This window comes from Pseudomonas sp. RW407 (assembly GCF_003176655.1).
Classification (GTDB): Bacteria; Pseudomonadota; Gammaproteobacteria; order Pseudomonadales; family Pseudomonadaceae; genus Pseudomonas; species Pseudomonas delhiensis.
Genome location: NZ_QGSL01000107.1, coordinates 1,001,760 through 1,058,331, shown reverse-complemented (window position 1 = coordinate 1,058,331; position 56,572 = coordinate 1,001,760). Strand labels below are relative to the sequence as shown.

The window sequence follows — 56,572 nt, the reverse complement described above, 5'->3', positions numbered from 1 at the left end:
ATATTCTGCATGAAAATTAGCCCCCAACTGTAGAGAGAAGACCTTTATCAAGCTAGCTCCTGAACACTTAGAAACTCCACAAAAGAGATCGCGCAAGAGCTATGTGATCGACGCCTGTAGAAACTATTTCGCAAGGCTCTACAAAACCCATTCCAGAATTTAGAAACCCAAGGAGCGAACCATGAGGCACATGATGATTCAACTTGTTGGTGCTTGGAGCATCCTAGTCTTCTCATGGATGTTCTACGCTTGCCCTAGCAAGTCAACGATACAGGAAGAGGCACAAAAACTAGCCGCCGAGTACATACATGACTCTCTCCAGGGGGGCTATAGCTCCAGCGAAGAAGCCGAAGATGCTCTCTTTAAGGTTAAGCTCTTGCGGGCCGCGACTAAAGACTACAGCACATTTCTAGTCATTTGGGCTGGAGCATTCGTAACAACATGGCTAGTTCTCGGAGGTATACTGGTAGGCTGCGCATATTTCTGGCATCGCAAAAGATACCCAGCAACCGCTGAAAGCACCACGACAAAAATCATATAAATAAAAACAAAACCTCACGAATATAATAAAGCCTGCAAGGAGAAATCCTTGCAGGCTTTATTCCCTATATTTTGGGGTACTTCTAGGGCGAGCAGAAACCATCGAACTCCCCCTAAACCTGACTCCGAACGCTTCGTGCAACGCCGAAAGGCTATGTCTTGAAGCGGCTTTCAGTCCCTTTGAAAGCTGGCGCAGCCAGAAGGATAGCTGCCATAGAACCGCATTTTCCAAAAAGTCGCTCGGTAACTAACGTCGTATCGTGATACGAAACTCTAGCTGACTTCCGATCTCCATCCCCTCATCTTCGAGTTCCATCGAACAATAGCCAATGAAGCGCCGTACGCTCTGCCCATGGCTATCAAGATCCAGCAGCTCGACGCTGACCAGCTTGAGGAATTCGAGGGGCAGGAATTCATTGAGCACCTGCACAACGTAGCCCGCGCAAAGGTCGGGGCGGACCTTGCCAGCAGCCTGCAGATGCCCGAACAGGACGCTGACCTCGCTGTTGAGCACTTCATTGTTCAACTTTAGCATTGGCTTCCAGCCAGTCCCCTATTCCAAAGATGCAGCGCCAACGTCATGGCGATCAGAGGTAGCAATTTCTCATCACCGCAGCATTGACGCAGGCAGACCTAGCCGGCAGGCTCTGGGCATCGAAACCTAGATTTCAGCGTGGGCTTCGACACCTCAAAAATAAGAACTCGCCCTTGTGTGTGGAAGCCATGTCGATGTCCAACGCACCTCAAACCAGAGTCCTCGTCAGCAACTCCCCGTCGGGGAAGCTACGCCCATTCATCGAGAGCGTTGACATACAGACATCCAGCCATGGTGCACCGTGGGACGATGCCTTGGCGGTGGAGCAAGTGCTGGTGACGCCAGCCGAAATGGAAGATTGCTACATCAGCCGCACGACCATCGTTCAACCCCTATCGACTTGTCACACACCGGTTACGCGTCTTGGCGGCAACCAGCATCCTGAGAACGCCCTGGCCCAAGACATCATCCACATCGATCCCTCGGGATCGCTGACTGGTGCCCGCTGGGTGGAGGCAATGAACGTCCTGTTCCTGATGCCGTCGGAATCGATGTTCGAGCGAGTCCTGCGGGATACGCACACACCCTCCTCCAAGGTCGAGCTGACACGAAACAGCTTCGTGCAGGACAAGCAGATCCAGCAGATCGGCTTCGCCCTGCTGGCTGAGTGCCGCAGCGGCTTCCCCACCGGCCGGCTGTTCGGTGAGTCCCTGGCCATGGCGCTTACCGCGCGCCTGATCAGCAACTACTCGACGTCGGGGCTTGAGCTGGCGAGCGGCAACCTTGCGCAGGGCTTGCCGACCTGGAGGCTGCGCCGGGTAATCGACTACATCGAGGAAAACCTCGGAAACGAGCTCGGGCTCGAAACGCTGGCGGCGACCGCCGAGTTCAGCGAGTTCCACTTCAGCCGGATGTTCAAGCTGCGCACGGGATTGACGCCTCACGCCTACGTGACAGAGCGCCGGGTAGCCCGGGCAAAGGAGCTACTGGCGCACAGCAAGGCGTCGATCAAGGAAATCAGCGTCCAGCTCGGCTTTGTCGATCAGGCGCACATGACGACCGTGTTCAAGCGCAGCACTGGCATCACGCCGAAGAAATTCCGAGAACAGGCGCAGTGACATCCTCTGCCCTGGCAGGACGCCATCAGCGTCTTTTGGACGCTGGCGCGCTGATCCGCAGCCAGCGGAGCAGAAGGAGCGAAGCTCCTGGAAGGAAGAGATCGCGTGGCGACTCCTTGTGGGAGTTCGACTGACGGCGCGATGCTGCCCAAGCGGCGCGGGCCACCAGGGAAGACTTGAGGTCACAGGCAGGACGACATCTTCGCCTGCCTAGCCGTGCTGGTAGTCCTCGGGCTTGAACATGGCGAAACGGCAGGCCTCGATGATCTCGAAGTAGTCCGAAAGGCCGCCTCCTCGAAACACCGGCCTCGCCTTGACCGTGTTGTAGATCCCGTCCTCCAGCAAGTCCTTGCGGATATGGACGCAAACCACCTCGCCATAGACGAACCAGGTGTCCAGATCCTGCCCCTGCGAGTCCTTGAGACGGACCACCTGGGAAAGCCGACACTCGAGGCTCACGGGCGACTGCGCCACGCGCGGCGCGCGGATCAGCTGGCTCTGCGCCTTGGCCAGGCCGACCAGATCGAACTCGTCCACGCCGGGCGGGGCGGACACGCTCGATTGATTCATCTGCGCAGCGATATCGCGAGACACCAGGTTCCAGGTGAACTCGCCGGTCTCCTCGATGTTCCTGACGGTGTCCTTGTAGCCGATGCTGGCAAACCCCAGCAGCGGCGGGTTGTGGTTCAGCGCGTTGAAGAAGCTGTAGGGCGAGAGGTTCGCCACACCGTCAGCGGACAAGGTCCCCATCCAGCCGATAGGCCGAGGGCCGACAATCGCGGCATAGGGGTCGAATGGCAGAGCGCTCAGCACGGTGCTTTGCTCATACGAGAGGAACTCGCCAGGTTCCCCATATCCGGGCAGCTCAGCTGCCGCGCTCTTACCAACTGGCTTCATCTCGATCATCGTTTCACCTGCAGCGTCATCTCATCAAATACAGCGAATGCTTCCCGTCGTGTGGTGCAGCCCGGCTGCGTGGCGGCGCCGAACCGCAGCAGATGCTCATCGCTGGAAGCGTCAAAGGTCCGCCATGGGGGAAGGCCAAGGCCGTTGGGGTCGGCGTTCACAACGAACCTCGCCCAGGCATCCGCCATTTGCCGGGCAAGGGCTCGATCGAGGTCGCGCCATTGCCAGGGACGCATGTCGAGGTTGTCCCAGGCGAACAAGGCCTCCGCCGTATGAAACGCGCCATAGCCGTACCCCCCATCGGCGGGCGGCGGCACGTCTTCCGGCAGCGGAAGCGAGTGGTCGAACTCGTATATCCAGGTCGGGGCCGCCGAGGTTTCAGCATGGGTACGTCCCCAACGCCAGACCGGGTAGGCAAAGCGCTTGTCGCCCACCAGTGCCCTGCGCGCAGCAATCACGTGCTCGGCCTGTTCCAGCGGGTAGAGCTTCGCCAGCGTCGCACGCGCGTCCCGTGGGTAAGGCAGGCTTTCGAACTCACTCTCCGCCCGCGAGGCGAACAGGCTGCCTTCATCCGCATTCCAGCCAACCAGCAGAGGCACTGCGGCCTGCCGCCCCTGGAGGAAAACATCCGTGGTTTCCTCGACCACCAGTCGCCCATCGACAACCACGCCCTGCGGTGCAATGTTCAGAAAGGCTGTCGCCGGCAGGTCTCGCAGTCGTTCGAGCGAGTGTCCCAGCGCAGAGACTGCAGCAGCACCCTGCCCGGCTGCCTCGACCTGGCCAAGCATCCTGCCTTCGGGGCGAAACACACCTGACGCGCTCTGGCCAATGGCTGCCCGGAACAGGCCTCGGCTTGCCGGGGCGGCCATCAGGTGCGTCACGGTAGCGGCGCCCGCGGAGTTGCCGCCGATAGTCACCTTGCCGGCATCGCCACCGAAGGCCGCCACGTTCTCATGCACCCAAGCCAAGGCGGCGGCGACATCCTGCACGCCGTAGTTGCCAGAGGCCCCGAGTTCATCTTCGGCCATCAGCTCGGGCAGAGAAAGAAACCCCAGCGCTCCCAGGCGCATATTCACCGTGACCACCACCAGGCCCCGCGCGGCCAGGCGGCTTCCATCGAACAGTTCCTGGCCACCATGCCCCGTCTTGTTCGCCCCGCCGTGAATCCAGAACAGGACCGGCAGCTTCGCCCCGGAAGACAGGTCGGGACTCCAGACGTTGAGATAGAGGCAGTCCTCGCTCATCACCAACGCGCTGGCATCGGCATGATTGACCCGATACATCAGCGATGAGCACGGAGGCAGCACTTGCATCGGCGCAGGGCCTGCCACGAACGCCGCGCGCTCGCCGTCCCAGGGCTCGGCGGGCTGCGGCGGCCGCCAGCGCAAGTTGTCTACGGGCGCGGCAGCGTAAGGAATGCCCTTGAACACGCTGACACTGCGGCCCCTCCTGCCAAGCAACCGGCCACCGCTCGTGGTGACACGCACCGGCACGCCGGTATCAGCTTCGCCACGCCGCGAACTCATGCCGGGGCAGCCTGCAAGGTACTGTTCGCGCGATGCGGCGCCAGCTTGTGGAGTCGGCCATCAGTCATGATCATCGACAGCCGGGCAGCATCCTGGAGAATCGTGATGTCCGTCGTCGGGTCGCCCTCCACCAGGAGCAGGTCCGCCAGGTAGCCCTCGCGCACCAGGCCCAGTTCTTCTCCCCAGCCCATCAGCTCGCCGCCAAGCGCCGTCGCGCAATGGAGCACCTCACAGGCAGACATGCCGAACCACTCCACGAACAGTTCGAGGTCCTTGGCGTTCAGCCCGATGGGATTGAAACCGAAGCCGTAGTCGCTTCCAGGCACGACGCGGATACCGGCCTTGAGCATTTTCGGCACGACTTCCCTGAGGCTCTCGATGGCGACGTCGACCTCCATGCCCGGTGTCGGCGGCTGGTCCATGTTGCCCATCATCCAGAGACTTCCCGGTGAGGGCGCGATGTACACGGGTTGCGGCGCATTGGCGATCATCCCGATCGTCTCGTCGTCCATGTAGGTCGCGTGGTAGACCACGCGAAAGCCATGACGCACGGCCATCTGGATACCTTCCGACGAGTGCGCGTGGGCGGTGAGCCAGATACCCCGCTCCCACGCCACCTCTCCCGCCGCGGCAACCTCCTCCTCCTTGAACTCGAGTACGCGAGAGGTGTACTCGATGAGCGCGCTTTCCCCGGTGATGGGCATCTTGACGATGTCGACGCCGATATCGGCCATCTCGTGTACGAACTTGCGCACCTCCGCGGTAATGGGTGCGCGCCCCTGCGCGCCCACATGGCCGGCGCCGGAAGTGGGTTTGAGCGTGGCGGAAGGTGCCTTCATCGTATCGGCACTGACTTCCCAGGAGGCTGCCCGCAAGCGCGGCCCCGGCATCCAGCCTTCGGCGATGGCCTTGCGCAACGCCACTTCCACGCGTGGGCGGCGATTGCCACCGGAGTAGATGCTGGTGTAGCCGTGGTCGAGCATGACCCGTGCGTTGTGGCTGATGATCAGGGCCTGCTCTTCCTCGGGCTCCGTCCGCGGGGAGCGATGCTCCACGGTGGAGCCCAGCCCCAGGTGGGTGTGCCCGTCGACCAGGCCGGGCATCAGGGTCGCGCCGTCTGCGTCTATGACCTGCGCGTCATCCAGCCCGGCTCGCTCGATGTGTTCGGCGATGGCGACGATGCGGTTGCCGTCGATGAGCACTTCGGCCTTGTAGCGAGGGCTGCCGCTGCCATCGAAAACCTGGGCATTGATAATCAGAGTTTTCATGAACCGGCTCCTCAAAGCGGCGGCGCGATGAACAGGCCTTCATCCGGCGTGTTGAAGTGATGCTTCATGACATGCTCGCCCCACGGACTGGAGGTCCCCCAGGTGTCGAGCACCAGCGGGTCGGTCAGATCGCCTTCGGTCACCTCCCAGGTGTCGTCCAGGTCGCTCATGCCTGCGGTGTACTCGACTGTGTTGCCGGCCTTGTCCGAGAAGTAGCCATAGGCGTTATCGCCAGTCTGGTGGCGGCCCGGCCCCCAGATCAGCTCGTGGCCGCTGCGTTGGAGGCGCCCGACGCCGCGTAGAAACTCGTCGATGCCCCGCATGTCGAACGACACGTGGTGCATTGCTACATGAGGCGCATTGCCCACGGCGAAAACATGGTGCTGGGGATGGCTGCAGCGCATGAACCACATCAGCTTCCTGCCGTGGATCTGCAAGGCCTCGACCACCTGCAGGCCAAGGTGTTTCTCGTACCAGTCCACGGTTTCCTGCGGGTTCGGCGAGTTGACCACGCAATGGGAGAGCTTCACGGGGATCGACTCCCCCGGGTGGAGCTGGCGATGCTTGCGCGCGGCGACGTCGGCGGACACCTCGATGACCCGGCCTTCCAGGTCGAAGAAGCGCACCCCGTAGCCGCCACCGGGCGAGGCCAGTTCGTGCGGCGCCTGAATGATGCGGACGCCGCCCTGTTTCAAATTCTCTGCCAGGGCATCGATGTCGCCTCGGGTCGCAGCGCCGAAACCGATCACGTCCGCACGCTTTCTTTCGTCCTTGCGTAGCCGGATCACATAGGGCTCCGGCGAGCCAGCCGCCGCGAAGTAGTACACGCCGTCCTGTTCCGCGATTTCGATCAGCCCCCATTCCTGGCTGTAGAAGGCGCGTTGTTCTTCGAGCTGCGGCATGGCGAAGCCGACATGTCGCAGGTGGGTAATCACACTGTTGTTGTTCATGGAGCGATCCCTTCTGTCAGAGGGTTACAGGCTTTTCCAACCCAGGATGCTGGCCATTACTTGGGTCAGCGCTTCCTCCGGGTTGCCGGGCAGACCTTTGCTGCGCCATCCGATAACGAGGTCGGGGCGTACGAGAACGCAGCCGCACTCCTCCGTGCCGCACACCTTGCGCCAATCCAGGTACGGATCTTCGTAGTCCAGGCCGACGCCGATCAGCGTGGCGCCGATTTCGACGCCGAACTTCTGCGACACGGCCTTCGCGGCGTTCCCCCAGGCTTCTCCGCCATGAGACGAGAAGAGATGGAATTTCCCTTTACCGGCCACATCGAGCGTCGAAACCAGCGGGCCGGCTCGGCGGGTCGACAGCCAGCCGTGTGGCAAGGTGGAGCCCGGCCGGGTAGAAGGGACGTAGTAGAGTTCCGGGTCTTCGCAGGGCGGTGGCTCCGGCGAGCCATCTTCCACGACAGCGCCGGAGCGATAATTGCGCTGCAGCTCGACGCCATGCGCCTCGCCGTTGTAGCGGGTTTCCAGCAGTTTCTCGCGCAGCCCTTCCCGGCCTTCCGGCGTCGCCAGCTTGGCGTCGACATCGGCGCCGCTGACGACATTGAACAGGCAGGCCCCCAGATAGTCAGCCAGGCCATTGGCCTGCCACATGCTGGTATTGGCGCGTGCGACTATCTGCCTGGCCACGGGCTGGCGCTCCGCGTCGAAGCTATCCAGCAGTCTCGGGTGCGCCTTCTCCTTCACCACCAGGGCGAGCTTCCAGGCCAGGTTGAAGCCATCCTGCACGCAAGTGTTGGAGCCCAGCGCAGCTGCCGGCGGATGCCGATGCACAGCATCCCCGATACAGTGAACGCGCCCTGCGGAAAGCTTCTGCGCATGGATGTCATTGATCGACCACTTCGAAGTGGACAGAACCTCGATGGGAAGCTCCATGGCTGCCGGGTCAGCAATGGCCTCGCGAATTCGCCATACCAACTGCTCGGTCGTTGCGTCCGGGCCATCGTATTGCGGCGGGATGTAGATGGACACCAGCCACTTGTTCCAGGGCTGGACCATGCGGAACACCACGACCCCCGACCACTCGGCGACCCCGGCCTGCAGGATCAGGTAAAGCGAGCCTTTGCGATGCGCGGTGTAGGCCGACAGGTCCATCTCGCAGAGGATGTTGTAGGCAGAGCCGAGACCACCCTGGCCGACAAGGGGCAAGCCCACTTCCTTCACCACGCGGCTGTTGGCGCCATCGGCGCCGACCAGGTACTTCGCCCGGATCGAGTAGTGCTCGCCGGTGAGCGTGTCCAGCACTTTCGCAGTGACGCCCTCTTCGTCTTGTTCGAGCGATTCCAGCTTGGTATCGAAGCGGACATTCACGCCCAGGCGCGTGGCCTCCGCCAGGAGGATCGGCTCCATCTTGGTCTGCGGCAGGTCAACGAACGTGCAAGGACTGGCCGTCAGCACATCGCCCATGCGGGCTGGGTTGTTGCCCCAGGCCCATTGCCGCGCCATCTCCTCGCCCGCCAGGCCACGCAGGAAGAAAGTGTTCGCCAGGTTCTCCGGGGCGGAGGCGACGGCCATCGCGTCTGCCTCGAGTCCTGCGTCCCGCAGAACCTCCATCGTGCGCTGGTTGACGATGTGGGCGCGCGGCGTATCCGCCGATCCGCGGTTACGCGAGATCATCAGCGTCCGGATGCCCTGGCCGCCCAGGAAAACGGCAGTGGTCGCGCCTGCCGGCCCTGCTCCCACGATCAAGACATCAACATGTACGGTGTCCGTCATTTCATCGATTCCTCTTGTTCTTATTCGTTGCAGCTGTGCCGACCGAAAACCGGCGAGCGATGCATTCGCTCGGGGTCAGGGGTGCACGTAGTCGGGCTGGTTTTGCGGCTCGGCCTCGATGAAGGCCGGATGCAGCCTGGCGTGCTCGTACACCGCCAGGCATCTCGGGTAGAGACTGAGGTTGCACTTCATCCTCAGCGCATTCGCCATCTGTGGGATGAGGCAGCAGTCGGCCAGGGTCGGCGAAGCACCGAAGCACCAGGGTCCGTCATGCCCGGGGGCACGGCGCTCCAGGAGGCGCTCTACCACGACCATCCCTTCCGCCACCCAATGCCGATACCAGGCATCCTTCTGCTCGGCGCTGGCCCACAGCACGTCCTGCAGATACTTGAGTACCCGCACGTTGTTGAGGGGGTGGATCTCGCTGGCAATCACCTGCGACAGCTCGATCACTCGCGCCCGCAGCTGGCTGTCCAGGGGAATCAGCCGAGGCTCGGGATGCTTGGCGTCGAGCCAGTCGATGATCGCGAGCGACTGCCCCAGGCGAAAATCACCTTCGGTGATGGCCGGCACGCTGGGTGAGGCGTTGACGCCCTCCAGGTAGCCAGGATGGCGCTGCTCGCCCGCGCGGATGTTCACACCGTGGTAGTTCACCCCAAGCCCCTTCAGGGCCAGTGCTATACGCACCCGGTAGGAAGTGGAGCTGTTGAAGAAACTGTAGAGATTCACGTCAGACCCTCTGCATCGCGGGCAATGGAAAGTCAGACGACCGCAACGGTCAGCTCGCCCAGGCGCTCGACGCCCACCTTCATGATGTCGCCAGCCACCACCGGCCCGACGCCTTCGGGCGTTCCGGTGTAGATCAGGTCGCCGGGTTCCAGCCGGAAGAATCGGGAGAGATAGACCACGCTTTCCGCGACGGACCAGATCAGGTGCGTGAGATTGCTGCTCTGCCTGACCTCGCCGTTCACGCTCAACCAGATGTCGCCCGACTCGAAATGGCCGACCGCTTCCGCCGGGTGGATCGGACCGATCGGAGCCGAGGCATCGAAGGACTTCCCGATCTCCCATGGACGCCCCATTTCGCGCATCTTGATTTGCAGGTCGCGCCGGGTCATGTCCAGGCCAACCGCATAGCCCCAGACATGATCGAGTGCCTGGTCGAGAGGGATGTCCGAGCCGCTCTTGCCGATAACGGCAACCAGTTCGGCCTCGTAGTGATAGTTTTGCGTTTCCGCGGGATAGCGCAGATCGAGCGTTTCGCCATAGGCGACCGGAACCACCGCGTTGTCCGGCTTGATGAAGAAGAACGGCGGCTCGCGGTCGGGATCGAATCCCATCTCCCGCGCATGGGCGGCATAGTTTCTCCCCACGCAATAGACGCGGCGAACGGCGATGGAGTCCTGGGTGCCAAATACCGGAACGGCGATGGGCGGTTCCGGGGTGAAGATGAATGCCATGACTTGTCTCTCTGTTTCGCTAAGGCCTCTGCGAAGAGGCCGGTCAGCTTCTTTGTTCGCGCAGCAGGTCCAGTGCCATGAGTACAGGTCTGTTCGAGTAGCTGAACAGCACCGAGTCGACCTCTGCGCTCAGGCTTACCTGTTGCCAGGACGGCACGACGAAGATGTCCTTTGGCGAGAACGGGAAGACCTGCTCGCCTATTCGCGCAGTGCCCTGCCCCTCCACCACGCTGAAGACGGTCGACTCGGTGCTTCGGTATTCCTTGCCCTGGAAACCCTTGGGCAACAGCTGCATGAAGGTGGCCATGGTCGGCATCGGAAAGCCGCCCGTGGCCGGGTTGACATAACGCAGCTTCACACCATCCCAAGGGTCGACTTCGCCCAGTTGGCTCAATTGCTCGAGCGCCTCGCGGCTACGCTCGTAGGGGTAGTTGAAGATCGGTGAATTGCCGTTCTGCACCTTGTGGCTCACCGGCAGCATGTTGTGGCTGTAACGCGCGGAGCTATGGCCTTCGGGGCGGTTGATCGGCTGCATATCGTCGGGGTAGGACTCGGCGAACCCGGCATCGAGTTGCTGGACGAGGGGAATGTCGAGGCCATCCAGCCACACGACCGGCTCACCACCCTGCGCGGCTTCGCGATTGCCATGGTCATGCCACGTCCAGGACGGGGTGATGATGAAGTCGCCGGGGTGCATAGTCGTCCGCTCGCCGTTGACCGCGGTCCAGGCGCCCTCGCCTTCGACGATGAAGCGCAGTGCCGACTGGGTGTGGCGGTGACTCGGGGCAATTTCGCCAGGCATGATCAGTTGCAGCCCGGCGTACAGATTCGACGCGATGCTGGATTTTCCCGGGAGCCCCGGATTGTCGAGGATGAGCACGCGGCGCACGGCCTCAGCGGCACTGATCAGCTTTCCCGAGGCCATTAAAAGCTCTCGAAGTTGCGCATATTTCCAGATGGCGGGAACTGCCTGTGGCTGTGGCGTGTTCGGTACAAGCGAATGCAACGACTCCCACAGAGGCGACAGGTTAAGTTTCTCGATCTCACCATAGTAGGATCGACGCGAGCTAGACGGTGCGTTCGACATGCACATCTCCTGATGTGATTTTTATTATTTTGCTGTTTATCGACAGCCCTGGATCGCGGCACTTAAACAGCTTGAGGAGAGGTTATGCCTTGAGCAGTCGACCAGTCTTTCAAATTGCTGCTGGCCGTTGTATATTTTTGCTCAAATGTGCATGACTGAATTTTGATGAAAAGAATTCAGGTTTTGAGAGAACGGGAAGAAATGAAAGACGAGTGGAACGTCAAAACAGTGTGCGCCTTCAATAGCTAGATACTAAATCTACTGACCAGTCCTTCCAGTTCAGAGCCCAAACTCGCCAAGCTGGCGCTACATACGGCGACCCGGCTAACCGCGACAGCGTTCTGCCCTGCATCATCCTTGACACTTCCTATGCTTGAGCTGACTTGCTCAGCAATTGAGCCTTGCTGCTTGCCTGTATCTGCTATTTGCTGACTCATTTGCTCAATGATCAATATGGCCTCTGTAATCCCTCGCAGGGAGATAGCCGCCTCATCAGCAAAACCGACCACATCTCTACTGAGTGCTCTACAGCCGACCATTTGCTCAGTCGCGCCTTTGGCAACCTGCTGCAGGTTATTTATCAATATCTCAATCTCCAATACTGATGCCTGCGTACGCATGGCAAGGCTGCGCACTTCATCCGCCACCACGGCGAAGCCGCGTCCCTGATCGCCAGCGCGGGCCGCTTCTATTGCCGCATTTAGCGCCAAGAGATTGATTTGTTCAGAAACGCCTCTTATAACGTCTATTACTCGACCAATTTTTGCAGCCTCTTGATGAACCCCCTGGATAGCAGACTCAGATAATTCAGCTTCTTCTGCAAGGCGCTCAATGTACTTAACGGCTTCATGAACAACAACGCCACCCTTCCCTGCTTTAGCATACGCCTGGCTCGCGGCGAACAATGTTTTCTCGGTATGCCCTGCGACCTCTCGAACGCTAACCTCCATTTGCAGCACAGCAGCAACGGCATGGTCTGCTTCTAGCTCTTGCTTCTGACTAATCTGACTAGCTGATTCAGTCAAAACAAAAAGATCTTTGGAAGTGCGCGCGATTTCCCCAACGCTTTTACTGATCTGCCGCACAATCGATCTCAAGCTCTCACTCATAGAGCCAATCGAAATTAGCAGATCTCCTAACTCGTCCTGCCGGCTCGACTTAATATCTTGGCAAAGGTTTCCAGAAGCTATACTTCGAGCAACCAGCAAGGTGTGACCAAGTGGAACAACAATCAGGCCTCTGATAACTACGGACAGCCCGGCGCTAAGCAGTACAACGAGAATGGCCGAGAATCCAAAAAGCACCCTAATTCCTTCAATTTTATTATTTGACGCTTTCACAAACTCATCGGTAACGCTATTGGTTTTTTCAATCCAGGCTTGAGCCTGCGACAGCATTTCCTTGCTTGCCTTTGAGCTGTTTCTGTAGCTTTCTCGATACAGTTCAAAAGCTTTCCTGTAGTCGTTAGCCGCTATACTTGCCTTGCCAAGGGACTCCTTCTGCGCATCACCCAAGTGAGCTAGAAGTAGCTCGATGGCAACTTCAGTTTCCGACATTGCCATTTCCCACTCACTGGCTTGGGCATCGGTCTTCAAGTCAATAAATTTATATTCAGCCACCCGCAACTTGCTTAGCTTGCTGAGCAACTTTGTAGAGTCTTGAAGCAAACTGATTCCATCGTCGGCTGCCGCTGGATCATGCCCCGAAGACATGTCTCTTGCTGCATCGAACATATCCATTTCGAGAGATTCAAACTGAACGGACATTTCTTCTGCTTGAGCCTGCATTTGGCTCAAGGCCGATAAGAGCTTCTGCTGCTCCAGTCGAAATATCTCAAACTGCTGAAAGTACTCTTCAGCAGCTTTCTTCATTGTCAGTACAGAACCCGCTTCGCCTCCACCAATCTCGGCCGCGATAAAACCAATTTTGGACTTGGCCGATGCTATAAATTCTCTTACCTGGCCTGCATCGACCTCATCATGACCTTGCGCAAAATCTTTTTCATGAATTCGCGCTTGAAACAGGATTGCCTTCGTCTCGGCCAACTTGTATTGGACGAGGCCGACGCTTCTAATCTCGCTAACGGAATATAGTCCCGCAGAAAAAACACAGAGTGACAAGGCTGTAACAACCCCAAAACCTATAGCCAGCTTCTTCCCCACGGACAGATTCAATACAAAGGCAAATATTTTTTTCATGCCATCCTCAAGGGTTATTATTATTTTTCTAAGCCATGATTTACGGCTTTTTTTCGAAAGCATATAGCCAGGACTAATTGCCGGACCTGCACCAGCCAGTCGAACAAGAGAGTGCAAATAGTTAAAGAGCCCACCAAGCCAATGCCAGAAATATTCAGCTTTGACTGGGCAGGCTCACTTAGTGCATTGATCCAATTCGGCGATAGTTCGATGGATCACCTGATGCAATTTCTATTTCGTTTACTTGATTTGATCGTACGGGTAATCAACTTGGTATCGGCTGATCCGTATGCCAACCAACTCGCCTCTCACACGCAGATGCTCCGGATGGTTTGCATATGCGGCAAGGGCTTGTGCATCAGTAAACTCCGAGTACAACACTGCATCGCAGGCGTAATCCACCGCGCTAACATCGATCCCCACCTCTAAATGCAATAGCCCAGGGATCTTATCTCGAATGCCTTCGAATGCTTCTTTGACTTTCAGTGCCGCTTGCAAGCGCTCTTCATGGCTACTCCCCCCGACCTTCCACATAACTATGTGCTTCATCATTGGTTTTCTCCTGCCAGTAACGCTGGGCTCAGGTTCCGTAGTTAACACGTGAACTGCAGTCCGAGACGGCCGGTGACTGCCCGCCGACTACATCCGAAGCAGCGCCTACGCTAACCTGCTCTGCCTGCGTCCCCTGTTTGGGGCTGGGCACGAGAAAATGCGCCAGGGCCGGCAGCAGCACCAGGGCACCGACCATGTTCCAGAGGAACATGAAGGCCAGGAGAATCCCCATGTCCGCCTGGAACTTAATGGGCGAGAACGCCCAGGTGGCGACACCGATCGCCAGGGTGAAGCCGGTCAACAAGACGATCTTCCCGGTGAAGCGCAACGCCTGCAGGTAAGCCCGGGAAAGGCTCTGCCCCTGGCGAAGCTGGGCCAGGAGAATGCTCATCACATAGAGCGCGTAGTCGACGCCGATCCCTACGCCCAGGGCGATCACCGGCAGCGTCGACACCTTCACGCCGATGCCCAGCACCACCATGAGCGCTTCGCACAGCACCGATGTCAGCATCAGCGGCAGAATCGCGCACAAGGTCGCCCGCCACGAGCGGAAGGTCGCCAGGCACAGCAGCATCACGGCGGCGTACACCCAGATGAGCATCTCGTGGTTGGCTTTCTTCACGACGATGTTGGTCGCCGCCTCGATCCCGGCGTTGCCCGCAGCCAGCAGGAACCGCACATCCTTCGTGTCATAGGCCACGGCGAACGCCTCGACCTCGTCGACGACGCGGGTCAGAGTGTCAGCCTTGTGATCGCTGAGATAGACGTACAGCGTCAGCAGGTTGCAAGTGTCGTTGTACAACCCACGCGGCGCACCGGCCGTGATGGTGTTGACCATGTTCTGGCTGTCGATCACGTCATACCACTTGGGGTTACCCTCGTTCAGCGCCACACCCACGGCGCGGTTCAGGCGGGCGAGCGAGTTCGTGGCCTCCACGCCTGGTAATTGGCCCAAGCGCCATTCCAGCTTGTCCAGGCGCATCAGCGTGTCGACGCTCGTGCAGGCGTAGTCGGGAGTCTTCACCATCACGGCGAGCACATCGCTGCTGGCGCCGTAGTGTTCGGTCAGGTACGCGGCATCACGGTTGTAGCGGCTGTCCTGGCGAAGCTCGGGCGCACCGGGGTCGAGGTCGCCGATCTTCAGGTGCTGGCTGATCAGAAGCCCCACGGCCAGCAACACGACGCTGACCGCCACCGCGGCCGAAGCCCAGGCCCGGCGCGTGAACAAGTCGAGGAAGCGCCAAAGCCAGGGCTGCGACTCGCCGGCCTCCTCGGCCAGCTCCTCTTTCAGGCTGCGCCGCGCAGCGCTGGGGCTGACGCCGATGAAGCTGAGAAGCACCGGCAACAGAATCAGGTTGGTGAAAATCAGCACGGCGACACCGATGCTGGAGATCACCGCCAGGTTCTGGATGACCTCGATCTTGATGATCATCAGCACGGCGAACCCGACGGCGTCGCACAGCAAAGCCATCAGGCCGGCCATGAACAGCCGGCGGAAGGTGAAGCGGGCGGCAACCACCCGGTGCATACCCCGGCCAATGTCCTGCATGATCCCGTTCATTTTCTGGGCGCCGTGGCTCATGCCGATCGCGAAGACCAGGAAGGGCACCAGGACCGAATAGGGATCGAGCTCGTATCCCAGCAGCGGCAGCAGCCCCAACTGCCACACCACCGCAACCAGGGAGCAGGCGACGACCAGCAAGGTGCTGCGAATGCAGCGCGTGAAGCGAAACAGCATCGCCGATGTGATCAGGATGGCGAGGGCGAAAAACAGCAGGATCTGCTGCAAGCCGTCAATGAGATCGCCCATGACCTTGGCGAAGCCGGTGATATGGATGCCGATCCGCTCGCTCGAGTACTTGCTGCGCAGTTGTTCGAGCTCCCTGGCCAGCACCGAATAGTCCAGCGGCTTGCCGTCCGGCGTCACGGCCAGCAGCGGTACGTAGACGATGCTGGAGCGTTGATCCCGGGCGACGATCTGGCCGATCTCGTTGGAGCGTTCGACGTTGCGCTGGAGCGTCTTCAGGGAGTCGCCGGAGCCATCGTAACCCTCGGGAATCACCGGGCCTCCTTCGAGCCCCTCTTCCGTGACGCCCGACCAGCGCGTCGTGGGCGTCCACAGGGACTTCATCGCGGAACGGTCGACGCCGGGGATCAGGAACACCTCGTCGCTGATGTGTTGCAGCACCTGCAGGTAGCCGCTGTCGTAGATCGAGCCTTCGTTGGCGGTCACGACGATCCGCACGGCGTTGCCGAGCCCCGCCAACTCCGAGCGATTGGCCAGGTAGTTGCGGATGTAGCTGTGCTCGGTCGGAATCATTTTTTCGAAACTGGCGTTCAGCTGGAGCCGGCCCAACTGGGAACCCAGCACCAGCGTCACGAGCAGGCAGAACAGCAGCACTGCCAGGCGATGGTTGAAGAGCGCACGCTCGACGACCGAGCCGGAGCGACGGTCGAAGGCTTCAAGGCTGGCGGCAGCAGGCTGCTTGTTTATCGTTATATGCATCGTCTTGCACTCACTGTTTGGCAGTGGACTGCCGGCCCAACGGCAGGCGTACGACACCGGCGAAGCTCGTGGCGAGCAGATCGCCCTCCCCGTCCATGGCGATGGCGGTCAGCGGCATGCCGGCATTGCTCCCCTCCACCCTCAGCTGGGCGCCATCCTTCCGGCTCGCGAGAATCTGGCCAGCCTGGTTGGCGTAGATGACCCGGCCATCGGGGGCGGAAACCGCTGAGACAATGGTGATGGGGGCCGGCACGTCCGAGCGGGACCAGCTGTCACCGCCGTTGGCGGAGCTGTACACAGTGCCGCGCAGCCCTGCCAGGACGACGTGCTCGGCGTTTTGCGCGACAGCGAACCAACTGCCGTTGTAGCCAGCCTTGAGCGGCTGGAACGAAGCGCCGGCATCGGTCGAGCGCAGGACCAATCCCTGCTCGCCAACGATGAAGACCCGCTCGCCCTCGGCACTGATGGCGTTCAGGTGCAATCCCATCGGGTTCGGCAGGCGCCCCATCCAGGATGCCCAGCTCTTTCCGCCGTCTTGCGTGCCGAATATCAGGCCATAGGCCCCCAGCACCACGCCGCGCTTGTCATCCCAGAAGTGCACGGCGAGCAGGGGTTTGTCGGCGCCATCGGAAACCAGTTGCGTGGCCAGGCGAAGGCGACGCGAATCTCCTGATACCTGCGCGGCGGATAGCTCCAGCTTCGCCAGTTCGATGCCGTCGATCTGCTTCGTCCAGGTACGACCGCCATCCTCGCTATGCAGCACCACCCCAGCATGGCCGACAGCCCATCCATTCTCTGTCGAGGGGAAGGCAACGTCCGTGAGTGTCACGGAGACGGGGACGCTCGCCTGCTGCCAGCTTTCTCCGCCATCATCGGAGTAAATGGCAATGCCCCGCTCACCGACAGCGACGCTACGGGCGCCGGCCTGGACAACGGAGAGCATAACTGCATGGGCCGCATGCGCAGCCTGCAGCGCCGGCGTGCCCAGCGGGTCGACCTTGGCGTCGACGGCCGCTACGGCCGACGTGCCCCAGCTACAGAACAAGGCCACCCCCACAAGCAGTAATCTTTTCACGCACAACCTCCTACTACACGACGATAACCAGCAGCGGCCCCGTGTGAGCGCCGCTGCGCAGTGCCAAGCACTAGCGAACCGCTTCGCCTACCAAGCCGTCGGGCGTGAATACGCTTGCCGAGTACGGTGCAACGACGTCGAACTGGTGCGTGGTCTCGTTCACCAGATCGTTGGTGTAGGAAGTGCCGGAGAGAAGATCGTTGAAGCCGAAGGTGATTCCCATGGTGGCCGGCACATCGGGCATCACGACCTGCGACATCCACATGGTTTTCCAGAGCTGCCCCTTGGCGTCCCAACGGTCGGCGAGCACGCCGTTCCAGGTATCTTCGTCGAAGTAGTAGAGGCTGCGAGGCGCCTGGTGCCGCTGCCCGTCCTTCAGCTTGGCCTCCACCACCCACACCCGGTGCAGCTCCCAGCGCATGACGTCCGGGTTGACGTGATGCTCACCCAGCACCTCGGAGACCTTGGTTGGCTGGAGCAGCTTGTTGCTGTTGTAGGGAACGAGCATTTCCTTCTTCCCCACCAGCTTCCAGTCGAAGCGACCGTTCTTGCCGGTGAAGATCTTCAGGTCATCGGTGCTCATCACTCCCGCGGTGGCCTGGGTGGGCATGTCGCAGCAGTCGTTGGGCAGCTTGCGGACACGGCGCTGGCCGGTCAGGTAGACCCAGGTCTGCCCGTCGCCGGACACGTTGAAGCGTGCCACCAAGCCTTCGCCGGCTCGTACCGGCGGGCCATCGTTGATCATGCGGACCATCCAGTAGTCGCCGTCGAACTTCTCCAGCGAGCCCTGGGGATCGTAGTAGGGATATTCGATGTTGGCCTGGGCGGCGACCGTGAGCACGTTCTTGCCGTTGGCCGTCCCCAGCACGCCCTGCTGCTCGTACTTGAAGGCCACGCCTTGCCAGCGCAGCAGGTGGTTCCACAGCACCTCGACGCCCGTCTTTGGAATCGGGAACGGAATGCCACCGTACGCGCCCTGCGGCACGGCGCCGTTGGCGGTCTCGACAATCGTGGCGCGGGTCGCGTTCTTCAGCGTGTTGTCATACACCCACTGGGGCGCGACAGCGGTCCGGCGTGTCGGGTAGACATCGATGCGGAAGCTGTCGGGGTACTTTAGCAACATGGCTTTCGTACCGTCGGTGAGCTTGTCCGCGTACTTGTCCATGTTCTTGGCATTGACGCTGTACAGCGGCTTGTCGCTGGCAAACGGATCGCCACGACGCCCGGTCCGGGTACCCACAGCGGGGTCGGTGTAGCCGCCCGTCCAGGCGGGAATGCTCCCGTCGGCGTTGCCGGCGCGCTCGGCACCGAAGGGCGTGAGCGTGCTTTTGAGCTGCTCGGCCTCGCCGGAGGACACGGCGGCGTGCGCAGCGCCCACCAGCAATGTCGAGAAAGCAGCCAGGGCGACACGCTGAAGAGTTGTCATTGTTTTCATGAGGCCTCCAGGTTCAGAAAGTACGGCTGAGCGAGAAGGCGACGAAGTCGCGGTCCTTCAAGCTCTGGCCGTAGGAAAACGAGTTGTCGCTGTCGAGGAAGGTCTTCGCGGCCCCCATGTAGTGGGTGTACGCGGCGGTGAAGCGCCAGGCGTCCATGTAGGCGCCATTGAGCCCAATGGTGATGTCGCCACCGTTCTCTGCGGGGAACGCCCCCGAACCCAGCGCCCGGGAACTGGAGCCTTTGGGCGCGTAACCCAAGCCGATCGGCACGGAGAGGTCGAGGCCTGGCAGGACCTGGCGGTACTTGGGCTCGAACAGCACGCGAAGCGCACTCGCGTCGCGGCTGGAGTTGTTGTCGATGTAGCCCTGGTGGGTCGCCGGGTCGTAGATCTCGCAGTTCTTCTGGCAACTCAGCACCCGGTTCCAGGCGATTTCGCCCATCACGGTCGCCTCGTTGAAGAGGGCGTTCGGGTCCATGCTCCAGACCATGGACAGGTTCACGTGGGCCGTGCGGCCAATCGGGTAGCCGGGGTGGCTGCTGTTATTGGTGGCCTGGGTGCCGAAGGCCCGGCTGTAGTCGGCCGCGTGGCCGGCGCTAGCCAGGTCCTGCTTGTCGCGAACCGACGTCTCAATGGCCAGGTTCACCGTGTCGAAGGTGCGGCTCGCGCTCACGCCGTAGGCCGTGATGTCTTCCTGGTAGGCCACGTAATAGCTGGCCGGCAGCAAGGTTGGCGCCGCGCCGGGAGTCAGGTTCATCAGGTTGGTGACGACCTGCTGGGCCTTGTCGTGGAAGCGGATGACGTACAGGCCATAGTCGGTGTCGTCATGCCGGATCCGCAGTTGCAGCCCCCACTGGCCGGAGTCCCTAGCCTTCTTGTCCGATAGTCTCGGGACGGAACCGGCCGGGCCCAGGAGCATGTTCTCTCCACCATCGATGTTGGTGTCGATCCACGAGAAGTAGCTGCCCACGGCGGGAATGCGGTTGGGCTCGTAATGGAACTGGTAGTAGGCGCCGAAGGTGACATCGGGCGTCAGCTGGATCTGCCCCGAGAATTGCGGAACGGGCCGGATGGCTTCCTTGAACTGGGTGTTCGGAACGGAAATGAGCTTGGTGGCATCCACCGGAGCCATGGCGCCGGCGATGGCGTTGCTTCCGAAGAACAGGCTCTCGCCCCACACCATGCCGTGTTGGCCAAGCCGGACGAGCGACGGCATCTGGCCGACGTCGAAACGGGTGTAGACGAACGCATCCAGCAGCTCGGCCTTGCGGCCGTGCAGGTCACGCGTGCGCCGGGTGAATTCGTCGTAGTCGACGGAGGTCTGGTTCGGGTAGGCGCCGCCGGCGAAACCGGGGTTGTCGTTGTCCTCGTTGTATACCGTGTCGTACCAGGCCGAACCGCTGACCCGGGCGCCGAAATTCTGGTACCGGACATCCAGCTCGCTGAGCACGTCGAAACGGTTGCTGACCAGGCCGCGGTCGAAGTTGCGGTCGCCATCGTCCGCGTTCGGGTTGGAAAGCAACGCGGAGTCCTGCGACTTGACCCGGAAGGCGTTGCTGTACTTCACGGTGTTATCCCAGGAAACCTTCAGGTCGGGCACACCCAGGTCGATGCTGGCGGCCGACACGCTACCTCCGGCCATAAGGCTCACGAAAGCAGTCGCCACCGCCAACGGCGAACACTTCATGGGCAGGGAGCTGATACGAAGTTTCTGGCTTTCGCCAATCGCAGTGCTGGGGAAGGCAGTTACGCCAACCTGGATTCGAGATTTCTGCATGGTGCTGTCTCTTTATTGTCATTGTTGTAAGAACTACCGTGCGTCATTGACGGGCCGGTACCCAGCCAGTCAATGCAGTGATTGCTGCCCCGCTTTCATGAATCCGAGAGCAACTTTCACGAGACACTAACTCCTTGATTAAAAAGCCCTTCAAATAACAAGAGCACTCCGTTCAAGTTGCCGGGCATCCTCTTCGCCCCATGCATCTGCACGCATTCCAGAGGACGCCGGCTCTATACGGCTGATTTTCTTCGGGACGAGCGAGCCCGGCAGAGCAATGCACTCGCTCTCTTTTTCAATCTCCTGAAACAGGATTTATCCAGTTCCGCTCTACTTGCCGCCAAGGCCTTTCGAGCAAGTGCCTGCAGCGTATTTATTTGCGCTGCCTGGGTCTTTCAGATTGCTGCTTGGCGTTGTGTTTTCTTGCTCGAACCTCGAAAACCGAGCGGTTCCGTGAACAACAGGCGGTCCCGTCACACCTTCTCGGCAGCAATCGGGTTGACCAGGGTTCCCACCCCTCCCACTTCCACCTCGACGGTGTCGCCCGCCTTCATCCACAGCGGCGGATTGCGCTTGCCACCGACACCGCCCGGCGTCCCCGTGACGATGACGTCGCCCGGTTCGAGCTCGGTGAAGGTCGAGCAATAGGCAATCAGTTGCGGGATGGAGAAGATCATGAGGCTCGCGCTGGTACGCTGGACTTCCTGGCCGTTCAGCCGGGTGACCAGTGTCAGGTCGGCGCCATCGATAATCTCGTCGCGGGTCACCATCCAGGGGCCGAATCCGCCGGTGGCAACGAAGTTCTTGCCGGGAATCCACTGGTGCGTATGGCGTTGCCAATCGCGAATGGTGGCGTCGTTGTACGGTGCGTAGCCCGCGATGTGGTTCCAGGCGTCCGCTTCGGCGATGTGGCGGCCGGCCTTGCCGATGATGACCGCGATCTCGCCCTCGAAGTCGAGCTGTTCGGACACGCCAGGCCGGACAATCGGCTGCCGGTGCGCAACCTGGGAGTTGGCATAGCGGGCGAAAACCACAGGCTTCTCCGGAACCTCGCGGCCGGTTTCGATGCGGTGGTCATGGTAATTGGTGCCGATGCAGAAAATCTTCGGCGGGCGCGGCACCACCGGAAGCAGTTCGACCGCTTCGAGCGCCACGGCGTCGCCATCCTGCTCGATCATGGCCGGCAGCTCAGGCAGCGCGTCGTGCTCCAGCGCGGCGAGCAAAGTCGGGTAGCCACTGACCTTGCCCAGGTCGACGACCCCGGCGGCGGTCATCGCCCCCCACGACTCCTGACCCTTGAAGCGGAAACTCAGCAGTTTCATTTGGCAGCTCCATACATTTCCAGGAAGGTTGCGATCGCCTCTTCGGCGATTTTCGAATCCAGGTGAGGCGGCGCCCCGGCCACACCAACGGCCCCCACGCACTGCCCTTCGAGCAGAACCGGAACACCGCCTTCGATAGCCACGTGCGGCAGGCGCACCATGGAGTAACGGCCCTCGTTCAGCGGTTTCTCGAAGAAGGTCGTGGGGTGGCCACCCTCGGCGGAACTTCTGGCCTTGTCGAAGGCGCCTTCGGCGCTCATCAGCGGCGCGCCGTCCATGCGCAGAAGGGCCTGCAGGTAGGTGCTCGCATCCACCACTGCGATCGACACCGGCAACTTCATGCGCAGGGCGATTGCCTGTGCGTTGTCGGCCAACTGCTTGGCGTCCTGGAGGCTGAGGGAAAGTTTGTTGAACATGTCAGGCCTTGTTCTGTACGGGCACATAGCCCTGGTCGACGAGGAACGCCTCGACGACGCGGTTATAGTGATCCGGCTCCTCGTAGTACGAGGAGTGCCCCGACTCGGTGAAGGTGTAGCTTTGCGCCCCCGGGATGCAGCTGGCGGCCACCAGGTGGGTTTCGCCCCCCAGCAGACGGTTCTGCACACCGCCCATCACCAGCGTCGGCACGCTGTAGCCGATGAAGTGCTCAGGCATGATCCGCAGCTCCGGATCGGTGATGGTCGACAGGTCGATCTTCTGGTTCATTCTCGCGAGCATCTGGTACAGCGCGATCAGCTCCGGGCGCTCCTTCACGAAACGTTCGGAAAAGCCCAGATCCTGGGGCGGAACCGTCTCCCCCGCCGCGACTCGCCGGAACCGCTCGGAGACCACCTCCAGCACCTTGTGGTGAGGACCGTACGCGGGTGTGGGCGAACCGGAGAGCACCAACGCTGCGAACCGACCGGGCTCCCGCACCGCCAGCGGCAGTCCCGACCAGGCGCCCATCGACTGGCAGACGACAGCCACTTTTTCGTCATGCGTTTCGGCATCGAGCAAACGCGCGAGGTCTTCGCTGAACTGGCGCGGGTGGAAAGTCCCTGCGTCACAGATCGAACCGCCGAAACCGCGCATATCGAGGCAGATCACCCGGTAACGCTTGCTGAAATGCGCAACCTGCTGGAAGAAGACGGTAGCGTTGGCGCCAGCGCCATGGACGAAGACCAGCGGCCGACCTTCGCCGCAGACGTCGTAGCGCAGACGGGCGCCCGGAACATCGAGAAATGCCATGTCGCGCTCCTTATGCCCACGGGCCCATGAAGGGCGGCTCATACCAGGCGCAACCGCCGTGCGTGATGCTCTCGGGCAACTGCGCATGGTGTACCGGCAGCGTCATCGGCTTGGGAGCGACACCGTCGAGGCCCACGCGGTCCATTCCATAGAAGACCTGTATCGCCACCGTGTCCGGACCCTGGATCCAGAAGCCATAATGGATGCCGGGTGAAAGCTCGGCCGGCAGGTCCAGGATGCGAACTCCCTGTTGCTCGAGGAACCGGCGCGCATCGAGCAACTGCTGGTAGCTGGCCACAGCGAAGCCATAGCCGGCTGCGAAGCCCAGCTTCTCGCGCAGGGCGTTCGGGTACAGCGCCAACGTATGGTGTTCCGAGTCGGCGCGCAGGAAGGCGCATTCGTGGCCATGCACAGCGACACGCTCACTGACCTTCAGCCCCAGAACGCCACAGTAGAAATCCAGCGAGGCCTGAAGGTCCGACACGAACAGCGCGACTCGCCCCAGATGGGTCAGCTTGAACGGCTGCGGCATCAGGATGCCTTCGACCTGGTACCTCGCTTCCAGCGGCACTTCCCAGCGGTAGCCGCCGCTGGCGCCGTTGCGCAGCAAGGCGTTGTCCACCTCGATGTACTCGGGAATCTGCGGAAGCTCGGGCAACGTGGTGAAGCCCCGGTCGTACATGGTTTCGGGTTTGCTGCGGCCATCCCAGCCGATCTGCTCCATGCCATAGAAGATCTCGTTGACGTAGCCATCGGGATCGTAGGCATAGGCGTGCCAGTTGGAGCCGGGGGTATCGCGCCCGATGCGGCGCAGCTTGGCCTTGCGATCGAGGAAGGACACGCCGTCGACGACTTCCTGCAAGCTGCCGACCTGCCAGGACAGCTGGTTCACCACCGCGCCCTTTCGGGCGGGCTCGCGGGTGTCGATCAGGTTCTGGCTACCGATCACCAGCGTGTGGTGGTCCGTGCCGCAGCGCAGGAACCAGCCGGTGGCATCCACTTTCGACAGCGGCTGCTTCAGGCGCGAGGTGAAGTCGTCGATGTCGCTGATGCTCAGGCCCAGCTTGCGGGTGAGGAAGCCGACGGTTGCCGTGATGTCCGGCGAGTGATAGCCGAAATGCCCGATACGCCGGATGCGGAACGGCTGCTCGAGACAAAGTCCACCGATAGTGAAGCTCATGGGATTCTCCTTGGGGGGCAAAGGGGTCAGGATTCGCGCGCTAGGCTCACCGTGCTGCGCAGGCTCGTAGCCAGCGCCCGGACCAGCGTGTTGAGCCGGGCCGCAGTGGCGCCACCGAAGGCGTAGAAGTCCGGACGCAGAATCAGCACCTCGATGTCGTGGCGGTCGAGATAGCCGACGTAGGTACCGTCGATATCGTCAACGGCATACTTCGATTCGGCGTCTTCGAACACGGCGATCGAACAACCGATGCTTTGCAGGTACTCGGCCTCGGCCTGGCCCAGACTCTCGGACGGGTCGCGGCGGCACCACAGCTGGAAGCCGTAGCCCAGGCGTTCGTCGCCGCGGACGATGCTTCCGTCCAGGCGAACCCGCCCTTGCGGCGCGCACTCGCCGGCAGCGCCCTTGAGCAGGCCCTCTTCGTCGAAGAACAGCGCACCAGCCTCGAGGCTGGGGAGCGCCGGCGGATGGCCTTCGCCCTTAGCGCGCATGTCGCGGTCACGCGCGGAGGCTTGTTCCAGATCGACGATGTTAACGACGCGGGAGAGGCGATCGGAAGCAAGCACAATGGTGGTGACGTGCGGCTCGCGCTCTTCGCGGTAGGTGTCGAGCAGTTCCTCTTCGCTGCGGCCGGCCAGCACCTCGACCAGCTTCCAGCCCAGGTTTCGCCCATCGCGGATGGCGGCGCAGGCCCCCTGCCCCATGTAGGGCGGCATCGTGTGCGCCGCATCGCCAGCGAGGAACACCCGGCCCACGCGCCATTCGGTCGCCACACGGGTGCGATAGTGGTACACGACCTGGCGAAGGATACGGACGTCTTCCGGCCCTATCCCATGCTTCCTGGCCATGAACTCCCAAGCGACCGAGGGATCGGTTACGGCTTCGTCGGTTTCGTCTTCCATGACGCGGAACTCCAGGCGCAGGCGCTTGGTGCCGATCGGCATGTGCATATGGGGACGCTCGGGATCCATGAAGATCTTCAGCGTCATGAGGTCATCCGAGACAGGACGCAGCAACTCGGCATCGAAGTTCAGCCAGCGCTGGTGCATGTCATAGTCGCGGACACCCAGGCCGAGCACCTGACGAATGAAGCTGCGCGCACCGTCGGTGCCGACGACGTATTTGGCCCTGACCGTGCGCGGCTTGCCGGCGCCTCGCTCGGTGGGCGAGATGATCAGGTGAACGCCATAGGCGTTCTGCCAGAGTTCGGTGGCTTCCCAGCCCCGCAGCAGCTCGACGTTGGGCATCGATTCGACCTTGGCTGCGATGGCCCGCTCGAAGTCGGGCTGGAAGACAGAGAGCCGCGAAGGCCAGCCACCCAGCTGACCGTCGTAGCGCACGACCATGAGCGGGTCGCCAGCGGCATCGACGAAGTTGCAGGTCTCCTGCACCAGCGTCTCCGCCAGCGCGGCATCGATATCCTGGGAAGTCGCCTGGAGAACCCGGCAGACCTCGCCATCGAGCGTGGTGAGGCGCGGCAGTGGATACGGCTGGGGCCAGCGCTCCACCACCAGAACCCGGAACCCCGCGGCACCGATAGTGGAAGCAAGCACCTCGCCTGCAGGCCCGTAACCGACCACGACGACATCGTAGTTCGAATCCTGCTGAGCTACGTCGTTGGCGACGTGTACAGCGTCTTTGAAGTCGCTCACTTTTATTATCCTTGTATTGGCTTCTTGCTGAGGACGTCCCCAGACTAGGCCAACTCAAGTCATAGATTGCAGCGCTTCAAAAAATTACCGTCATCACTTCAGGTGATGACGTGCTCTCCTCCCACCTGGCGCAGGCATCGCCAGGAATTGGCGCCTGAAACCCACGCCTCCACTCAGATGAATGCCTTGGCTGCCTCGAGCAGCCGCTCCTTCATCCAGTTATGCGCGGGCACATTGTTGCTGCGCTGGTGCCAGGTCAGATGCAGCACGGCATTGGGCAGCTCCAGCGGCAACGGTCGGATCTGCACCTCCCGCCTGGCATCCGGCGTCGTGGCGAAGCGTTCCGGGATCACGGCGATGAGGTCGGTGTCCCGCAACATTCGAGTCACCACCGAGTAGTGGTTCAGCGAAAGGCAGACATTGCGCTTGAGTTCGAGGCTGGCGAGTGCATCGTCGAGCAGGCTCGGAGCGTCCTCGTGGCCTGAGGCGTTCACCGCCAGATGGGACGCCTCACAGAAGTCGACCAGCGTCATCTTGCGCTCGAACAGCGGGTGCCCGTGCCGCGCCGCCACCACCAGCCGATCGCTGAACAGTGGCATCGACTGCAGGACGGCCGCTCGGGGCAGGTCGATACTGATGGCGAAATCCACCTCGCCGCGCATCAGCCGAGGCCCGGTCAGTGCGGGGTCGTGGGGCACGAAGAACAGCGAGGTATGCGGCGAGAGCTCATGCACTCGGCGATAAAGGTGCGGGGCGAACAGCAGCACCGAGATATCGACCATCGCGATGCGGAAGCGCTGCTCCAGGTGCGCGATGTCCTGGTCCGGCGGGTTGACGGTCCCCCTTAGCTCGACCACCGCCTTGTGAATGCGCGGCCAGAGCTCCATGGCCCTCGGCGTAGGGTCGACGCCGCGCGCCGCCTTCACGAACAGTTGATCCTGAAACTGGCGGCGCAAGCGGTTCAGTGCATTGCTCACCGCCGCCTGGGTCATGTCCAGCCGCTCGGCGGCCCGCGTGACGTGACGCTCCGTCATCACCACGTCGAAGACGTTGAAAAGGTTTAGATCCACTCGAGAAACGGGCTGAGCGACCGACATTGCATCCCCTCGCGTTATCACTTCAGAAAATGACGTTAATAACCCTGAACATCTTATTCAATAAAGGCCGCAACCATAGAATCCAGGTCAAGCGGTAATTTCTGCCCAGGCTCTTGCACAGCGGGCAGCTCCAACAACAACAAGAATGTGAGTTCGCCCCATGAAGCTCGAACGATTCCGTCGCTACGAGAACGGCTTGCTGGCCATGCTGTTCGCGGCAAATGGCCTGATGTTCTTCGACCGCCTTGCCGTCAATTTCCTGATGCCCTTCATCCAGGCCGAATTCTCCCTGACCAAGCTGCAGATCGGCGCCCTGAATGCAGCCCTGGGGCTCAGCTGGGCCGCGTCCGGATGGCTGCTCGGCAGCTTCGTCGACCGCCGGGAGAACAAACGAAAGCTCCTGGTCGCCGCCGTGGTGTCGTTCTCGCTGTTCTCCATCCTTTCCGGCCAGGCCGTCAGTTTCTTCACGCTGCTGATCGCACGCGTCCTGATGGGAGTGGCCGAGGGGCCGGTCCTTCCCGTGAGCCAGGCACTGATGATCGCCGCGTCCACGCCTTCTCGGCGTGGCTTCAACATGGGCTTCATTCAGGCCGTGTCCACGGGCATCTTCGGCTCGGTGCTCGGGCCCGCCCTGCTGATTCCGCTCGCCAGTGGCCTGGGATGGCGCACGGCCTTCCTGATCGCCGGGATTCCGGGGCTGATCCTAGCCGTCGTGCTCTGGCGATACGTTCGCGAGCCATCCCTTGCCGTGCTGGCCAGGATGTTCCCCAAGGAGGAATCGCCAGGTGCCGAACCTCGCCCGCTGCTGAGCCACAACCTGAAGCTCTGCATCCTGGTGGCCTGCCTGTTCCTGACGACGTTCTTCTCGGTCACGATCTTCGCCCCGCTCTACCTCTTCCAGCAGCGGCACTTCGACAGCTCGACCATGACGCTGCTGATGACCGTCATCGGCCTTTCCGCGGTCCTCGGTGGCGCGCTGGTGCCGGCCATTTCCGACTATCTAGGCCGTCGGCTGACGCTTGCCGCAGCCGCCCTGCTGACCTCCCTGACGCCGCTGATCGTAGCGTTCGCCGACGCCAGCGTGCCGCTCTTGTGCGTTGCCCTGTTCATCACCTACCTGGGCGTGGGGTGCATGCCAATCTTCCTCGCCACCATTCCCGCCGAATCCACGTCCGGCGCCTACGTCAATCGAGCGATCGCCCTGGTCGTGGGTATCGGCGAGGTCTTTGGCGGCTGCGCCTCGCCCGTCCTGATGGGCCTGTCCGCCGACCTGTTCGGCCCCTCGGCCCCGTTCACCATCGGTTTCATCAGCGCCGTCGCGGCCGCCGCCATTGCGCTCTTCATCCGGGAGACCGCGCCACGCGCCCTCGGCCGTTCGGCAAAGCGCTCCAGTTGCCCGGGCACCGCCGAGATTCACTCGTAAGAGCGCCCCCGACGCTCGACATCCGTTGAACAAGGAGAACGACATGCAAGCAGAACTCATCGACCGCCTGGCCATCCGGGACCTCGTGGAAAACTGGGCAATCTGGCGCGACGCCGGCGACTGGGCACGCTTCCAGACGGTCTGGCACGACGACGGGGTGATGATGGCGACCTGGTTCCAGGGCCCGGCCAGGGAGTTCATCCGCGTCACCCAGGAAGGCTGGGCGAAGGGCGTCAGCATCCTGCACTTCCTCGGCGGCACCTCGGTGGACCTGCAGGGCAACCGCGCCATCGCCCAGACCAAGATGACCATCTCCCAGCGCGGGATGGTCCAGGACGTGCTGTGCGACGTGGTGTGCACCGGGCGCTTCTACGACTTCTTCGAGAAGCGCGACGGCCGCTGGGGCCTGGTGCTTCGCCAGCCAATCTACGAGAAGGATCGTGTCGACCCCGTCGATCCCGGCGCCAGGCTGGAAATCGACCAGCAGCAGCTACAGACCTTCCCCAATGGCTACCAGCACCTGGCCTACATCCAGACGCAGATCGGCTACCAGGTGAAACGCGACATGCCGCAGCTGACCGGTGCCGAAGTGGATGCCCTCTACGCACGCGGCGCCAGCTGGCTCGCCGGGGACAATCTGTAAGCACCAGGTGACTGCCGCCTCGGCAAAGCGTTCGAGAAGGAAACCGACATGAAAGCGTTCAACTACAACATCAACCCGGCACGCATCGTCTTCGGCGAAGGCCGCACCAGCGAAGTCGCGGCCGAAGTCGCCAGGCTCCAAGCCGGCCGCGCCCTAGTGATCACCACCGAAGCCCAGCAAGCCGATGGCGAGAAACTGCTCGGGGAACTTGGTTCGGCAGGCGTGGCGCTCTTCTGCGGCGCGGTCATGCATACGCCGGTCGAAGTCACGGCTGCAGCGCTGGAAGTGCAGCGTGCCCATGAATGCGACTGCCTGATAGCCCTGGGCGGTGGCTCGACAATCGGCCTGGCCAAGGCCCTGGCGGTCCGCACTGGCTTGCCGCAAATAGCCATCCCGACCACCTATGCCGGCTCCGAAGTGACGCCGGTCCTGGGCGAGACTGAAAACGGCGTGAAGACCACCCGCAAGGCCGACACCATCCTGCCGAAGGTAGTCATCTACGACGTGCTGCAGACCCTGTCGCTACCGCCACAGGTCTCGGCGAGCAGCGCGCTGAACGCCATCGCCCACGCAGCCGAGGCGCTCTACTCCCAGGAAGCCAACCCCATCATCACCCTGATGGCCGAAGAAGGCATCGAAGCGCTCGTACGCCACCTCGACGCGATTCTGGCCGATCCCCAGGACATCGAGGCACGCACGATGGCTCAGTACGGCGCCTGGCTTTGCGGCACCTGCCTGGGCACTGTGGGCATGGCCATCCATCACAAGCTGTGCCACGTGCTGGGCGGCGCCTTCAATCTGCCTCACGCGGAAACGCACGCCATCCTGCTCCCCTACTCGCTGGCCTATAACGCCGAAGCCGCGCCACATGCCATGCGGATTCTCAGTCGCGCCCTGGGCGTCGAGGACAAACCGTGGATGGCGCTCTACGACATGCTGCGCCGTCTTGGCCTCCCCACCTCGCTAAAAGCCATCGGCATGCCAGAGGACGGCATCGAGCGCGCGGTCGAGCTGTCGCTGCAGGCTCGCTACTGGAATCCAAGAGCCCTGGAGGCAGCCCCGCTTCGCCGGCTGTTCCAGGCCGCCCTGACGGGCGATGCACCAGCAGCGTTCTAGGAGGCTTCGCCATGCGCAACTTCGACGAACACAACATCACCGAAGCGGTTCTGGATCGGCTGGCCAGCACCCGCTCACAGCGCCTGAAACACATCAGCTCGGCCCTAGTCCGTCACCTGCACGACTTCGTCCGCGAGATAGAGCCGACGCAACAGGAATGGGAGTACGCCATCGACTTCCTGACACGAACCGGCCAGATGTGCAGCGACACCCGCCAGGAGTTCATCCTCCTCTCCGATGCGCTCGGCGTGTCGATGCTAGTGGATGCCATCAATCACAGGTTCCCCGGGAACGCCACGGAAACAACCGTCCTCGGTCCATTCTTCGTGAAGGAGGCGCCGGAGCTGCCGCTGGGCTCGGTGATCAGCCGCCCTGAGGACGGCCCCGCCCTGCTGATCGAGGGAAGCGTCCGCAGCCTGGACGGCTTGCCGCTGGCAAGCGCCAGCGTCGACATTTGGCATGCCGATGCCGATGGCTACTATGACGTGCAGCGCGATGCCGATGAGCTGAGCTCTCGTGTGCGAGTTCGTACCGATGAAAACGGTAACTTCTGGGTTCGTGGCGCCATCCCCGCGGCCTATCCGATCCCCAACGATGGGCCCGTGGGACAGATGCTGGAAGCACAGGGACGCCATCCCTATCGCCCTGCCCACGTGCACTTCATGATCGCCGCATCAGGGTATGAAACCCTGGTCACGCACCTTTTCCTGGCCAACAGCGACTACCTGGATTCGGATGTGGTATTCGGAGTGAAGGATTCGCTAATCGAACGGTTGCAGGACACACAGCCGGGAATCACCGCTCATGGAGCAAAGGTGGAGCATCCCACTCCTACGCTGCGTCGCGATTTTGTGCTGGCACCAGCCAGATAAATGCGCTCCACAATCTCCGATGTCTGACTGCCATAATCGGGGTTTACAGGGCTTCGGCCCTGTTTTTTATTTTTTCAACCGACTGCTTAGATACTGTCTAGTAGCAGCAGTCCATCACATGGGACATGCCTCTCAGGATACGGCGTTCTCAGAGAACGCCAGGTTCCCTCTTGAACTGACGTGGCCATTAACTTACCTAAGCCAAGCAGTTAACGACTGAACTCTTACCGGTGATTCGGTTCAGTCGCTTGTACGCATCTCACTCGATACCAAGCGATAAGACAATGTGCCGATGACAGTCAAACTGCCACTGCCTACCCGCGACTGCACCCAAAGCCGTGGCAACCATCTCCAAAGCGCTTAGTAGTAACCTTGCAGAGGTAGCTGGCACGATGGAACAGTTGGGCCAATGCGCACCCATCTCCGCGATCCACTCTGTACATTGCGTTATCTGGTAGCTCGACCAAGCCCAACACTTGATTGATTTGCAGCCCCAAGGCACTGGCCCAAGCCTCCTGCAACCGGCTGACCATGTTGGGGTTTTCCGACTGTAGCCGCCCCACGGTGTAGAAAGCATCCCGGTTGAGCAGAATCAGCATGTGATAGTGCGGGCGCTGCCCCGCTCCAATTTCTCTCACCCACACGTAGCGAACTTTACATCCATGAGCGGAGGGGTTCTGCTCCCGGGCCTTCGCTCGGTTGTGTTCAATCTTTGCCTTGAAGGACTCAATAAGCCGGCTCATCACTTGATTGGTATATACGTAATCAGGCAAGTCGACGCCAAGAGGAAGGCGAAGATCAACCCTGAAGGCCAGGAGCCTAGGATACTGCCCAAGCGCTAGGTCGATAGTGTTCTTCAGGGATGCTAGGTACTCAGTGACGAATGGACCTTTCTCGACCATTACAGGAAGGCCTTCGAAGAAGGCGTCAATGTAGATATGAAGATTAGTATTTTGTGGATGACGTAGCATGACTACCACTCTCTGTGCTTAGTTTCATATACTCAGCAAGCGTGGTATTTTTTAAATCTTGCAGATTCATCATCACAACACACTGTGTACCTTTGGGAGGTACACAGTGAACTATTAGTGTTAACTATAAAACATACTACCCACACAGAAACACTAACGACAATCGTGCCTAGGCACCCTGGGACTTACAAGAAAAAATATTAAAAAATCAACTCCGGCAAAAAACCACCATAGTCCAGCGCAAGCTAGACCATGGCGGCAACCAGACCAAACATCCCACAGACCTAAGAAACCATGCCCAAGACTCTGTCACGCTCCTCGACTCTTTCGAGAATCCAATTATGAACCTCACTCTCCAACCAACCAACGCATCGATCGCCCAGTGACACGGGCTTAGGAAATACGCCCTCCGACACGTACTTATAAACTGTTGACCGGGCCAGACCTGTCGAGCCCATTACCTCTTTCAGTCGAATAATCCGCATGGTTGTGATCCTCATGTCTAACCAGAGGATCACGCAGACCAGTATTTTTTCTCACGAAGGAAAGATCTCTACCGCTACATCAGAATGGCTTGGGTTTACGGGATCGAAGCTTGAGTGGAGCAGCGTCGGAACGGGTTAAGAGTCCCTTCTCTATCCAATGAGCATGGTCATTCGAGCGGAGCCATGTAGAGTCAATTCCATTCGAAATGCTCCCACAGTTCGTGAGAACGACCAATGGCTGGGCACGATCACTAAAATCGGGGAGAACGCAGAAACTCCATGAGGCATCCCCTATCATTTCTGCTAGGTCTCCATCACCATTACAGAGCTTGCTCTGAACCTGACTCGCAATGCGCCTGACCTGCAGCATAAACCAGGGAATGTCAGAGACAGGCAGCTCAGCTCTTAGTAGCCTCTCTGCAAGATACTGTTCCCCCCGCAAGGAGGTGGGGCTATTCACCCGAAGCTCATGCCAGCTCCGAGACAGGACGCCTGATATCAATACCAGTACCAAATTACGAAAATACCGCCTCAGCTCCGGCCTTCTGCGCAGCTCAGCATGTCCGCCATCTCCCACCAGTCGATATAAGATTGAGCTTTCCTCCCTGGAAATATCTTGCCAAATCGGCGCACCTAGACATATCGCTCGCCAAGCAGGAAAGAAGCAGCTCCAGAACGGGTGTAGAAGGTTGAGATAGATGTAACTCTTGGCAATACCGAATACGGCCGCGCCAGTCACCCCAGGTACAACCCCGCTGACCAGCCCGATTTCTTTTAGTCTCTGCAGTTGAACCTTGACCTGATTAGGGGAGAACCCCGTCAACTTAGCAAGATCCCCGAGGCTGGTTGGCCTAAGCCTTCCCCCGAGCTCTTCTCGATCCAGCAGGATTACTAGCAGTAGGCGATTATTCACGCTCAGCCTCTTTCCGAATCGTTGTGGGAGCCAGTCCTGATCTTGATTCTGGTATCCACTTAGCACCGCTCGGATCGCGTCTATGTGCTTAGTCCCTCTACGACCCACATTGATCTTTGGCCAGAAGCCCGCCTCCAGGATCCATTGGCAACGCTCTAGGTCCCGATAAGCCCGTGCACCTATGCGTGCCGAAATCTGCACGCTGGAAAAAAGACTTGGCTTGTCAGCCCAAGGCTCACTTGCCCCCACAGGGGAAAGGCATAGGGCCATCGCCAGGAATTTCCCTTCAGGCGTAGAAGGCCCGCTCGTCCCTCCCACTGCCAGCCTGAGAACTGCGATCAACGCTTCATTTCCAGCCATTCCCGCCCCCGAATTTTCACAAATACACCCTGTAAAAATACTACATCACGTGACTTAGTCACATTACAAAATCACACGATGGAGTCACACAGCAGATCCGTGTTATGGCATCCTCCCCCCAAATATGGAAATAAATCTCGGGATCCCTCTAATGCAAAACACAAAAGCACACGACTTAAGCTGGATAAAGGAAAGCAATCTAGAGCAACTAAAATGGGCAGTCAGCTACATACAGAAAAAAAGTTCATATAACTCTATAGGCATCATAACTGACAGCATGACCATAAACAGAATTGATCTTCACCTCACTCAAACCATGGAAGTAAACCAAAGAAAGCTATTTATAATTAGCATGAGAAATGCTTGGAGAGCAAAGATCTCTCGAAAGAACAGAACATCCGATTCAGCCGCATTTCAAGTTTACCTGCCAAAACAAACAATAAAAGAAATAAATTCTCGCTCCAGAATATACAAAATCAAAAACGCGAAATACATTGAAAATCTAATTAAAGGCGAAATGGAATCTTACAGGCAGCACCAGGAAGTCTCCAAACACAACAAAAAACTTACGAAAGATACGCTTGACCACCTTAAAATCGAAAATACCCTCCTCAAAGAAAAACTCAAAGAAGCACACACCCAAATAGAAAATCTAAACAAAGCAATAGAAGAATGCAGAAAAAACTCAGAGGAAAAAACAACCTCTTTCCACTCCAACGCTGCTGACTTAGGGCTTCCCTAATAACTTTCCAACCTAGCAAAGAGCCTTTGACCTAACAACGCACCACATCAGATGACGCAATCAGAAACCAGTAGTATCTGGAAGAGCCAGAATCGACAGAACCCGATAACTACACGAACATACTCCATGAGCAGCTAAAGTAGAGCAAACAAGCCTCACTATGCCGTCGCGGTTCCGACCATTCAGCCAATTACTCAAGACTGACATAGTCTAAATATATTAGTTTATATTTCACCAAGGAGCCGAACTGAGGTGTGCTTTCGTTGGTGAGAGCCATTTTCCTGGGCCGAAGAATTCCAGCCTAACCATTTGCAACAGAAGCTAATAGCTCATACCACGCAGGAAATCCAAAGCAAGACAATCCTGCCTCGATACGCGAGTATATTTTGAATTAGAAGCCTTATAGACTAAACTGGAGATAATCGTCGTGGATACTAGCCGGCAAGCGCTTCCTCTTCGCTAGAAACTTAGGAAAGGCATCAGTACTCTTAAGATCCTAACGCCTGCAAGAAGCTCGCTCGATAATCCGTGGGTTTCAGATACACATGCTGAGAGAGATCACCGCGAAGCGTGAACAAGCGTGGCTCGTTGCGAAACCGAAATACCCGATAGAGGTAAAACTGATTCCCCGCCTCTTTCGAGAACTCCAGTTCGTTGTGGCTTACCAAGAAGGGAGAGGCGATACCGCTGTTGGTGGTTTTTACTTCGATGAAACGAGACTGGCCATCGCGCTCGAAAGAAAGAATGTCATAGCCAGCGCCATCGCCTTGGCTATCAGCGACCCATTCCAGGTTTGAAATAGCTCGGGATGGCCCAGATCCGTCAGTCGTTGCTGCTCGAAACCGGTGGTCCACTGCTCCCCAGCACGCCCCAACTCACGATTGGCCTCGTCTCGCGCGGCATAGTCCAGCTTGCGCGGCAAGCGCTGGCGAACGGTAGCACGGACTCTGCAAACGCCTTGGGCGATGGTGGATCGACCAAGGCTGCCAAAAATGCTTTTTCCCTAGGCTGCTTGACCTCCTCCATCGCATCGATGTGTCCCCTCTTGCCAAGGCACTTGAAGTGTTCGCAAGCTCTCGGAACTGGCATCAGCTCCACTCCCCAAAGAACCTCGTCATGGCCCTGACCGGCGAGACCGGCGAGCTGACGGAGATATTTCAATGGATGAGCGAAGAGGATTCTCGATCAATCCCAGGCAACGCGCGATCGACGGGCTGCGCAAAGGCGACCGATTCGTCGTCTCCCGAACTTTCACGTCCGAAGAAATCCAGCGATTCGCGGATATCTCCCGTGACTACAATCCTGTGCACCTCGACCGTCCCTATGCCGAGCTACGCAATTTTCGCGAGCCCATTTCCCATGGGCTTCTGACCGAGATCGGCGGGCAGATCGGGTGGCTGGCGGCCGGCATGAGCTTCCGGTTCAAGCAACCGGTATACGCCGGAGAGGAAATCACCTGCGTCTGGGAGATCACAGATATCGACGAGCGTGGTCGCGCCAGTGCGTCAATCCAGATCACCAATTCGGATGCTGTAGTCGTGCTGGAAGTGGAAACTACCGGTGTGCTGCCGGGGGAAAAGGAGCGGACACGGCTGTGGAAAATGCTGGCGGAAGGTGATCCAACCAATGGCGCTCGCTCCTAGCTGAAGCAATGTCCGCTTCGGGTCGAAAGCAGACCTCGGTAATCGTCAGCTTCCGCCCCCATGGCAGCCATACCGCCGCGATGCCAAGCGCTAAGCCGGCTGATGCCAGGCGTCCATAGGCCTCCTGCGCTTCCCCACTCGGTCAGGCCTGCGCCCGCGGCCGCTTCAAAAACTGTACTTCACCGACAACATCAGATTCCGCGGCTCCCCATACACATTGCTCGGCACCGTGACAGACGAACTCAAGGAGTTGTAGTACTTCTTGTCGAACGCATTGTTCAGGTTCAACTGCGCATCGATATGGGCAGTCGGCTTGAACCCCAGCATGAAGTCCACCAGCGTGTAGGCGTCCTGCTCGATCATGTAGGTGGTGCCTTTGTTGTAGATGCGGTTCTGCCGGTACAGGGAACTACCAATGCGCCATTGGTCGAGCGCGCCTGGCAGGGTGTAGGTGGTGCTCATCTTGAACAGGTGTCGCGGGATGTCGGTATCGAACAGGCGACCTTCGTTGGACTTGTTCGCATCCTTGCGGTATTTGGCTTCGGTGAAGGTGTAGCCGGCGCCCAGTTGCCAGTTGGGCGCGAGTTGCCCTTGCAGTTCCAGTTCGATGCCTTTGCTGCGCACCTCGCCGGCCGCCTCGTAGCAGGAAGTGGTGGGATAGCTAGGGCAAAGGCTCTGGTCGGTGATGGCCTTGGCGCGGTTTTCCTGGTCCAGTTGGAAGATGGCGGCCGAGGCGTTCAGGGCGCCGTCGAAATACTCGCCCTTGATGCCCAGTTCGTAGTTCTTGCCAGTGATAGGAGCGATGACCGAGCCGGAGGTGTCGAAATAACTCTGCGGCTTGAAGATGTCGGTGTAGCTGACGTACACCGAGTGACGCGCGTCCAGGTCATAGACCAGGCCCGCGTATTTGGTCACGTGGCGATTGACCTTGAGTTCGGTCTCGGTGCCTTTGTAGGGGGCGCTGGTATCGTTCTCGTACCAGTCCAGACGGCTGCCCAGAATCAGTTTCAGTGGGTCGGCCAGGCTCAGACGGGTGGTGGCGTAAACGCTGTTGAGCTTGGCATTGGTGTTCTGCCAACCGTATTTGGTCTGGCTGGCAATTTTCGGGGTATCGGCGTTCCAGTTGTAGAGATCGATATTGCTGTGCAGCAGCACGTTTACCGGCACGTCGCCATTGAACACCACGCGGCGATGGCTGGCACCGACCACCAGCTCGTGGTCGCGGTCCAGCAGGCGGAACGGGCCGCTGGCGTAGGCGTCGAAGCTGTTCTGGCTTTCACGGTAATGGCCGGCGCCCACGTACTGGTCATAGGTTTGGGTGGCGGTGCGCCCCAGTATGTAGGTGCCCAGCATGTCCAGGTCGGCCCAGGACTTGGTGGCCGACACGTTGAGTTTCCAGCCGTTGTCCAGGGCGTGCTCGATGGCGGCATATGCGGAGGTGCTGGTCTTGTTCCAGTACTCCCAGTCATTGCTCAGGGAAGTGGAGCGCGGCAGCTTCAGGTCGCTGCCGTCGAAGCCCACGGGCAGGCCGGTCCAGCCGTTACCGTTGTAGTCGTCCTGCTGGCGCGAAGCGCTGAGCGTCAGGGTGGTGCTGTCGTTCAGGTCAGCCTCTACGATCCCGTAGAACAGGTTTCGCTCGTTATCCAATGAGTCGCGGAAGCTGCCCTGGGTCTGGTAAGCGGTGACCAGGCGACCGCGCACAGCGCCATTGTCGGTCAGCGGGCCGGACAGGTCGACGTCGGTGCGGTAGCGATCCCAGGTGCCGGCGCTGCCCTGGATGCTGGCCTGGAACGTTGGCGTAGGGCGCTTGCGAACCAGGTTGATGGCCGCAGCCGGGTTTCCGGCGCCCTGCATCAGGCCTGTGGCGCCGCGCACCACCTCCACCCGGTCGTACATGGCCATGTCCGCGGACAGCAGGTCTTGGGACAGCTGCGAGCTGTCGAGGCTGGTGGGCAGGCCGTCGTACATGATGTTGTCGAGGGCAAAACCGCGGGCGTAGTAGGTGGATCGCTCAGCGCCCGTGCGCCGAAGAACCATGCCCGGGGTGTTCTGCACGACGTCGTTGAGGTCGGTCAGGGCCTGGTCGTCGAGGCGCTGGCGAGTCATCACTGTGACCGACTGCGGCGTTTCACGCAGCGAGAGGTTCAGCTTGGTGGCGGTTTGCATGGCGCCGGTCGTATAGGAGCCCGTTCCCTCGGTCAGGCCATCCTGGCGAGCGCCCATGATTTCGCTGCTGTCCATCTTCAGTGGCTGCTCGGCTTCGGCTACCGGCCGCAGAACATAGAGGCCGTCGCCCTGCCGTGAGGCGCGCAGCCCAGTCCCCTCGAGCAGCCGGCTCAGGCCGGTGTCGACGTCAGCATCGCCGCTCAGGCCTCGACTCTTCAGCCCCTGTACCCGCTGCGGCTCCAACGGCAGCGTGATGCCCGCCTGGCTCGCGAACTCCGCCAGCGCAGCGTCCAGCGGGCCAGGGGCTATCTCGAAGTGGCGTTGATGGCTGGCCTGGTCGGAGGTGTCGGCCTGCACGGACGCGGCGAAACCGATCGAGCCCAGGCTCAGTCCGAGCGCAGCGGCGCGCAACGCCTTTGCAAGTTCGCTAGGGCGTGCTGCGCGGCGCGAAGCGAAGGGGTGAAGCTGCATGAGTGACTCCCTGTGTCGAGCATGTTTTTTCGTTGTGTACTCGGGTGACACGCGAGAGACGAAAAAGACGACAGAAAGAATTCGGCAGCGCCAATCAGCTGGGCCGATCAGCTGGAAATGGGCGCGATGGTGACCCAGTAACGGGTGCGATAGCGGATCTCCACCGGCAGCACCTGAGTCAACGCATGGAGCGCCTGGTCAGTGTCGTGCAGTTGAAACGCTCCGGAGACTTCCAACTGCGCAACCTCGGGGTCGCAGCGCAACAGGCCGGGGCGGTATCGCCCCAGTTCGGCGGCGAAGCTTGCCAGGCTCATACGCTCGGCCTTGATCACGCCGCGGGTCCAATCGGCGATGCGTGCATCGAGCGGCTCGACGCCGCCCACATGCCGGGCATTGAATCTCGCCTGTTCACCGGCCTTCAGCAACTGGGACTCTCCAGCCCGCGAGTTCAGCTTCACCGCGCCTTCGAGCACCGCAACCTGGCTGTCCTCGGGCCATTGCCGTACCAGGAAGCGCGTGCCGATGGGTTCGACCTCGCCCTGGGCAGTTTCCACAATGAAGGGTCTGCCGGCCGGATCCTTGGCAGTGATGATCAGCACCTCGCCTGCAACCAGCCGTACCCGCCGGCTCGCACCGTCGAAGGCCACGTCGACGGCACTGTCGGTATTGAGATGAATCTGCGTGCCGTCGGCCAGAGAGATCTGGCGCTGCTCACCTACCCCACTGCGAACATCGGCATTGAGTTGCTGCCAGGACTGCGTACGACGAATCAGCAAGGCTGCAGGCGCCATTGCCAGCAGCAGCGCGAGCAACTTGAGGGCCTGTCGGCGCGTAGCGGCGTGGGAACGATCCAGCGTTTCGAGCCCCAGCTGAGGCGGGATCAGCCCCAGTCGCTGGTTGAAGCCTTCCGCCAACTGCCAGGCTCGCTCGTGCTCCGGGTCGGCTGCACGCCAGCGCTCGCAATCGCGACGTTGCGCCTCGCTGACGCGCGGCCCCTGAAGGCGCACATACCAGCGCGCGGCCTGGCGAGCGATATCACGGTCGATGGGTTGCACGCTCACGGGTGCTCCGGCACTTCCGCCGCCAGCACGATGCACTCTTCGAAAGCCAGCGCGAGATAGCGCTGAACGCTACGTACGCTCACGCCCAACCGCTGGGCGATGGCATCCTGGGTGAGCCCTTCGAGCTGGTACAGGAGGAACGCCTGGCGTACCTTGCTCGGCAGGCGGGCCAGTACCGCATCGACCTCATGCAGGGCTTCGAGCACCAGAGCCTGATGCTCCAGCGAAGGCGTGCACGCCTCCGGCAGGCTGGCCAGGACTTCCAGATACGCCTGCTCCAGCGAGCGCCGACGGTAGAGATTGATCACCAGCCGCCGGGCGATGGTCAGCAGGTAGGCTCGCGGCGTCGCGATTGGCTGCTGCAGCGCAGCGGGCGAAACGAGCAAGCGGACGAAGGTATCCTGGGCCAGGTCGGCCGCATCGCAGCGGTTGCCCAATCGGCGATTGAGCCATCCGCGCAGCCATCCGTGGTGGTCCTGGTACAGCCGGCCGAGCAGCAGTTGATCCTCTGTAGCGGCAGTAGCGTGCATGGAGTGGCATTCCATAATATGCGAATGACTCTCATTATATTTTTATGCCGCCTCTTCCATCAAGGCATTCGGGCCGGGATCAGCGCGCCTTATCGCGCATGTCCGCCATGGGGGCCGTGTGGGGCATACAGATAGAAACCCGCAAAGGACTGGCACCAGGGCTGAAGCACGCGCACCGACGCCCCAGATGCCAGTTGTTCGCGAATGCAGACGTCCAGGTACTTGACCAACCCCAAGCCCTGTATAGCTACCTTGAGCATGCTCTCGTCGTCGTTGAACACGGCGCTGCCACGCGGATCGAACACCTGGGTATAGGCTTCGGCGCCAGTGAGGTGAAGGCCCAGCGATCCAACGTCCCGCTGCTCGTGAAGCGATACGCCAGGCACCGCAGTCGTCTGGAGGATGCCATGGCGCCGGCGAGCCCATGATCGCCATCTCGATGCGCGGAGTGATCAATACCACCACCATGTGCTCGTCCAGGCTTTCCCCCAGACGAATCCCCACATCTGCGCCGTCGGCAATGATGTTGGTGAAGCCGTCATTGAGCACCAGTTCCAGCCGCAGCCCCGGATAGCGGGCAAGAAACTCGCCCAGGTGCGGCTCCAGCAATGTCCGGGGGCGATGCGCGAGGAGTTGACGCTGATCCAGTCAGCCAGCCTGAACGGGCATGATCCGCATGCCTACCTGAAGGACGTGCTCCCTCGCCTGCCGACACAGAAGGCAGCGCCCTGGCTGAGTTGCTACCGCACAACCAGGTCCCCGTCAGCAAGGTGTGATCGCTACTCGCTTACGCCACATGGACCCATCGAGCAGTTGAAGCCCTTCCATTCCTTACTACAGCTAGCCACTCAAATCAAACGCCAGAACAACGTAGGAGAGGCTTCTGCTTCAGAGCGGGAGTCGTTCCTGAGTAGATTTCGCATGGCACAGGATAGCGCCAACAAGACATGGGTAGAAACATGGGTAAAAAATGGAGCATACACAAAAAAGCCCCTAGAATCAGGGGCTTGTTTGTTTAATATGGCGGAGAGATAGGGATTTGAACCCTAGGAGCCATTGCTGACTCAACGGATTTCGAATCCGTCCCGTTCGACCACTCCGGCATCTCTCCGTGCGGCGCGCATCATACCAGCTTGATTGGCGAACGCGAAGCCTTCTTTCGAGAAATTTTCGCGTGCTATCAGATGCTTGCGCGCCTGGAACGGGTCAGAGCGGTACGCCCAGGCGCTGCGCCACTTCCTCGTAGGCCTCGATCACGCCGCCCAGGCCCTGGCGGAAGCGGTCCTTGTCCATCTTCTTGCGGGTTTCCTTGTCCCACAGGCGGCAGCCGTCGGGGCTGAATTCGTCGCCCAGGACGATCTGGCCGTGGAACACGCCGAATTCCAGCTTGAAGTCCACCAGCAGCAGGCCGGCGTCGTCGAACAGCTTGCTCAGCACTTCGTTGACCTTGAAGGAGTAGGACTTCATCTGCGCCAACTGTTCCAGGGTCGCCCAGCCGAAGGCCTGGACGTGGGATTCGTTGATGAAGGGGTCGCCCAGGGCGTCGTTCTTCAGGAACAGCTCGAAGGTCGGCGGGTTGAGCTGCAGGCCCTCTTCCACGCCCAGGCGGCGCACCAGGCTGCCGGCGGCGTAGTTGCGCACCACGCATTCGACCGGAATCATCGCCAGCTTCTTCACCAGCACTTCGTTGTCGGCCAGCAGCTTGTCGAACTGGGTCGGGATGCCCGCTGCTTCCAGCTTCTGCATGATGAAGGCGTTGAACTTGTTGTTCACCATACCCTTGCGGTCCAGCTGCTCGATGCGCTTGCCGTCGAACGCCGAGGTGTCGTTGCGGAACAGCAGGACGAGGCGGTCGGGGTCGTCGGTGGTGTAAACCGATTTGGCCTTGCCGCGATAGAGTTCTTCGCGTTTTTCCATGATGGGCTCCGCTTGCTAGGTTGGTAGGGGGTCAGGCGATTTCGCGCCAGTCCAGCCCCGAATGCTGATCGGCTACCTGCAGCCAGTCCGGGTCGCACCCGAGGGTGTCGACGAAACATTGCCGGGCCAGTTGCGGCGTGTTGTTCTTTTCGCTGAGGTGGGCCAGCACCAGGTGCTGCAGCCCTTCCCAGCCCAATTCCGCGACGAACTGCGCGGATTGCTGGTTGTTCAGGTGTCCCCACTGGCCGCCCACGCGGACCTTCAGCGGGTAGGGATAGGGGCCGCGCGCCAGCATGTCGCTGTCGTGGTTGGCCTCCACCACCAGGGCATCCAGGCCACGATAGCACTCCAGTACCTCGGCGGTGACGCTGCCCAGGTCGGTGAGCTGGCCGAAACGCCGCCGGCCATCGGAAATCACGTATTGCAACGGCTCGCGGGCATCGTGGGCCACGCCCACCGCGGTCACTTCCAGGCCCTTGAGCTGCAGGCGCTGGCCGGCCTTGAGCAGGCCCGCCGGCTGCAGCGGCTTGCGCAGCCCGCGCAGGGTGCCGTCGCTGAGGTACACGGGCGTACCGTAATGCCGAGCCAGCAGTTCGACGCCGTGGACATGATCGGAATGCTCGTGGGTCACCAGGATGGCGTCCAGCTCGCCGGGTTGTACACCCAGGCGAGCCAGACGTTTCAGGGTTTCACGCAGCGGAAAGCCGCAATCGATCAGTACCCGGGTGTCAGAACTGGTCACCAAGGCCGAATTGCCCCGGCTTCCGCTCCCCAGGACCGCGAAACGCATTGCGCATGCTCTCTTGAAGTTTTTCCAGGACGCTCTGCGCGACGTCGGCCGGCGCGGAGGTGTTGATGTCCTTGTCGAGGGTGACCTGCACCGTGTTGCTCACGGTGGTCAGGCGCACCTGGTAGCGCTGCGCCTTGGCGTCTTCCTCGGCCTTGGCCTTCTCTTCGCTGGCGCCGAACAGGCGGCTGAAGAAGCCCGGCTTCTTCGCTTCCTCGAGCTTCTTCGCGCCCTCGGCGACGTTCACGTAGTAAACGCCCAGGCTGCGGTTGAGGTCGTCGACGCGAATGTCGGCGCGTTCCAGGGCGCGGCCGACGCTGACCCAGGCGCGGTCGAAGTCGGAGTCGAGGGTCAGCATCGGGTTGCCGTTGCCGTCCTTCTCCAGGTTCACGCTGCCGGGGGTGTCGTAGGTGGAATGTGCGGCCAGCAGCGACACCGAACCGCCCTTCTCGGCGCTGGTGGACATGTTGGCGAGCATTTCGTCGAGCAGCGCGGCGTCCAGCGCCGGCACCGCCGGCTTGCTCGGCCAGTCGGCGCTGGCGCTGCTGCCGGCCGGACGGGTTTCGCTGAGGACGTAGACTTCGCTGGTGTTGGTCTGCACGCCCGGCTCGATGCGCACGCGCACGCGTGCCTCGCTGCTCGGGTCGACGCCGGCGACGCGGCTGCCCAGGCGGCGGGCCAGAGGCGCCGAGAGCTGCGTCAGCGGCTGCCAGTTGGTGGAGAACTCGCCGGTCTGCGGGCGCTCGTCGGCGAAGGAGAAGCCGTTGTCCTGGAAGAACTGGTGGGCCACCGGCCAGACTTCCGCCGGCGGGCGCTGGGCGATCAGCCAGCGCGAGTCGCCGCTCTTCTGCAGGCTGTAGTCGCTGGAGCTGGCGGCGTTGGCCAGGGGCACCGGGCGCGGCACCTCGAATTCGCCGGCCTTCTCGTGGCTGTCGGCGATGTTCATCGGGATCGGCAGCAGCGGGTCGAGTTGCTTGCTCTGCAGCCCTTCGGGCACCTTCATCGGCCCGGTCTGCCGGGAATCCAGGTAGTCGGTGCCACGGTCACGGAAATAGCCATCCTTGCCCCACAGCCAGCCGCAGCCGGAAGTGTTGCCGATGACCAGGGCGAGCGCGGTCAGTCCTGCCAGTCGCTTCATGCGCGATGCTCCTCAGGCCAGCACGCCGGTCTGGCGCATGGCCTGACGCAGCGGCTCGTGGCAACGGGGGCTGAGCCAGGTCAGGGGCAGGCGGATGCCCTCGGGGATCAGGCCCATCTCGTGCAGGGCCCATTTCACCGGAATGGGGTTGGATTCGATGAACAGCGCCTTGTGCAGCGGCATCAGGCGGTCGTTGATGGCGCGCGCGGCGGCGGCGTCACCGCGCATGGCGGCGGCGCACAGCTCGCTCATGGCGCGCGGGGCGACGTTGGCGGTCACCGAGATGTTGCCCTTGCCGCCCATCAGCATCAGCTCGACGGCGGTGGCGTCGTCGCCGGAGTAGACCAGGAAGTCCTTGCCGACGCGGTCCAGCACTTCCTTGCCGCGCTGCAGGTCGCCGGTGGCTTCCTTGATGCCGATGATGTTCGGCACCTTGGACAGGCGCTCGACGGTCTCCGGCAGCATGTCGCAGGCGGTGCGGCCGGGCACGTTGTAGAGGATCTGCGGGATGGCGACGGCTTCGGCGATGTGGCGGAAGTGCTGGTACAGGCCTTCCTGGGTCGGCTTGTTGTAGTACGGGGTGACCAGCAGGCAGGCGTCGGCGCCGCCGCTCTTGGCCGCCTCGGTCAGCTCGACCGCCTCGCGGGTGGAGTTGGCGCCGGTACCGGCGATCACCGGGATGCGGCCCTTGACCTGGTCGACCACGCGGCGGATGACCTCGAGGTGCTCGGCCACGTCGAGGGTCGCCGACTCACCGGTGGTGCCGACGGCGACTATGGCGTTGGTACCTTCCTGCAGGTGGAAGTCCACCAGCTTGGCAAGGCTGTCCCAGTCCAGTCGACCCTGAGCATCGAAGGGGGTGACCAGCGCCACCATACTGCCCGCAATCATGCAACCGCTCCTGCCGGAAAAAGAAAGCCGTAATGGTACTGGTGCCACCTGCCTTGCACAAGCTGAGCGCGGCGCGCGGCGCACGCCGGACATTCCCCTGGCGGCCGCTTTTCGCTACCCTTTCCCCTTTGTCGACGCGGCCCTCTTGGCCGCCCATCCCAGGAAAGCTGCATGTCCGCCTCACACCCCCGTGAACAATTCCTGCTGATCAGTGCCCTGGGGCCCAACCCCATGGAGCTGACCAGCGTGCTCTGCCGCACCTGCGTGGACAACCGCTGCTCGGTCGTCAGCAGCCGCCTGACCCGCCATGGCGAGTTCAGCGCGCTGGTGCTCCAGGTATCCGGCAGCTGGGACGCCCTGGCCCGCCTCGAGGGCGGCCTGCCGGCGCTGGCCAAGCGCCACGCCTTCACCCTCAGCGTCACCCGCAGCAACGCCCACGTCACCCGCGCCCAGGCCCTGCCCTACGTGGCGTACGTCAGCGCGGTGTACCGCCCGGACATCCTCAACGAGCTGTGCCAGTTCTTCATCGACCACAACATCGAGCTGGAGAACCTCACCTGCGACACCTACCAGGCGCCGCACACCAACACCAGCATGCTCAACGCCACCATCACCGTGACGCTGCCGGCCGGCACCCAGATCAGCTGGCTGCGCGACCAGTTCCTCGATTTCGCCGACGCCCTGAACCTGGACGCGCTGATCGAGCCCTGGCGCCCGCAGCACCCGTAAGGCCCCATTGTTTCCAAGGAGAGCCCCATGGCTGTCGAACTCGACAAACCCGTCGCCGATTTCCAGGCCCCGGCCACCAGCGGCCAGCAGGTGCAGCTCTCGGCCCTGAAGGGCCGGCAGGTGGTGCTGTACTTCTACCCCAAGGACAGCACCCCGGGCTGCACCACCGAAGGCCAGGGCTTCCGCGACAAGATCGAGGCCTTCGCCAAGGCCAACACGGTGATCTTCGGCGTGTCCCGCGATGGCCTGAAGTCCCACGAGAACTTCAAGGCCAAGCAGTGCTTCCCCTTCGAGCTGATCAGCGACAAGGACGAGGCGCTGTGCGCGCTTTTCGATGTGATGAAAATGAAGATGCTCTATGGCGCCATGCGTAGAGTCGTCGACCGCAGCACCTTCCTGATCGACGCCAAGGGCGTGCTGCGCCGCGAGTGGCGCGGGGTCAAGGTGCCCGGCCACGTCGACGAGGTGCTCGCCGCCGCGCAGGAACTGGCCAAGGCCTGATCCCGACGCCCATGAAAAAGGCCGCTTTCGAGCGGCCTTTTTCGTTCACATCATCGGGCTGACCTGGGGCTGCGGCTCCGCCTGTCGCGGCCAGGCGTCGAGCACCGCCTTGACCAGGGTGGCCAGGGGGATGGCGAAGAACACCCCCCAGAAGCCCCACAGGCCGCCGAACAGCAGCACCGCGCAGATGATCGCCACCGGGTGCAGGTTCACCGCCTCGGAGAACAGCAGCGGCACCAGCACGTTGCCGTCCAGCGCCTGGATCACCGCGTGGGCGGCCATCAGGTAGATGAACTGGTCGCTCCAGCCCCACTGGAACAGGGCGATCAGCGCCACCGGCACGCTCACCACCACCGCGCCTATGTAGGGCACCACCACCGACAGGCCGACCAGCAGGGCCAGCAGCGCCGCGTAGTTCAGGCCCAGGGCGACGAAGGCCACGTAGGTGACGCCGCCGGTGATGATGATCTCGATCACCTTGCCGCGGATGTAGTTGGCGATCTGCTTGTCCATCTCCGCCCACACCTGCTTCATCAGCCCGCGCTCGCGCGGCAGGTAGCTGCGGAACCAGTTGTAGAAGCGCCGGCGGTCCTTGAGGAAGAAGAACACCAGGATCGGCACCAGCACCAGGTAGATCATCACGTTGACCACCACCGGCAGGCCCGACAGGGAGAAGGTCAGCGCCCACTGGCCGAGCTGGCCCAGTTCGCTGCGCGCGGTCTCGATCAGGCGCAGCACCTGCTCCTCGGTGACCATCGCCGGGTAGCGCTCGGGCAGCATCAGCAGCACCGACTGCCATTCGCCGAACATCCGCGGCAGCTCGTTGAACAGGGTGAACAGCTGCTTCCAGACCAGCGGCACCAGCACCAGCAGGAACAGCGCGAGCATGCCCAGGAACAGCGCGTAGACCAGCCACAGGGCGAACAACCGCGGCACCCGCAGGCGTTCCAGGTGGCCCTGCAGGCCCTTGATCAGGAAGGCGATGACCATGGCCGCGAGCACCGGCGCGAGCATGCTGCCGAAGGCCAGGATGACGGTGAAGCCAAGGGCCAGGATGACCGCCAGCACCACTGCTTCCTCGTCGGAAAAGTAGCGCTGCATCCAGCCTTGCAGAACTTTGAGCATCGGGGTTCCTGCGATCGATGAGGGCGCCGTCCCGGGCGCCCCGGGGCGGGCTATTTCTTGCGCAACCAGTAGCGGTACAGGCCGTCTTCGACCTCTTCGCGCAGCAACTGGTGCCCGGCCAACTGGGCGAAGGCGCGGAAATCGCGCTGCGAGCCGGCGTCGGTGGCCGTCACCTTGAGCACCTGGCCACTGGCCAGGCGGTTGAGTTCCAGCTTGGCCTTGAGCAGGGGCAAGGGACAATTGAGACCGCTGGCGTCCAGTTCCGCGTCACAAGAGATTTCAGCGGACGAGACAGAAGGCATGGCGAACACTCCGCAGTGGGCGCTCAAGAATACCGAATCCGTTGGAAAACTGCCCGGCCCGCGGCTTTAAGCAAACCTTCATGCGCGCGGGCTACAACGAACCATCGGGCCCGTGCCCGGCCGCGCGGCCAGCGTCCGCCAACCTAGGCAGTGGCGACGGCCTGCGGCTAAAGTAGAGGCTTTCCCGGATCGAGCCCTTGTACATGAAAGTACTGCGCCCCGCCCTGCTGTCGCTTGCCTGCCTGCTGGCCATGCCCACCCTGGCCGACGACCTGCCCGCCCTGGGCGACGCCAGCTCGTCCATCGTCTCGCCGGAGCAGGAGTTCCAGCTCGGCCGCGCCTGGCTGAGCATGCTGCGCAACCAGGTCGACTCGATCAACGACACCCAGCTCAAGGACTTCGTCGAAAGCAGCGTCTACCGCCTGGCGGAAACCAGCGACCTGCAGGACCACCGCCTGGCCTTCATCCTGATCAAGGACCCGCAGATCAACGCCTTCGCCGCCCCCGGCGGCGTCATCGGCGTCAACGGTGGCCTGTTCCTCTACGCCCAGACCGAAGGCGAGTACGCCGCGGTGCTGGCCCACGAACTCGGCCACCTGATCCAGCGCCACTTCGCCCGTGGCCTGGAAGCGCAGAAGCAGATGCAACTGCCGGTGATGGCGGCGATGCTCGCCGGCATCGTGGCCGCCGCGGCGGGCGCCGGAGACGCCGGCATCGCCGCCATCGCCTCGACCCAGGCGGCGGCGATCCAGAACCAGCTGCGCTTCTCCCGGCAGAACGAACAGGAAGCCGACCGCGTCGGGGTGACCAACATGGTCCGCGCCGGCTACGACCCGCGCTCCATGCCGACCATGTTCGAGCGCCTGGCGCGGCAGTACCGCTACGACGCCCGGCCGCCGGAATTCCTCCTCACCCACCCGGTGACCGACTCGCGTATCGCCGACACCCGCAACCGCGCCGAGCAGTACCCGCAAGGCGGCAAGGAAGACTCGCTGCGCTACCAGCAGATGCGCGCCCGCGTGCAGCTGCTCTTCGAGGAAACCCCGGGCATCGCCGGCAAGCGCTTCCGCGCCATGCTCGACGACAACCCCAAGCTCGACGCCGCGCGCTACGGCCTGGCGCTGTCGCAGATCCGCGTCGGCCAGCTCAACGACGCCCGCGCCACCCTCCAGCAACTGCTGGCCAAGGCACCCAACGACGTGCCCTACAACCTGGCCCAGGTCGACCTGGACATCACCTCGAACAAGCTCGGCGACGCCCTCGCCCGGGTGCAGCGCCTGCTCGGCCAGTACCCCGGCAACTACCCGCTGATCCAGGCCCAGGCCGACATCCTGATCAAGCAGAACAAGGCCGCCGACGCCGAGAAGATCCTGCTCAAGCTGAGCCAGGACCGCCCGCTGGACCCGGACGTCTGGAGCCGTCTGGCCGACGCCCGCACCATCGACGGCAACGCCATCGGCGTGCACCAGGCCCGCGCCGAGTACCTGGCGCTGACCGGCGACTACCCCTCGGCCATCGAGCAACTGGACTTCGCCAAGCGCCGCGCCGGCGGCAACTTCACCCTGGCGGCCAAGCTGGACGCGCGCCAGCAGGCGTTCCGCGAGCAGGAGAAGATCCTCAAGGAAATGATGCGCGGTTAACCGGCCTGGCGGCCGGATCGCGGTCGTAGGAGCGATTGCGGGCTCTTCGTAGGAGCGAGCTTGCTCGCGAACAGGCTCCGCTGCGGGGCTTATTCGCGAGCAAGCTCGCTCCTACGAGAAGCAATGCCCGCCGGCAGGGTAGGAGGACCTTGTCCGCGATAGCCGGACGTCCCGGCGCGATTCGCGGATGAGATCCGCACCTACGCAACCCCACCCGCGCCATTCCCCTGTAGGAGCGGGCCCTGCCCGCGATTCGCGCGCAGGGCGCGCTCCTACAGTAAAAGAAAAGCCCGGCATCGCCGGGCTTTTTCATGTCCGCTGGAAGGCTCAGGCGTTGCCCGCCACCTTCAGCCTGGCGGCCTGGGTGAACTCCAGCATGCGCTTGAGCGGGCGGATGGCCCGCGGGATCAGCGCCGGGTCGACGAAGATCTCGCCGCTGCCTTCCTTCAGGCAGGCCAGGGTGCGTTCCAGGGTGTTCATGGCCATCCACGGGCAGTGCGCGCAGCTGCGGCAGGCCGCGCCGTTGCCGGCGGTGGGGGCCTCGATGAATTCCTTGTCCGGGCACAGCTGCTGCATCTTGTAGAAGATGCCGCGGTCGGTGGCGACGATGAAGCGCTTGTTCGGCAGGGTCTGCGCGGCCTTGATCAGTTGGCTGGTGGAGCCCACCGCGTCGGCCAGCTCGACCACCGCCTCGGGCGATTCGGGGTGGACCAGGATGGCCGCGTCCGGGTACAGCGCCTTGAGGTCTTCCAGCTGCTTGGCCTTGAACTCCTCGTGGACGATGCAGGCGCCGTCCCAGAGCAGCATGTCGGCGCCGGTCTCGCGCTGGATGTAGCGCCCCAGGTGCTGGTCGGGGGCCCAGAGGATGGGCTCGCCGTTGTCCATCAGGTGCTCGACGATCTCCACCGCGCAGCTGGAGGTCACCACCCAGTCGGCGCGCGCCTTCACCGCCGCCGAGGTGTTGGCGTAGACCACCACGGTGCGTTCCGGGTGCTGGTCGCAGAAGGCCGAGAACTCCTCCACCGGGCAGCCCAGGTCCAGCGAGCAGGTAGCGTCCAGGGTCGGCATCAGCACGCGCTTCTCGGGGTTGAGGATCTTCGCCGTCTCGCCCATGAAGCGCACCCCGGCCACCACCACGGTCTGCGCCGGGTGCTGGTTGCCGAAGCGGGCCATCTCCAGGGAGTCGGAGACGCAACCGCCGGTCTCCTCGGCCAGGGCCTGGATCACCGGGTCGCAATAGTAGTGCGCCACCAGCACGGCGTTCTGCGCCTTCAGCTCGGCGGCGATGGCCGCGCGGTACTCGGCCTCTTCCTGCGCGCTCAGCACACGGGGCTGCTTGGCGGCGAGGTGGGCCTGGACCAGGAGGCGTTCGGATATCTGCGTCATGTCTTCACTGCACCTGCGGGGGTACGACCAGCTATGGGGGCGATTTTACATCGCCGCGAAAGCGAGCGCGCGATCTTGCGGGGAAAGCCGCCGGGAGGCAAGCGCCGGCCGGCCGCGGGAACTTGTCGCATTCCATCAAGAGCCCGCGGTTGCGCTCCCCTAGATTGCTCCTCAACGAGCCCCCATCCCGAGGGGCGGTGCCTGGAGGAAACCAGACATGCGATCCGTCGAGCAGATCAAGCACAGCACCCGCGTCGAAGGCTGGGCCGAGCAGCGCCCGGAGGAAGCCTTCACCCTCCCCTCGCGCTATTTCTTCGACCCGACCATCTTCGCCGCCGAGCGCGACCGCATCTTCATGAGCGCCTGGCACCTGGCCGGGCACCGCAACGAATTCGCCGAGCCCGGGCAGTTCGTGGTCTGCGACATCTTCGACCAGAGCGTGGTGGTGGCCTGCGGCAACGACGGCAAGGTCAACGCCTTCCACAACGTCTGCCAGCACCGCGGCAACCGCCTGCTGGACGTGCGCCGCGGCGCCGACACCCGGGTGCTGCGCTGCGCCTACCACTCCTGGTGCTACGAGATGGACGGCAGCCTGCGCAGCGCGCCGCGCAGCGAGCGGCTGATCGCCTTCGACAAGCAGCGGTTCAACATCCCGAAACTGCGCGTCGAGGAACTCGGCGGCTTCGTCTACTTCAACTTCGACGCGCAGGCGCCGTCGATGACCGAGCTGTTCCCCGGCGCCGACCAGGAAATGCGCGAGGTCTTCCCCGACCTGGGCAGGATGCGCCTGATCGAGGAGCAGGACGTGATAGTCCCGGCCAACTGGAAGATCATCATGGACAACTCCATCGAGGGCTACCACTTCAAGCTCTCCGGGCCCTGCCACATAGATCTGGCCAAACTCATCGACTTCAAGGGCTACCGCTTGACCAAACGCGACAACTGGTGGACCTACATCGCCCCGGCCAACCTCGCCGCCGAGGAGGCCTACGGGGTGAAGCTGACGGGTGCGCGCAACCCCGACGAACGCTTCTTCAACATCGGCCTGTGGCCGAACAACACCTTCTACACCTTCCCGTTCTCCGGGTTCCTCGGCACCTTCATCATGATCCCGCTGGACGCCGAGCGCTCGCTGCTGCGCTTCGGCTACTACAGCCCCCACGAGGAAGCGCCGGCGGTGTCCCGCGCCTGCATGAAGTGGATGAACGAGGAACTGGGCCCGGAGGACATCGAACTCAACGTCAGCGTGCAGAAGGGCCTGCATTCCCTGGGCTACGACCAGGGCCGCTACATGATCGACGCCGAGCGCAGCAACGAGAGCGAGCACCTGGTGCACCACTTCCACAAGCTGGTGTTCGACGGCATCCGCTGAGGAGACAGGCCATGCTCGCCAAGGAGTACGACTACGTCATCGTCGGCGCCGGCTCGGCCGGCTGCGTGCTGGCGCGGCGCCTGGGCGCGGACCCGGCGCTGCGCATCCTGGTCCTGGAGGCCGGCCCGGCGGACCGCAGCTGGACCATCGACATGCCCTCAGCGGTGGGCATAGTGGTCGGCGGCACCCGCTACAACTGGAGCTACGCCAGCGAGCCGGAGCCCTGGCTCGACGGCCGGCGCATCGGCACCCCGCGCGGGCGCACCCTGGGCGGCTCCTCGTCGATCAACGGCATGGTCTACATCCGCGGCCATGCCCGCGACTACGACGGCTGGGCCGCGCGCGGCTGCGAAGGCTGGAGCTACCGCGAGGTACTGCCCTACTTCATCCGCGCGCAGACCCACCGCGACGGCGCCGACGCCTACCGCGGCGCCAGCGGGCCGCTGCACGTCACCCCCGGCGACACCTCGGCGCCGCTGTGCCGGGCCTTCCTCGACGCCGGCCAGGAAGCCGGCTACGGCTACAGCGCCGACCTCAACGGCCAGCGCCAGGAAGCCTTCGGCCCGGTGGACCGCACCACCCGCGACGGCAGGCGCTGGAGCACCGCGCGCGGCTACCTGGCCGAAGCCCTGGCCGGCGGCAACGTGACGGTGGCGACCTCGGCGCTGAGCCGGCGCATCCTCTTCGACGGCGACACGGCCTGCGGCGTGGAGTTCGAGATGGACGGCCAGCTGCGGCAGGTCCGCGCGCGCCGCGAGGTGCTGCTGAGCGCCGGGGCGATCAATTCGCCGCAGTTGCTGATGCTATCCGGCGTCGGCCCGGCCGAGGAGCTGCAAAGCCTGGGCATCCGCCCGCTGCACGACCTGCCCGGCGTCGGCCAGCGCCTCAACGACCACCCGGACACCGTGGTGCAGTACCGCTGCAAGCGCCCGGTGAGCATTTACCCCTGGACCCGCGCGCCGGGCAAATGGCTGGTGGGCGCGCGCTGGTTCGCCCGCCACGACGGCCTGGCGGCGAGCAACCACTTCGAGGCCGGCGCCTTCATCCGCTCGCGGGCCGGCGTCGAGCACCCCGACCTGCAGCTGACCTTCATGCCCCTGGCGGTGCAGCCGGGCAGCGTCGACCTGGTGCCCGGCCACGCCTTCCAGGTGCACATCGACCTGATGCGCCCCACCAGCCTGGGCAGCGTCGCGCTCGCCAGCGCCGACCCGCGCCAGGCGCCGCGCATCCTCTTCAACTACCTGAAGACCGAGCGCGACCGCGAGGACATGCGCGCCGGCGTCCGCCTGGTGCGCGAGGTGCTGGCGCAGCCGGCGATGCGCGCCTTCGCCGGCGAGGAACTGGTGCCCGGCGCCAACCAGCTCAGCGACGCCCAGCTCGACGCCTGGGCCCGCCGCGTCACAGAAACCGGCTACCACGCCAGCGGCACCTGCAAGATGGGCCCGGCCGGCGACGCCGAGGCGGTGGTCGACCCACAGCTGCGGGTGCACGGCCTGCGCGGCTTGCGGGTGGTGGACGCGTCGATCATGCCGGAGATCGTCAGCGGCAACACCAACGCGCCGACGGTGATGATCGCCGAGAAGGCCAGCGACCTGATCCTCGGCCGCACACCGCTGCCGCCCAGCGACGCGCCGGTGTGGCTGCACCCACGCTGGCGCGACTGCCAGCGCTGACGCGGCCCTTGCCAAACCCGGCCCGCTGCCTTTGCATAGAGGCCGCGGGCCTTTCCCCTCCACGAGGCGCCGGCCGAAGCAGCCGCCGCCCAGCACAGTGCCGGATGCAGCCATGATCACCACCGACCGCGCCAACCAGCCCCAGCGCATCGGCATCCTGCTGATGCCGTGCTTCTCCAACTTCGGCCTGGCGGCGCTGATCGAGCCGCTGTCCATCGCCAACTGGCTGGCCCAGCGCAAGCTGTTCGACTGGACGCTGCTGTCGCTGGACGGCAAGCCGGTGCCGGCCAGCAACGGCCTGCTCGCCGCCACCCAGCAGGGCATCGGCGAGCCGGGCGAGTTCGACGTCTGCGCGGTGATCGCCAGCTTCGACGTGCACCGCCACGCCCGCGACGCCGCGCTCAAGGCCTGGCTCAAGCGCCAGGCGGCGTTCGGCGCGGTGCTGATGGGCATCGAGACCGGTAGCGAGCTGCTGGCCGCCGCCGGCGTGCTCGACGGGCACCCCGCCGCGGTGCACTGGGACAACCTGCAGGGCTTCCAGGAAAGCTACCCGCGCGTGCAGGCCCGCGCCCAGCTATACAGCGTCGGCCGCAAGCGCCTGACCTGCGCCGGCGCCACCGCGGTGCTGGACATGATGCTGGGCTGGCTGGAGGGCGCGGCCGGCGCCGACCTGGCCCGCGAGGTGGCGATGCACATGCTGGTGGAACGGGTGCGCGAGCCCCAGGTCGGCCAGGTCAGCGGCTTCCAGCACCGCCTGCACGCCCAGGCCGGGCGCCTGGGGCGGGCCATCGCGCTGATGGAGCAGCACCTGGAGGAGCCGCTGAGCTGCGAGGCGCTGGCCGCGCGCGTCGGCCTGTCGCGCCGCCAGCTGGAGCGGCAGTTCATGCAGCACACCGGGCTGACGCCGCTGAAGTACTACCTGGCCCTGCGCCTGGCGCGGGCCCACAACCTGCTGCAGCAGACGCGCATGAGCGTCGCCCAGGTCGCCGCCAGCGCCGGCTTCGGCTCGCTGGAGCACTTCTCCCGCGCCTACCGCGCGCGCTTCGGCTGCGCGCCGAGCAACGACCGCTCGCAGAGCCTGGAGGCGCCGGTCATGCGCCAGCCCCTGGCGCACGACCGGCTGCCCGCTCAGTTGCGGTAGTCCGGCTCCTCCTCGTCGAGGATGCCCTGCAGCGCGGCGAAGTGGCGCTGGGCGAAGTCCGGGTAGTCCTGCCACTGCCGGGCGGTCTTGCGCGCCACCTCGTCGCTGGCGATGCGCAGCGGGCGGCCGGTGGCCAGCGCGGTGAGGTAGAGCTCGCAGGCGCGCTCGAAGTAGTACAGGTCGTCGAAGGCCTGGGCCACGCTGGGCGCCGCCACCAGCACGCCGTGGTTGCCCATCAGCAGGATCGGCTTGTCGCCCAGTTGGCGGCTCACCCGCTCGGCCTCGTCGCCCAGGCCCATGCCGTCGAAGCCTTCGTCGATGGCCACGCGCTCGAAGAAGCGCATGGCATTCTGCTCGATGGGCGGCAGCCGCGAATCGGCCAGGCAGGCCAGCGCGGTGGCGTATTTCGAATGCACGTGGAGGATGCAGCGGGCGTGCGGATGGCGCCGGTGCAGCGCGCCGTGCAGGGCCCAGGCGGTGATGTCCGGGGCGTCGGGGCGGTCCAGCGCCGATGGGTCGTCGGCATCCAGCACCAGCAGGTCGCGGGCGCGGATGCGCGAGAAGTGCCGGCCGTAGGGGTTGATCAGGAAGCGCCGGCCGTCCTCGGACACGGCCAGGCTGAAGTGGTTGGCGATGGCCTCGTGCAGGCCCAGGCGCGCGGCCCAGCGGAAGGCGCAGGCCAGCTCGGCGCGGGCCGCGGCATGGGCCTCGGGAAAGGCGATGGCTTCGTTGTGCATGGCGGCGGCTCCTCGAGACGGGCGCACCCGGCGGGCGCGCATCCGTTGGCCCCGAGTCTAGGGAGCGGGCCGGCGTCGGCTTGACGCGATGCGACGGCCCCTGTCGCGAAGGCTCTGGAACGGGCCTCGGCGCCCTGCCCTGCGGGCATATTTTTCATGCCGCAAAGGCATGAGGGCATCCGGAGAATCCGCCAAGCCTTAGTGCCACGCCGCCTGCAGCGGTCCGCGCGAATCGCTTATTCCCTAAGGAAATTTAAATAAGGCAAACAATTACTTTAACAGCTAAGGCTCTCCCTCAATCATCTAGTCCGAACCCGGCGCCCCCACGGCGCCGCGCTTTTCCAGGTCGTCGCTAGAAACCCGAGGAGATCGTCCATGGCCAACCCCCAGCCCGCCGTCGCGCAGGACCCGCGCCTGCGCCCTGCGCCCGGTGGCGATATGGTCGAGCTGGGCCGGCCGCCGCGCCCGCCCCTGCAGCTGGTACGCCACGTGCCGGCGAAGCACAGCGTGCTGGGCCGCCGCGAAGCGCTGCTGCTCGGCCTGCTGGTCCTGACCCTGCATGGCTCCGTGGCCTACTGGCTGAGCCAGCAACCCACGCCCAAGCTGCCCGAGGTGCCGCCGCAGGTACCGCCCATGACCATCGAATTCAG

General features: G+C 62.4%; 49 protein-coding genes, 1 tRNA gene and 3 pseudogenes. 15 read left to right on the top strand and 38 right to left on the bottom strand.

Features of this window, described 5'->3' with window-relative positions; genetic code table 11:
• Positions 1–787 precede the first annotated feature (787 nt).
• Positions 788–1,075 (bottom strand): hypothetical protein, encoded by a 288-nt coding sequence (locus DK254_RS28915; protein ID WP_109936576.1) that lies wholly within the window; start codon positions 1,073–1,075, stop codon positions 788–790.
• 194 nt (positions 1,076–1,269) lie between these two features.
• On the opposite strand from DK254_RS28915, the gene DK254_RS28910 reads away from it, so the two are divergent.
• Positions 1,270–2,193, top strand: coding sequence for a helix-turn-helix domain-containing protein (locus DK254_RS28910; protein WP_158546454.1), 924 nt, complete (start codon positions 1,270–1,272; stop codon positions 2,191–2,193).
• A gap of 210 nt (positions 2,194–2,403) precedes the next feature.
• Here the strand turns inward: DK254_RS28910 and DK254_RS28905 are convergent, their stop codons facing one another.
• From DK254_RS28905 to DK254_RS28810, 21 genes and pseudogenes are all read right to left on the bottom strand, one after another.
• On the bottom strand, positions 2,404–3,090 hold the full coding sequence (locus tag DK254_RS28905; protein WP_109937334.1) for a flavin reductase family protein: 687 nt from the start codon (positions 3,088–3,090) through the stop codon (positions 2,404–2,406).
• Positions 3,091–3,095: 5 nt separating this feature from the next.
• Entirely contained in the window at positions 3,096–4,625 is a 1,530-nt protein-coding gene (locus DK254_RS28900) for a carboxylesterase/lipase family protein (protein ID WP_109936574.1), read from the bottom strand.
• Positions 4,622–5,893: an amidohydrolase family protein gene (locus DK254_RS28895; RefSeq protein ID WP_109936573.1), complete on the bottom strand. Its 1,272-nt coding sequence runs from the start codon at positions 5,891–5,893 to the stop codon at positions 4,622–4,624. Before DK254_RS28895 ends, DK254_RS28900 begins: the two co-directional genes overlap by 4 nt.
• An 11-nt stretch (positions 5,894–5,904) precedes the next feature.
• Positions 5,905–6,843, bottom strand: coding sequence for a VOC family protein (locus DK254_RS28890; protein ID WP_109936572.1), 939 nt, complete (start codon positions 6,841–6,843; stop codon positions 5,905–5,907).
• A gap of 24 nt (positions 6,844–6,867) precedes the next feature.
• Positions 6,868–8,619, bottom strand: a complete 1,752-nt coding sequence (locus tag DK254_RS28885; protein WP_109936571.1) for an FAD-dependent monooxygenase — start codon at positions 8,617–8,619, stop codon at positions 6,868–6,870.
• A 75-nt stretch (positions 8,620–8,694) separates the two neighbouring features.
• Positions 8,695–9,348, bottom strand: a complete 654-nt coding sequence (maiA, locus tag DK254_RS28880; RefSeq protein ID WP_109936570.1) for a maleylacetoacetate isomerase — start codon at positions 9,346–9,348, stop codon at positions 8,695–8,697.
• A gap of 32 nt (positions 9,349–9,380) precedes the next feature.
• A complete protein-coding gene (locus tag DK254_RS28875; RefSeq protein ID WP_109936569.1) occupies positions 9,381–10,079 on the bottom strand; it encodes a fumarylacetoacetate hydrolase family protein in 699 nt (232 codons plus the stop codon).
• Positions 10,080–10,122: 43 nt separating this feature from the next.
• Positions 10,123–11,166, bottom strand: a complete 1,044-nt coding sequence (gene gtdA / locus DK254_RS28870) for a gentisate 1,2-dioxygenase (RefSeq protein ID WP_218281460.1) — start codon at positions 11,164–11,166, stop codon at positions 10,123–10,125.
• A gap of 245 nt (positions 11,167–11,411) precedes the next feature.
• Positions 11,412–12,275, bottom strand: coding sequence for a methyl-accepting chemotaxis protein (locus DK254_RS35310; RefSeq protein ID WP_371921199.1), 864 nt, complete (start codon positions 12,273–12,275; stop codon positions 11,412–11,414).
• Positions 12,270–12,563: pseudogene (locus DK254_RS35305) on the bottom strand (hypothetical protein); the annotation flags it as partial. The gene DK254_RS35310 and the pseudogene DK254_RS35305, both read right to left, overlap by 6 nt.
• 1,041 nt (positions 12,564–13,604) lie before the next feature.
• Positions 13,605–13,916, bottom strand: coding sequence for a Dabb family protein (locus tag DK254_RS28860; RefSeq protein WP_109936566.1), 312 nt, complete (start codon positions 13,914–13,916; stop codon positions 13,605–13,607).
• Between the two features lie 28 nt (positions 13,917–13,944).
• Positions 13,945–16,422 carry an RND family transporter gene (locus DK254_RS28855; protein WP_109936565.1) on the bottom strand — a complete coding sequence of 826 codons (2,478 nt, stop codon included), beginning with the start codon at positions 16,420–16,422 and terminating at the stop codon, positions 13,945–13,947.
• Positions 16,423–16,432: 10 nt separating this feature from the next.
• Positions 16,433–17,497, bottom strand: a complete 1,065-nt coding sequence (locus DK254_RS28850) for a YCF48-related protein (protein WP_146219663.1) — start codon at positions 17,495–17,497, stop codon at positions 16,433–16,435.
• Between the two features lie 70 nt (positions 17,498–17,567).
• Positions 17,568–18,932, bottom strand: a complete 1,365-nt coding sequence (locus DK254_RS28845) for a DUF1329 domain-containing protein (RefSeq protein WP_109936563.1) — start codon at positions 18,930–18,932, stop codon at positions 17,568–17,570.
• 13 nt (positions 18,933–18,945) lie between these two features.
• Positions 18,946–20,709, bottom strand: a complete 1,764-nt coding sequence (locus tag DK254_RS28840; protein ID WP_256595981.1) for a DUF1302 domain-containing protein — start codon at positions 20,707–20,709, stop codon at positions 18,946–18,948.
• Positions 20,710–21,182: 473 nt separating this feature from the next.
• Entirely contained in the window at positions 21,183–22,031 is an 849-nt protein-coding gene (locus tag DK254_RS28835; protein ID WP_109936561.1) for a fumarylacetoacetate hydrolase family protein, read from the bottom strand.
• On the bottom strand, positions 22,028–22,447 hold the full coding sequence (locus DK254_RS28830; protein WP_158546453.1) for a heme-binding protein: 420 nt from the start codon (positions 22,445–22,447) through the stop codon (positions 22,028–22,030). Before DK254_RS28830 ends, DK254_RS28835 begins: the two co-directional genes overlap by 4 nt.
• Before the next feature lies 1 nt (position 22,448).
• A complete protein-coding gene (locus DK254_RS28825; protein WP_158546452.1) occupies positions 22,449–23,258 on the bottom strand; it encodes an alpha/beta fold hydrolase in 810 nt (269 codons plus the stop codon).
• Between the two features lie 10 nt (positions 23,259–23,268).
• Positions 23,269–24,438, bottom strand: coding sequence for a VOC family protein (locus DK254_RS28820; RefSeq protein ID WP_109936559.1), 1,170 nt, complete (start codon positions 24,436–24,438; stop codon positions 23,269–23,271).
• 26 nt (positions 24,439–24,464) lie between these two features.
• Entirely contained in the window at positions 24,465–26,090 is a 1,626-nt protein-coding gene (locus DK254_RS28815) for a bifunctional 3-(3-hydroxy-phenyl)propionate/3-hydroxycinnamic acid hydroxylase (protein ID WP_158546451.1), read from the bottom strand.
• A 173-nt stretch (positions 26,091–26,263) separates the two neighbouring features.
• A complete protein-coding gene (locus tag DK254_RS28810) occupies positions 26,264–27,187 on the bottom strand; it encodes a LysR family transcriptional regulator (protein WP_109936557.1) in 924 nt (307 codons plus the stop codon).
• A 160-nt stretch (positions 27,188–27,347) separates the two neighbouring features.
• Here DK254_RS28810 and DK254_RS28805 point away from each other — a divergent pair, with 160 nt between their 5' ends.
• Genes DK254_RS28805 through DK254_RS28790 form a run of 4 tightly spaced genes read left to right on the top strand, consistent with a single transcriptional unit; the run spans position 27,348 to position 31,241 of the window.
• Positions 27,348–28,610, top strand: coding sequence for an MFS transporter (locus DK254_RS28805; protein ID WP_109936556.1), 1,263 nt, complete (start codon positions 27,348–27,350; stop codon positions 28,608–28,610).
• Between the two features lie 43 nt (positions 28,611–28,653).
• Positions 28,654–29,253 carry a nuclear transport factor 2 family protein gene (locus tag DK254_RS28800; RefSeq protein WP_109936555.1) on the top strand — a complete coding sequence of 200 codons (600 nt, stop codon included), beginning with the start codon at positions 28,654–28,656 and terminating at the stop codon, positions 29,251–29,253.
• A gap of 48 nt (positions 29,254–29,301) precedes the next feature.
• Positions 29,302–30,369, top strand: coding sequence for a maleylacetate reductase (locus DK254_RS28795; protein ID WP_109936554.1), 1,068 nt, complete (start codon positions 29,302–29,304; stop codon positions 30,367–30,369).
• Positions 30,370–30,380: 11 nt separating this feature from the next.
• On the top strand, positions 30,381–31,241 hold the full coding sequence (locus tag DK254_RS28790) for a dioxygenase (RefSeq protein ID WP_109936553.1): 861 nt from the start codon (positions 30,381–30,383) through the stop codon (positions 31,239–31,241).
• A gap of 314 nt (positions 31,242–31,555) precedes the next feature.
• On the opposite strand, the gene DK254_RS28785 is transcribed toward DK254_RS28790, so the two are convergent.
• Together DK254_RS28785 and DK254_RS28780 are read right to left on the bottom strand one after the other, a co-directional pair.
• Positions 31,556–32,212 (bottom strand): inovirus Gp2 family protein, encoded by a 657-nt coding sequence (locus tag DK254_RS28785; RefSeq protein WP_109936552.1) that lies wholly within the window; start codon positions 32,210–32,212, stop codon positions 31,556–31,558.
• A 284-nt stretch (positions 32,213–32,496) separates the two neighbouring features.
• On the bottom strand, positions 32,497–32,697 hold the full coding sequence (locus DK254_RS28780) for an AlpA family transcriptional regulator (protein WP_109937332.1): 201 nt from the start codon (positions 32,695–32,697) through the stop codon (positions 32,497–32,499).
• Between the two features lie 1,424 nt (positions 32,698–34,121).
• Between DK254_RS28780 and DK254_RS33960 the strand changes: the two genes are divergently transcribed.
• Positions 34,122–34,712 carry a hypothetical protein gene (locus tag DK254_RS33960; protein ID WP_146219662.1) on the top strand — a complete coding sequence of 197 codons (591 nt, stop codon included), beginning with the start codon at positions 34,122–34,124 and terminating at the stop codon, positions 34,710–34,712.
• Between the two features lie 488 nt (positions 34,713–35,200).
• Here DK254_RS33960 and DK254_RS34965 read toward each other — a convergent pair whose 3' ends face one another.
• Complete coding sequence (locus DK254_RS34965; RefSeq protein WP_256595980.1) at positions 35,201–35,566, bottom strand: DUF3883 domain-containing protein; 366 nt, start codon at positions 35,564–35,566, stop codon at positions 35,201–35,203.
• A 306-nt stretch (positions 35,567–35,872) separates the two neighbouring features.
• Between DK254_RS34965 and DK254_RS28770 the strand changes: the two genes are divergently transcribed.
• Positions 35,873–36,355 carry a MaoC family dehydratase gene (locus tag DK254_RS28770; protein ID WP_109936551.1) on the top strand — a complete coding sequence of 161 codons (483 nt, stop codon included), beginning with the start codon at positions 35,873–35,875 and terminating at the stop codon, positions 36,353–36,355.
• 165 nt (positions 36,356–36,520) lie between these two features.
• Here DK254_RS28770 and DK254_RS28765 read toward each other — a convergent pair whose 3' ends face one another.
• The 4 genes from DK254_RS28765 to DK254_RS28750 all read right to left on the bottom strand — a co-directional run bounded on the left by DK254_RS28765 (position 36,521) and on the right by DK254_RS28750 (position 41,192).
• Positions 36,521–38,992: a TonB-dependent siderophore receptor gene (locus DK254_RS28765; RefSeq protein ID WP_109936550.1), complete on the bottom strand. Its 2,472-nt coding sequence runs from the start codon at positions 38,990–38,992 to the stop codon at positions 36,521–36,523.
• Between the two features lie 107 nt (positions 38,993–39,099).
• Entirely contained in the window at positions 39,100–40,053 is a 954-nt protein-coding gene (locus tag DK254_RS28760) for a FecR domain-containing protein (RefSeq protein WP_109936549.1), read from the bottom strand.
• Complete coding sequence (locus tag DK254_RS28755; protein ID WP_109936548.1) at positions 40,050–40,583, bottom strand: sigma-70 family RNA polymerase sigma factor; 534 nt, start codon at positions 40,581–40,583, stop codon at positions 40,050–40,052. Before DK254_RS28755 ends, DK254_RS28760 begins: the two co-directional genes overlap by 4 nt.
• 42 nt (positions 40,584–40,625) lie before the next feature.
• A complete protein-coding gene (locus DK254_RS28750) occupies positions 40,626–41,192 on the bottom strand; it encodes a LysR substrate-binding domain-containing protein (RefSeq protein WP_158546450.1) in 567 nt (188 codons plus the stop codon).
• Positions 41,193–41,216: 24 nt separating this feature from the next.
• On the opposite strand from DK254_RS28750, the pseudogene DK254_RS28745 reads away from it, so the two are divergent.
• Positions 41,217–41,359 (top strand): annotated as a pseudogene (locus tag DK254_RS28745) (transposase domain-containing protein); the annotation flags it as partial.
• 245 nt (positions 41,360–41,604) lie between these two features.
• Here DK254_RS28745 and DK254_RS28740 read toward each other — a convergent pair.
• The 5 genes from DK254_RS28740 to dapA form a co-directional block, all read right to left on the bottom strand.
• Positions 41,605–41,694 (bottom strand) — tRNA-Ser (locus tag DK254_RS28740).
• A 95-nt stretch (positions 41,695–41,789) separates the two neighbouring features.
• Positions 41,790–42,500: a phosphoribosylaminoimidazolesuccinocarboxamide synthase gene (gene purC / locus DK254_RS28735; RefSeq protein WP_109936546.1), complete on the bottom strand. Its 711-nt coding sequence runs from the start codon at positions 42,498–42,500 to the stop codon at positions 41,790–41,792.
• A 31-nt stretch (positions 42,501–42,531) separates the two neighbouring features.
• Positions 42,532–43,290 carry an MBL fold metallo-hydrolase gene (locus DK254_RS28730; protein WP_089393118.1) on the bottom strand — a complete coding sequence of 253 codons (759 nt, stop codon included), beginning with the start codon at positions 43,288–43,290 and terminating at the stop codon, positions 42,532–42,534.
• Positions 43,229–44,425 carry an outer membrane protein assembly factor BamC gene (gene bamC, locus DK254_RS28725; protein ID WP_089393119.1) on the bottom strand — a complete coding sequence of 399 codons (1,197 nt, stop codon included), beginning with the start codon at positions 44,423–44,425 and terminating at the stop codon, positions 43,229–43,231. Before bamC ends, DK254_RS28730 begins: the two co-directional genes overlap by 62 nt.
• Before the next feature lie 12 nt (positions 44,426–44,437).
• The gene (dapA, locus tag DK254_RS28720) at positions 44,438–45,316 is read right to left on the bottom strand and encodes a 4-hydroxy-tetrahydrodipicolinate synthase (RefSeq protein WP_089393120.1); all 879 of its coding nucleotides are present in this window, start codon (positions 45,314–45,316) and stop codon (positions 44,438–44,440) included.
• A gap of 171 nt (positions 45,317–45,487) precedes the next feature.
• Between dapA and DK254_RS28715 the strand changes: the two genes are divergently transcribed.
• Both DK254_RS28715 and DK254_RS28710 read left to right on the top strand, forming a co-directional pair.
• Positions 45,488–46,045, top strand: a complete 558-nt coding sequence (locus tag DK254_RS28715; RefSeq protein WP_058072912.1) for a glycine cleavage system protein R — start codon at positions 45,488–45,490, stop codon at positions 46,043–46,045.
• 27 nt (positions 46,046–46,072) lie between these two features.
• Positions 46,073–46,546, top strand: coding sequence for a peroxiredoxin (locus DK254_RS28710; RefSeq protein WP_109936545.1), 474 nt, complete (start codon positions 46,073–46,075; stop codon positions 46,544–46,546).
• A 45-nt stretch (positions 46,547–46,591) separates the two neighbouring features.
• Here DK254_RS28710 and DK254_RS28705 read toward each other — a convergent pair whose 3' ends face one another.
• Entirely contained in the window at positions 46,592–47,671 is a 1,080-nt protein-coding gene (locus DK254_RS28705) for an AI-2E family transporter (RefSeq protein WP_089393122.1), read from the bottom strand.
• A 50-nt stretch (positions 47,672–47,721) separates the two neighbouring features.
• Entirely contained in the window at positions 47,722–47,973 is a 252-nt protein-coding gene (locus tag DK254_RS28700) for a sulfurtransferase TusA family protein (protein ID WP_089393123.1), read from the bottom strand.
• Between the two features lie 203 nt (positions 47,974–48,176).
• On the opposite strand from DK254_RS28700, the gene DK254_RS28695 reads away from it, so the two are divergent.
• Entirely contained in the window at positions 48,177–49,613 is a 1,437-nt protein-coding gene (locus tag DK254_RS28695; protein ID WP_109936544.1) for a M48 family metalloprotease, read from the top strand.
• A 327-nt stretch (positions 49,614–49,940) separates the two neighbouring features.
• Here the strand turns inward: DK254_RS28695 and nadA are convergent, their stop codons facing one another.
• Positions 49,941–50,999, bottom strand: coding sequence for a quinolinate synthase NadA (nadA, locus tag DK254_RS28690; RefSeq protein WP_089393125.1), 1,059 nt, complete (start codon positions 50,997–50,999; stop codon positions 49,941–49,943).
• Positions 51,000–51,216: 217 nt separating this feature from the next.
• On the opposite strand from nadA, the gene DK254_RS28685 reads away from it, so the two are divergent.
• From DK254_RS28685 to DK254_RS28675, 3 genes are all read left to right on the top strand, one after another.
• A complete protein-coding gene (locus tag DK254_RS28685) occupies positions 51,217–52,371 on the top strand; it encodes an aromatic ring-hydroxylating dioxygenase subunit alpha (RefSeq protein WP_109936543.1) in 1,155 nt (384 codons plus the stop codon).
• Positions 52,372–52,382: 11 nt separating this feature from the next.
• Complete coding sequence (locus DK254_RS28680) at positions 52,383–54,044, top strand: choline dehydrogenase (protein WP_109936542.1); 1,662 nt, start codon at positions 52,383–52,385, stop codon at positions 54,042–54,044.
• Between the two features lie 112 nt (positions 54,045–54,156).
• Positions 54,157–55,185 (top strand): GlxA family transcriptional regulator, encoded by a 1,029-nt coding sequence (locus DK254_RS28675; RefSeq protein WP_109936541.1) that lies wholly within the window; start codon positions 54,157–54,159, stop codon positions 55,183–55,185.
• Here the strand turns inward: DK254_RS28675 and DK254_RS28670 are convergent.
• Positions 55,173–55,922 (bottom strand): class II aldolase and adducin N-terminal domain-containing protein, encoded by a 750-nt coding sequence (locus DK254_RS28670; RefSeq protein ID WP_109936540.1) that lies wholly within the window; start codon positions 55,920–55,922, stop codon positions 55,173–55,175. The two genes, DK254_RS28675 and DK254_RS28670, sit on opposite strands and share 13 nt — an antisense overlap.
• Positions 55,923–56,297: 375 nt before the next feature.
• Here DK254_RS28670 and DK254_RS34625 point away from each other — a divergent pair.
• A pseudogene (locus DK254_RS34625) lies at positions 56,298–56,572 on the top strand (energy transducer TonB); the annotation flags it as partial.

Excerpts from the sequence above, each read along its gene's own strand:
- DK254_RS28860 (WP_109936566.1), bottom strand. The coding sequence starts at position 13,916 with ATGATGAAGCACATAGTTATGTGGAAGGTCGGGGGGAGTAGCCATGAA.
- gtdA (WP_218281460.1), bottom strand. The coding sequence starts at position 11,166 with ATGTCGAACGCACCGTCTAGCTCGCGTCGATCCTACTATGGTGAGATC.
- DK254_RS28845 (WP_109936563.1), bottom strand. The coding sequence starts at position 18,932 with ATGAAAACAATGACAACTCTTCAGCGTGTCGCCCTGGCTGCTTTCTCG.
- DK254_RS28890 (WP_109936572.1), bottom strand. The coding sequence starts at position 6,843 with ATGAACAACAACAGTGTGATTACCCACCTGCGACATGTCGGCTTCGCC.
- DK254_RS28780 (WP_109937332.1), bottom strand. The coding sequence starts at position 32,697 with ATGCGGATTATTCGACTGAAAGAGGTAATGGGCTCGACAGGTCTGGCC.
- DK254_RS28790 (WP_109936553.1), top strand. The coding sequence starts at position 30,381 with ATGCGCAACTTCGACGAACACAACATCACCGAAGCGGTTCTGGATCGG.
- purC (WP_109936546.1), bottom strand. The coding sequence starts at position 42,500 with ATGGAAAAACGCGAAGAACTCTATCGCGGCAAGGCCAAATCGGTTTAC.
- DK254_RS28695 (WP_109936544.1), top strand. The coding sequence starts at position 48,177 with ATGAAAGTACTGCGCCCCGCCCTGCTGTCGCTTGCCTGCCTGCTGGCC.
- nadA (WP_089393125.1), bottom strand. The coding sequence starts at position 50,999 with ATGACGCAGATATCCGAACGCCTCCTGGTCCAGGCCCACCTCGCCGCC.
- DK254_RS28755 (WP_109936548.1), bottom strand. The coding sequence starts at position 40,583 with ATGCACGCTACTGCCGCTACAGAGGATCAACTGCTGCTCGGCCGGCTG.
- DK254_RS28800 (WP_109936555.1), top strand. The coding sequence starts at position 28,654 with ATGCAAGCAGAACTCATCGACCGCCTGGCCATCCGGGACCTCGTGGAA.
- DK254_RS28830 (WP_158546453.1), bottom strand. The coding sequence starts at position 22,447 with ATGTTCAACAAACTTTCCCTCAGCCTCCAGGACGCCAAGCAGTTGGCC.
- DK254_RS28905 (WP_109937334.1), bottom strand. The coding sequence starts at position 3,090 with ATGAAGCCAGTTGGTAAGAGCGCGGCAGCTGAGCTGCCCGGATATGGG.
- DK254_RS28675 (WP_109936541.1), top strand. The coding sequence starts at position 54,157 with ATGATCACCACCGACCGCGCCAACCAGCCCCAGCGCATCGGCATCCTG.
- DK254_RS28765 (WP_109936550.1), bottom strand. The coding sequence starts at position 38,992 with ATGCAGCTTCACCCCTTCGCTTCGCGCCGCGCAGCACGCCCTAGCGAA.
- DK254_RS28770 (WP_109936551.1), top strand. The coding sequence starts at position 35,873 with ATGGATGAGCGAAGAGGATTCTCGATCAATCCCAGGCAACGCGCGATC.
- DK254_RS28680 (WP_109936542.1), top strand. The coding sequence starts at position 52,383 with ATGCTCGCCAAGGAGTACGACTACGTCATCGTCGGCGCCGGCTCGGCC.
- DK254_RS28840 (WP_256595981.1), bottom strand. The coding sequence starts at position 20,709 with ATGCAGAAATCTCGAATCCAGGTTGGCGTAACTGCCTTCCCCAGCACT.
- DK254_RS28785 (WP_109936552.1), bottom strand. The coding sequence starts at position 32,212 with ATGCTACGTCATCCACAAAATACTAATCTTCATATCTACATTGACGCC.
- DK254_RS28885 (WP_109936571.1), bottom strand. The coding sequence starts at position 8,619 with ATGACGGACACCGTACATGTTGATGTCTTGATCGTGGGAGCAGGGCCG.
- DK254_RS28835 (WP_109936561.1), bottom strand. The coding sequence starts at position 22,031 with ATGAAACTGCTGAGTTTCCGCTTCAAGGGTCAGGAGTCGTGGGGGGCG.
- DK254_RS28730 (WP_089393118.1), bottom strand. The coding sequence starts at position 43,290 with ATGCGTTTCGCGGTCCTGGGGAGCGGAAGCCGGGGCAATTCGGCCTTG.
- bamC (WP_089393119.1), bottom strand. The coding sequence starts at position 44,425 with ATGAAGCGACTGGCAGGACTGACCGCGCTCGCCCTGGTCATCGGCAAC.
- DK254_RS28795 (WP_109936554.1), top strand. The coding sequence starts at position 29,302 with ATGAAAGCGTTCAACTACAACATCAACCCGGCACGCATCGTCTTCGGC.
- DK254_RS28700 (WP_089393123.1), bottom strand. The coding sequence starts at position 47,973 with ATGCCTTCTGTCTCGTCCGCTGAAATCTCTTGTGACGCGGAACTGGAC.
- DK254_RS28875 (WP_109936569.1), bottom strand. The coding sequence starts at position 10,079 with ATGGCATTCATCTTCACCCCGGAACCGCCCATCGCCGTTCCGGTATTT.
- DK254_RS28685 (WP_109936543.1), top strand. The coding sequence starts at position 51,217 with ATGCGATCCGTCGAGCAGATCAAGCACAGCACCCGCGTCGAAGGCTGG.
- DK254_RS35310 (WP_371921199.1), bottom strand. The coding sequence starts at position 12,275 with ATGAGTGAGAGCTTGAGATCGATTGTGCGGCAGATCAGTAAAAGCGTT.
- DK254_RS28810 (WP_109936557.1), bottom strand. The coding sequence starts at position 27,187 with ATGTCGGTCGCTCAGCCCGTTTCTCGAGTGGATCTAAACCTTTTCAAC.
- DK254_RS28895 (WP_109936573.1), bottom strand. The coding sequence starts at position 5,893 with ATGAAAACTCTGATTATCAATGCCCAGGTTTTCGATGGCAGCGGCAGC.
- DK254_RS28900 (WP_109936574.1), bottom strand. The coding sequence starts at position 4,625 with ATGAGTTCGCGGCGTGGCGAAGCTGATACCGGCGTGCCGGTGCGTGTC.
- DK254_RS28820 (WP_109936559.1), bottom strand. The coding sequence starts at position 24,438 with ATGAGCTTCACTATCGGTGGACTTTGTCTCGAGCAGCCGTTCCGCATC.
- DK254_RS28715 (WP_058072912.1), top strand. The coding sequence starts at position 45,488 with ATGTCCGCCTCACACCCCCGTGAACAATTCCTGCTGATCAGTGCCCTG.
- DK254_RS28825 (WP_158546452.1), bottom strand. The coding sequence starts at position 23,258 with ATGGCATTTCTCGATGTTCCGGGCGCCCGTCTGCGCTACGACGTCTGC.
- DK254_RS28915 (WP_109936576.1), bottom strand. The coding sequence starts at position 1,075 with ATGCTAAAGTTGAACAATGAAGTGCTCAACAGCGAGGTCAGCGTCCTG.
- dapA (WP_089393120.1), bottom strand. The coding sequence starts at position 45,316 with ATGATTGCGGGCAGTATGGTGGCGCTGGTCACCCCCTTCGATGCTCAG.
- DK254_RS28710 (WP_109936545.1), top strand. The coding sequence starts at position 46,073 with ATGGCTGTCGAACTCGACAAACCCGTCGCCGATTTCCAGGCCCCGGCC.
- DK254_RS28705 (WP_089393122.1), bottom strand. The coding sequence starts at position 47,671 with ATGCTCAAAGTTCTGCAAGGCTGGATGCAGCGCTACTTTTCCGACGAG.
- DK254_RS28805 (WP_109936556.1), top strand. The coding sequence starts at position 27,348 with ATGAAGCTCGAACGATTCCGTCGCTACGAGAACGGCTTGCTGGCCATG.
- DK254_RS28910 (WP_158546454.1), top strand. The coding sequence starts at position 1,270 with ATGTCCAACGCACCTCAAACCAGAGTCCTCGTCAGCAACTCCCCGTCG.
- DK254_RS28855 (WP_109936565.1), bottom strand. The coding sequence starts at position 16,422 with ATGCATATAACGATAAACAAGCAGCCTGCTGCCGCCAGCCTTGAAGCC.
- DK254_RS28670 (WP_109936540.1), bottom strand. The coding sequence starts at position 55,922 with ATGCACAACGAAGCCATCGCCTTTCCCGAGGCCCATGCCGCGGCCCGC.
- DK254_RS33960 (WP_146219662.1), top strand. The coding sequence starts at position 34,122 with ATGCAAAACACAAAAGCACACGACTTAAGCTGGATAAAGGAAAGCAAT.